This window comes from Mycoplana rhizolycopersici (genome assembly GCF_013378445.1).
Taxonomy (GTDB): domain Bacteria; phylum Pseudomonadota; class Alphaproteobacteria; order Rhizobiales; family Rhizobiaceae; genus Mycoplana; species Mycoplana rhizolycopersici.
The window spans coordinates 57,191-114,861 of sequence record NZ_JABXYK010000004.1 but is presented as its reverse complement, the minus strand read 5'-3'; the positions used below and the strand labels follow the sequence as shown (position 1 = coordinate 114,861).

Below are 57,671 nucleotides of genomic sequence, written 5' to 3'. Positions count from 1 at the left end.
GCGGCCGCCGCTGGACAGGAAATCGGCCGCGGCGAAGGTGCCGTCGCCGAGATTGGCTTCGGTGATCGGGCAAAGCCCGGCCACCGCCCCGCTCGCCGCCATATCGGCTGTTTCCTTTTTCGTCAGGTGCGTGGCATGGATCAGGCACCAGCGATCGTCGACCGACGCATTCTCCAGCAGCCATTCCACGGGGCGGGCGCCGGACCAGGCAATGCAGTCTTCCACTTCCTTCGTCTGCTCGGCCACATGGATATGGACCGGCCCGCCGGCGGCCAGCGGCAGGACGGCTGTCAGTTCCTCGGCCGTCACGGCCCGCAGGCTGTGCGGGGCGATCCCGAGTTGCATGCCGGCCAGACGAGGCTGCATCTTGCGGCAGGCTTCCATCAGCCGGCTGAAGCTTTCGAGCGAGTTGATGAAGCGGCGCTGGCCGTCGATCGGTGCGGCACCGCCGAAACCGGAGTGAGCATAGAAGACAGGCAGAAGGGTGAGGCCGATTCCGGTATCCGCGCTCGCCGCGGCAACACGCTCTGCGAGCTCGGCGATATTGGCATATGGCTTACCGTCATGATCATGGTGCAGGTAGTGGAACTCGCCGACGCGGCAGAAGCCGGCCTCCAGCATTTCCATGTACAGCTCGGCGGCCACCGCCTCGACCTGCTCCGGCGTCATCTTCAGCGCAAAGCGGTACATGACGTTGCGCCAGCTCCAGAAGCTGTCGTCGGCCGGGCCGCGCAGCTCCGTCAGACCGGACATCGCGCGCTGGAAGGCATGGCTGTGCACATTGCCCATGGCCGGGACGAGAACCGCGTGGCGCAGATCGAAAGCCTCAGCCTCGACGTTGATCTCGATGGCGGAGATGGCACCCTCATCCATCGTCAGGCGCACATCGGAAGCCCAGCCTTCCGGCAAGAGCGCGGATGCCGCGTGAAGCGTCGTGGCAGCTGATTTCGTCATCTTTGTCCGTTCTCCCCTTGCGGCAATCCATTCCGGGACGGAACATGACGCCGAAAAATATCCTTGTCAGGCGTTTAATATGTATATACATGTTTTGACGCAATGAAAGGCGCAATCGATGTGCGGGACCGAAAACTTGACCGACATCTTCTCTGATACTTTGGATAAAAGCTCCGGCGTCACGCTCTGGACCAACGCCCGGCTTGCGACGTTCGCCGAAGGCTCCGACGGAATGGGAGTAGTCGAGCACGGCGCGATCGCCGCAAAGGACGGTGTGATCGTCTTTGTCGGCGCGACCTCCGATCTGCCTGAGGATTTGAAAGCAGGTGCCATGATCGTCGATTGCGGCGGTCGGTGGATCACGCCGGCGTTGATTGATTGCCATACGCACCTCGTCTTCGGTGGCGATCGCGCGATGGAGTTCGAGATGCGTCTTGCCGGCGCCACCTATGAAGAGGTGGCACGCGCCGGCGGCGGCATCGTCTCCTCCGTCACGGCGACCAATGCGCTCTCCGTCGACGGCCTCGTCGCGGCAACGCTGCCAAGGCTCGACACCCTCCTGGCCGAAGGCGTCTCGACCATCGAGATCAAATCCGGATACGGGCTTTCCATCGACGGCGAGCTCAACATGCTGCGCGCCGCACGCGCGCTCGAAAAGATCCGGCCGGTACGCATCGTCACCTCCTATCTCGCAGCGCACGCGACGCCCGTCGAATACAAGGGCCGCAATGGCGACTATATCGCCGATGTCGTGCTGCCCGGCATGGAAAAGGCGCACGCGGAGGGGCTTGTCGATGCGGTGGACGGCTTTTGCGAGGGCATCGCTTTTTCCGTCGATGAGATGCGCATCGTCTTCGACAAGGCAAAGGCGCTCGGCATTCCGATGAAGCTGCACGCCGAGCAGTTCTCCAATCTCGGTGGGGCGAAGATGGCGGCCTCCTATGGCGCACTGTCGGCCGACCACGTCGAATATCTGGATGCAGAGGGCGCAGAGGCAATGGCAAGGGCCGGTACCGTCGCCGTGTTGCTCCCCGGCGCCTTCTACGCCATCAACGAGACGCAGAAGCCGCCGATGCAGTGGCTCCGCGACGCCGGCACGTCGATCGCGATCGCGACTGATTGCAATCCCGGCACGTCTCCGCTCACCTCGATGCTCCTCGCCATGAACATGGCCGCCACCCTGTTCCGCCTGACGGTGGACGAATGCCTTGCAGGTGCGACGCGCGAGGCGGCCCGCGCCCTTGGGCTTCTCGGCCAAGTCGGCACTCTGGAGGTCGGAAAATCGGCCGACCTGGCGATCTGGAATATCGAGCGGCCGGCGGAGCTCGTCTACCGCATCGGCTTCAACCCTCTCCATTCCCGCATCTTCCGGGGGCAACAGGTATAAGATGACGATCACGCTTCATCCTGGTCGGGTCACACTCGCCGAACTCGCCGACATCTATTGGAACAACGGCTCGGCCAGGCTGGACCCGTCCTTCGACGCCGCCGTGCTGAAGGGCGCCGCGCGGATCGCCGAGATCGCCTCCGGCAATGCGCCGGTCTACGGCATCAATACCGGTTTCGGTAAGCTCGCCTCGATCAAGATCGACAGCGCCGATCTTACCACCCTGCAACGCAACCTTATCCTGTCGCATTGCTGCGGGCTGGGTGCGCCGCTGCCGGAAAACGTCGTGCGCCTGATCATGGCGCTGAAGCTCATTTCCCTCGGCCGCGGCGCCTCCGGCGTCCGGATAGAGCTTATCCGGCTCATCGAGGGGATGCTCGAAAAGGGCGTCATCCCGGTCATCCCGGAAAAGGGCTCGGTCGGCGCCTCCGGTGACCTTGCGCCGCTGGCGCATATGTCGGCAACCATGATGGGCGAAGGCGAGGCTTTCTTCGGTGGCGAGCGCATGGCTTCCCGCCACGCGCTGGACAAGGCCGGACTGGTGCCGGTCGTGCTGGCAGCAAAGGAAGGGCTGGCGCTGATCAACGGTACGCAGACCTCGACGGCGCTGGCGCTCGCCGGCCTGTTCCGCGCCCATCGCGCAGCCCAGACGGCACTCGTCACCGGTGCATTGTCGACCGATGCGGCCATGGGTTCGTCCGCGCCCTTCCATCCCGACATTCATGCCCTGCGCGGCCACCGGGGCCAGATCGACGCGGGCGCAGCCTTGCGCCGGTTGCTCGAAGGCTCGGAGATCCGCGAAAGCCATATCGAGGGCGACGAACGGGTGCAGGACCCCTATTGCATCCGCTGCCAGCCGCAGGTCGACGGTGCCTGCCTCGATCTTCTGCGCTCGGTCGCCCGGACACTGGAGATCGAAGCCAACGCGGTGACTGACAATCCGCTCGTGCTCTCCGACAATGAGGTCGTTTCCGGCGGCAATTTCCACGCCGAACCGGTGGCCTTTGCCGCCGACCAGATGGCGCTTGCCATATGCGAGATCGGCGCGATCGCGCAGCGGCGTATCGCACTCCTCGTCGATCCCGCGCTTTCCTACGGCCTGCCGGCATTTCTGTCGAAGAAGCCGGGACTCAACTCCGGTCTGATGATCGCCGAAGTCACATCGGCTGCCTTGATGAGCGAGAACAAGCAGATGTCGCATCCGGCCTCGGTCGACTCGACGCCTACTTCCGCCAATCAGGAAGACCACGTGTCGATGGCCTGCCATGGCGCGCGCCGCCTTCTGGCCATGACGGAGAACCTGTTCGGGATTCTCGGTATCGAGGCGCTGGCTGCCGTTCAGGGCGTCGAGCTTCGCGGGCCACTCAAGACCAGCCCTGAGCTGGAGAGGGCCGTCGCGGTGCTGCGCTCGGCGGTGCCCACGCTCGAAGGGGACCGATACATGGCACCGGATCTGGCCGCCGCGTCCAGTCTCGTTGCATCCGGCGCGCTCGTCGCCTCCATTTCCGCCGGCATCCTGCCGGTGCTGGAGGGTTGAGGCGATGGAAAGCTTTGAGGTCAAGCAGGGTACATCGCCGGTCATTCTCGGACTGCCGCATACCGGAACACACGTCCCGCCGGATATCTGGGAGCGCCTGAACGACAACGGGCAGATGCAGGCCGATACCGACTGGCATATTCATGAGCTCTACGACGGCCTTCTCGCCGATGCGACGACGGTTCGCGCGACGTTCCATCGCTACGTCATCGATGCGAACAGGGACCCGTCGGGCGCCAGTCTCTACCCGGGCCAGAACACGACCGGCCTTGTGCCGGAGACGGATTTCGACGGCAAGCCGATCTGGAGGGACGGCGCCGAGCCTAACATCGAGGACATCGCCGCACGGGCCGCGGCCTTCCATGCCCCCTATCACGCAGCGCTCGCGGCGGAGATCGAACGGGTCAAGGCAATCCACGGCATAGCCATTCTCTACGACTGCCATTCCATCCGCTCGCACATACCCTTCCTCTTCGAGGGCAGGCTTGCCGATTTCAATATCGGCACCGACAACGGCGCGACCTGCGATCCGGCAATCGAACGTATCGCCGTCGAAGTCACGTCGGCCGCAGCCGGCTATACGAGCGTTCTCAACGGCCGCTTCAAGGGCGGCTGGACGACCCGGCACTACGGGCAGCCTGGACTGGGGGTACATGCCATTCAGATGGAACTGGCACAATCCACCCATCTTTCCGCGGAAGCCCCACCTTTCGCTTATGATACGAATAAGGCTACGCGCCTGCGCATCCATCTCAAGGACATCCTTTCCCGTATCGAGCGCCGCGCGCCCGAACTTGCGAAATAATTTCTGGAGCAAGACGCCATGACCAATCCCCGCCACAACATTCGCGACGTTCGCGCACCGCGCGGAACCGAACTGAACGCGAAAAGCTGGATGACAGAAGCGCCGCTGCGCATGCTGATGAACAATCTCGACCCGGACGTCGCCGAGAACCCGCACGAACTGGTCGTCTATGGCGGCATTGGTCGCGCGGCACGGACCTGGGACGACTTCGACCGCATCGTCGCGACCTTAAAGACATTGACGGAGGACGAGACGCTGCTCGTCCAGTCCGGCAAACCGGTCGGCGTTTTCCGGACGCACAAGGACGCTCCCCGCGTACTTATCGCCAACTCCAACCTCGTGCCGCACTGGGCCACGTGGGACCATTTCAACGAGCTGGATAAGAAGGGCCTTGCCATGTACGGCCAGATGACGGCCGGCTCATGGATCTATATCGGCACGCAGGGCATCGTTCAGGGCACCTACGAAACATTTGTCGAGGCCGGGCGCCAGCATTATGACGGCAATCTCAAGGGCAAGTGGATCCTGACGGGCGGCCTCGGCGGCATGGGCGGCGCCCAGCCGCTCGCGGCCGTCATGGCCGGCGCCTGCTGCCTGGCCGTCGAGTGCGACGAAACACGCATCGATTTCCGCCTGCGCACCCGCTACGTCGATGAAAAGGCAAAGACGCTCGACGAAGCCCTCGCGCTGATAGACAAGTGGACGAAGGCCGGCGAAGCCAAATCCGTCGGGCTGCTCGGCAATGCCGCGGAGATCTTCCCGCAACTGGTCGAACGCATGAAGGCTGGCGGGCCGCGCCCCGACATCGTGACCGACCAGACCTCCGCGCATGATCCATTGAACGGCTACCTGCCGATCGGCTGGACGGTGGCCGAACACAAGGCCAAGCGCGAGAGCGATCCCAAGGCTGTCGAAGCGGCCGCCCGCGCCTCGATGAAGGTGCATGTGGAGGCCATGGTCGCCTTCTGGGATGCCGGCGTGCCTACGCTCGACTACGGCAACAACATCCGCCAGGTGGCGAAGGACGAGGGCCTGGACAACGCGTTTGCCTTCCCGGGCTTCGTGCCGGCCTATATCCGCCCGCTGTTCTGCCGCGGCATCGGCCCGTTCCGCTGGGCGGCCCTTTCCGGCGATCCGCAGGACATCTACAAGACCGATGCCAAGGTGAAGGAACTGCTGCCGGACAACAAGCACCTGCACAATTGGCTGGACATGGCCCGCGAGCGGATTTCCTTCCAGGGCCTGCCGGCGCGCATCTGCTGGGTCGGCCTCGGCGACCGCCACCGCCTGGCGTTGGCTTTCAACGACATGGTCAGAAGCGGAGAACTTTCGGCCCCGATCGTCATCGGCCGCGATCACCTCGATTCCGGTTCGGTCGCCTCGCCGAACCGCGAAACGGAAGCGATGAAGGACGGCTCGGATGCCGTTTCCGACTGGCCGCTGCTGAACGCCCTGCTCAACACCGCCTCGGGAGCCACCTGGGTCTCGCTCCATCATGGCGGCGGCGTCGGCATGGGCTTTTCCCAGCACTCCGGCGTCGTGATCTGCGCCGACGGAAGCGACGACGCGGCCAAGCGTCTGGAGCGCGTGTTGTGGAATGACCCGGCGACCGGCGTCATGCGCCATGCCGATGCCGGCTACGACATCGCGTTGGACTGCGCCAAGGAAAAGGGTCTCCGCCTGCCGGGCATCCTCGGCAACTGATGAGCGAGCACGAAGGCCCTTCAGCCAGAGGGCCTTTCAATCCTGACGGAGGAGCCCCGTGAAATTTCTGCGCTACGAGGATCAACGGGCCACCCCTTGGAAGAACGGGGGCGGCGTCACACGCGAAATCGCGGTCAGGTCGGATCCCGCCGTCCTACCGGAGTTCCTTTGGCGCGTCAGCATGGCGACCGTAAGCCAGCCCGGGCCGTTCTCGCGATTTGAGGGCATCGATCGCACGATTGCGGTTCTGAAGGGGGCCGGTATCGTTCTGCACGCTTCCGATGGCGACACGCTCCTGACGCGGGACGCAGGACCCCATTCGTTCGATGGCGAAGCGGCCGTCACGGCGTCGATCGTCAGCGGCGAGACGACGGATCTTAACGTCATGACCCGGCGGGGACAGTTCGAACACCGGATCGAAAAACTGGTCTTCGACCACGCGATCGCGATCGACGGCGAGACGGACGAGACGCTGATCGTCTTCAACAGCAATGTGACGGCCAAACTTGCGGAAGGGCTTTTCGCGGGCCAAGCGCTCGACGGGATTGGCGACATCCCGCGGGGAGCCCGGGTGTATTTGACGCCCGAGGACCGCGGGGAAGTTTACGTCATACGAATCGAGCGACGTTGACAGCGGCCGTGCCGCGATCATCTCTCAGGACAAACCGGGCGCGCGAACTTCGGGTAGAGGGTGCCACCATGGCCGCTGCCGCCCTGGTTCTCCCGCAACCCGATCATCAGGGCACTCTCCATGTTGAATGCCGCACGTACTGACGCTATATTGCGTCTGATCTAAAGGCTCCGCAGGAGAAATCTGATGGGACTCGCACAGTATGCGGACAACGGCTTGTTCGCCCCGCGCAAGATCGCGGAAGCCTTTCGCACCACAAGCGAAGAGGTCGCGCGCACCGCAGGCCTTGGCAGGGATGCCATCCAGCGAAAGGATCGGGTGAAATCCGACCGGACGCAGAGGCGGCTGCGCGAAATGATCGAGGTCGTCAACAAGGTCGAGGTTCGCTTCGGCTCGGCCCTCATCGCCTATGCCTGGTATCGCTCAGAACCGCTGCCCGGATTTTCGGGCCAGACGGCCATGCAACTGGTTCAGAGCGGCCGTGCCGACGAGGTGTTGGAATATATCGACGCGGTCGACGCCGGCGTGCACGCCTAGGGTCGCGGTCTTGCACTACGTCGGAATGCTCTATCGCGCATTGAACCCGGTCTACGCCCGCCAGCCGCTTTCCGGCCGCGGCGCCGAACTGTATGGCGGCCGGTTCAACGCGAAGGGCGTGCCCGCGCTCTACACCTCGCTCTCCGTCATGACGGCGCTTCGGGAAGCCAACCAGGTCGGAAACCTCCAGCCGACGACGCTCGTCTCCTACGAGGCCGATATCGACCACGTCTTCGACAGTCGCGACGAAACTGCGCTCGCAAAGTTCGGAATGGATGCCGCGCGCCTTGCCGATACGACGTGGCGCGATCAGATGAAGCATGCCGGCGAAGCCCGTACGCAAAGCTTCGCCCGGCGCCTTGCAGAGGAAGGCTTTCACGGCCTCCTCGTGCGCAGCTATGCCCCCGGCGCCACGACCGGCGATCTCAACCTCATCCTCTGGTCATGGAGCGACAGCGCCCCGGCGCGCCTGCGTCTTGTGGATGACGAGAACCGGCTCTCCCGCTAGCTCGGCAAACCGTCTCGCCACCTCAGCACCGCAAGTTCGCGGATGACAGCCATGCGATGCAACAATATACAGTCAATTCGCACGGCATGATCCAAAGGCGCAGCAATGACCGACTGGCTTCCCGACCTGACCCGTAGCAGCAGCCCGCGCTACATCGCCATCGCCGATCTCATAGAGATGGACCTGCGCGACGGCACGCTTGCAGCCGGCGATCGGCTGCCGCCGCAGCGCGAACTTGCGCGCCGCCTGAGCATCGATTTCACGACGGTCGCGCGCGGTTACGTCGAGGCGCGCAAGCGGGGCCTCGTCGATACGCAGGTCGGCCGAGGCACCTTCGTGACCGGCCGCACGTCGCACAAGAAACGTCACTTCGAGACCGGCACTTTCGATTCGGATCCCCGCCGCACCGCCGCGGCCGATCTCTCGATGAACCTGCCGCCGGAGCCGGAAGATCCCGGCTTGCTGGAGCGGATGCGCGCGGGACTTGGCGCGGTCGCTGCCGACCTCGTGCCGCTGCTGCGCTATCAGGAATTCGGGGGCGCAGAGATGGACAAGGAGGCGGCGGCCCTGTGGCTCGCCCGCCGTGGTATCTCCGCACCGACCGAGCGCATCTTCATCGCACCCGGCGCGCATCCAGCGCTCCTGGCGATCGTCGGCACGCTGGCAAAGCCCGGCGAGACGATCCTGTCGGAAAAGATCACCTATCCCGGCATCCGCTCCATTGCCGCGCAGTTGCGCCTGCAGATCGCGGGATTGCCGATGGACAAGCAAGGCATTTTGCCCGACGCGCTGGAAGCGGCGTGTCGGGACCGGGCCCCGAAAGCCCTCTATCTCAATCCGACGCTGCAGAACCCCACAACGCTGACGATGTCCTCCGAGCGCCGTGCAGCGATTTGCGCCATCGTGGACCGCTTCGGCATTCCGATCGTGGAAGACGACGCCTATGGTTTCGTGTCCCCCGATGCGCCTGCGCCGCTCGCCGACTTCGCGCCCGATCTCACTTGGCACATTGCGGGGCTATCGAAATGCATCGGCGCCGGCTTGCGGCTTGCCTATGTCCTGGCGCCGGCAACGAAGGCGCCTTGGCCCTTCATCGCCGCCATGCGCGCCAGCAACGTCATGGCCTCGCCGTTGAACATCGCACTGCTGACGCGCTGGATCGAGGACGGCACGGCCGACGATCTTCTGCAATTCGTCCGCACCGAAGCCGCTCACCGGCAGGAAGTCGCGGCCAGCCTGCTGTCGGCCGAAACCTATAGCGCCGCCCCGCAGAGCTTCAACATCTGGCTGACGCTGAGAAACGGCTGGAACCTGTCGAATTTCACGGCACACATGCGCTCGTCCGGCATCAGCGTCGTGGCGAGCGACGCTTTCACGGTCGAAGGTCCCGCGCCGGAAACGGTCCGCGTGTGCCTGGGCGGGCCGATCGGTCGCGACCGCCTCGCTGGTGCCCTCGGCTTCATGGCCCATTCGCTTGCGGGGCCGCCCGAGATGACCGGCTCTTTCTTCTGATCGACCGGAATCCTTTTCACCACCTGTCAGGCTGCGACATTATCGCAGATTTGAATGCATTCGCTTCATGCTATTATCCATTCAATCTTGATGGAGACATACAATCATGTCCATGCAATATCCCGCCTTGCCGCCGATGCAGACCGGTGTTCGTGGCCGTTGTCCGCGTTGCGGGGAAGGCCATCTGTTCGACGGCTTCCTGGCGCTGCGCCCCTCCTGCGAGGCCTGCGGGCTCGACTATTCCTTCGCCGATCCGGCCGACGGCCCGGCGTTTTTCGTGATCTGCTTTGCCTGCGTTCCGAGCGTGCTGCTGGGCGTCTGGCTGGAGGTGACCTTCGCGCCCGCCCTCTGGGTGCACTTCCTCGTCACCGCGCCGTTCATGCTCCTGACCTGCATTCCGCCGCTGCGGCCGCTGAAGGGCTGGCTCGTTGCCAGCCAGTATTTCTACAAGGCAGAGGAGGGCAAGCTCGCGCGGCGAGAGAGTGTCAGCTAGACCTTTGCCCGCGTTTCATCGCTAGTCCGCTGGACACGCCTTGAGCGCCTTTGCTTCGGGATTCCCGCCTGCCTTGGTCAAACGGAATCCGCTTCCGGACAAATGCCTTGGCTCCGCGGATGGCAGGACGATCTCAGGCTGCGTTCTGTTCACCATCGGGCAGAAGCTCCAAGGAAATTTCGCGCAGCAGCGCCGCGATCTCCTTCAGGAACTGGCTCATCGCAGAACTGCGACGCCAGCACAGCGCCAGGCGACGGCTCGGCGCCGGATCGTTGAACCGCAGCAAGCTTATCTGCGCCGACGCCGGGCTGCGGGCGGCGAGCTCGGGAAGCAATGTCATCCCCACCTCCGCCCCGACCATCTGGCGCAGCGTTTCCAGGCTCGTGGCGCGGAACGAGGCCCGCTCCGCCGCTCCCGAGACGCGGCAGACGTCGAGCGCCTGATCGCGCAGGCAATGCCCCTCCTCCAGCAGCATCAGGTCGTAGCCGCCAAGCTCGTTCAACGCGAGCGTATCGCGGCGCGCCAACGGGTGCCTCGCCGGCACGGCCAGCAGGAAGCGCTCCTCGAACAGAAATTCCACCTGCAGCCGCTCGTCCTCGATCGGCAGCGCCAGCACGGCCGCGTCGAGCTTGCCTTCGCGCAAACGCGCAAGCAGGTTCTCGCTCTTCTCCTCCAACAGGAGGAGTTCGAGTTGCGGGTAGCGTTCCCGGAGCCTAGGCACGACGTGTGGCAGCAGATAGGGCCCGAGCGTCGGGAAGATGCCGAGCCGCAGCGATCCAATCTCCGGGTTGCGGCAGCTCAGCGCCGCCCGGCGCATTTCCTCGACCTCCCCCATGATCCGCCGCGCCCGCGCCACGGCATCGCGACCGAACGGGGTCAGCATGACCGAGCGCGGCGTGCGCTCGATCAGCGCCGCCCCGAGATGGTCTTCCAGCTTGCGGATCTGTGTCGAAAGCGTCTTCTGACTGACACGGCATACCTCGGCCGCGCGGCCAAAATGCCGATGATCGGCAAGGGCGATGAGGTATTCCAGCTCGCGCAGGGTCATGGCGGCATCAATCCTTCGCACGCAGGCGCCCGCAGGATCCGGTCCGGCGGGCGCCGAGCGCGACATTCAAACAGGTAAGCGCCACTCCAATGGGGTGGCGCGCCGATCGATCAGGCGGCCTTGGCGTTGTCGGTGTCCGGTGCCGAAGTCCGCATCAGGTGATCGAACGCCGAGAGCGATGCCTTCGCCCCTTCCCCGACGGCGATAACGATCTGCTTGTAGGGCACCGTGGTGCAATCGCCTGCCGCAAAGACGCCCGGCACCGACGTCTGGCCGTGATGATCGACGACGATCTCGCCGCGCGAGGAAAGTTCCACCGTACCCTTCAGCCACTCGGTGTTCGGCAAAAGGCCGATCTGCACGAAGATGCCGTCGAGCGAAAGCGTATGGCGCTGGCCCGCAATCCTGTTCTCATAGACGAGGCCGGTGACCTTCTTGCCGTCCCCCAGAACCTCAGAAGTCCTGGCATTCAGCAGGACATCGACGTTCGGCAGGCTGCGAAGCTTGCGCTGCAGCACGTCGTCGGCGCGCAGCTTGCCGTCGAACTCGATCAGGGTGACATGGCTGACGATGTTGGCGAGATCGATCGCGGCCTCCACGCCGGAATTACCCCCACCGATCACCGCCACGCGCTTGCCCTTGAACAGCGGCCCATCGCAATGCGGGCAATAGGCAACGCCCTTGTTGCGGTACTGGTCCTCGCCGGGAACGCCCATCTGCCGCCAGCGGGCGCCGGTGGAGAGGATCACGGTCTTGGAACGCAGGGTGGCGCCGTTGGCAAGTTCGACGGAAACATGATCGATCCCCGGCACCAGCTTTTGTGCGCGCTGCAGGTTCATGACGTCGACGTCATAGTCCTTTACATGTGCCTCGAGCGAGGCTGCGAGCTGCGGACCCTCGGTATGCCGCAGGGAGATGAAATTCTCGATTGCCATGGTGTCGAGCACCTGGCCGCCGAAACGCTCCGCGGCAATGCCCGTGCGGATGCCCTTGCGTGCCGCATAGATCGCAGCCGCCGCGCCCGCCGGGCCACCGCCGATCACAAGCACGTCGTAAGGCTCGCGCTCGTTCAGCTTCTCCGCCGCCCGCGCAGCGGAGTTGGTGTCGAGCTTTGCAACGATCTCTTCGATCTCCATGCGGCCCTGCGCAAAGATCTCGCCGTTGAGGTAGACGGTCGGGACAGACATCACCTGGCGGCTTTCGACTTCGGCCGGGAACACGCCGCCGTCGATCGCCACATGCTTGATGCGCGGGTTGAGCACGGCCATCAGGTTCAGTGCCTGAACCACGTCCGGGCAGTTCTGGCACGACAGCGAAAAATAGGTCTCGAAGGTCAGGTCGCCGTCGAGATCGCGGATCTGGTCGATGATCGCCTGCTCCGTGCGCGGCGGATGCCCGCCGACCTGCAGAAGCGCCAGCACCAGCGAGGTGAATTCGTGCCCGAGCGGAATGCCGGCAAAGCGCAGGTGGATGTCGTGGCCGGGGCTATTCAGGGCGAAGGATGGCGCACGCTCGCCGTCGCCGCTGCGCCGGCTCACGGTGATCTTGTCGCTGAGGGCGACCAGATCGTCCAGCAGCGCGATCATCTCCCGGGACTTCACGCTGTCGTCGGTCGAGGCGACGATCTCGACGGGCCGGACGAGCTTTTCGAGATAGGCTTTGAGCTGGGCTTTGAGATTGTCGTCGAGCATCTGGCACTCCGGGAATTCATGAATATCGCGGCCGCGGTCTTGGGAGGAGGCGCGGCAAGTTTGGCTCGCCGCCCCGCAATCGTCGGGACGGCGGTTCGTTCATAGCGTCGCGTCAGATCTTGCCGACGAGGTGCAGCGAGGGGGCGAGCGTCTTTTCGCCCTCTTCCCACTTGGCCGGGCAGACTTCGCCCGGATGCGAGCGCACGTACTGCGCGGCCTTGACCTTGCGCAGCAGGTCGGCGGCGTTGCGGCCGATGCCTTCCGCAGTGATTTCCATGGCCTGGATCACGCCGTCGGGATCGACGATGAAGGTACCGCGGTCGGCAAGGCCTTCACCTTCGCGCATCACTTCGAAGTTGCGGGTGATCGTGCCGGTCGGATCGCCGATCATGGCATATTCGATCTTGCCGATCGTTTCGGAGGCGTCGTGCCAGCCCTTGTGGGAGAAATGCGTGTCCGTCGAGACGGAGAACACCTCTACGCCAAGACGCTGCAGTTCGCCGTAGTGATCGGCAAGGTCGCCGAGCTCGGTCGGGCAGACGAAGGTGAAGTCGGCCGGATAGAAGAAGAAGATCGCCCACTTGCCCTGGATATCGGCTTCGGTCACTTCGATGAATTTGCCCTGCTTGAAGGCCTGCGCCTTGAACGGCTTGATGGTGGTGTTGAGGACGGACATTGGGATCTCCTGTACAAATTGCTGCAAAGCGAAAACTCGCCTTCGCGGCGCAACATAGACAGGCGCCCCTCATAAATGAAATAGATAAATTCTGTAATTTCGATAGATGCGAACTATCGCCGCAGTCGGGACGTCAATCTGCGATCGGGGGGGCGTATCGCTTCAGGGAAGGAGTTTGGAGTTGGATCTGATCGTATCTCGAAACGGAGATGGCTGGCAGGCCGCCTACGGAGACAAGCGCTGGCGCTGCGCCGTCGGCCGCGGCGGGCTGCGCGCGGCAAGCGAGAAGGTCGAGGGCGACGGCGCGAGCCCGATCGGGTGTTGGCCGATCCGTCAGGTTTTCTACCGTGCCGACAGGCTGGCACAGCCGGCATCCCCCTTTCCGGTACAAGCCATCGACCGCCTGGACGGCTGGTGCGACGCCCCTTCGCACCCGGAATACAATCGCCAGGTAAAGCTACCCTTTGCGGCAAGCCACGAAGAACTCTGGATGGAGGACGACATCTACGACATCGTTGTGGTGCTGGGTCACAATGACGATCCGCCCATCCCGGGTGCGGGCAGCGCGGTCTTTCTGCATATCGCCCGACCCGGATACACGCCGACGGCGGGATGCGCAGCGCTCTCGCGCGAGGACCTTCTCGCTTTCCTCGCACTTGCCGAGCCCTCGAGCCACCTCGTCTTTTCCGACACAGCCTGACATGGGCGTCCGGGGCGCAAGCCGAGCGCTGATCGCAAGCCCAACGGTCCTTTAGCGTCGTGGTAGCGATGGTCTGTCCGCCCTCGGCTATCGATCTATCGGCCAAAAGCGGTTCCTAGCGCAAACCAAGAGGCTTCATTCCGCCGTTGGCCGACCATCGACCGTAGCGGGTGGTCAGTTCGCCTCGTCAACAAACGTCTGGCCGGCGAAACGCGGGAATCATCCTGCATGCGGCCCGCGCCATCTCGAGCATGGCCGGCTGCGGCTGGGTCGTGTCCAGCCCACGCACGCGCCTGACATGATCGACCGCAGCCTCGATCGTCTCGAACCGATCGGGATGATGCATGTGCATGTACAGCGCAATGGCCGTTGCGGAACGGCTGCGCCCTCCCCTGCAGTGAACCAGAAGGTTCCCGCGACGATGCGCCGGATAGTGCGACTTTCCGGGGCTTTCCTGTTCTACGATGCCGGAGATCGCGAAAGCTGCCGCGAGCAGGTGCTCGGGCGTATTGCCTGGCCCGTCGATCAGCCCGATATGCGTGCGGCGGACGCGAGTGCCGTCCGGCAGCGAGAGCGGCGCGATCTCGATGTTGACCGCGAGGTTCATCGTGGAGGTGATGTTGTTCTCCTGAAGGAGAACAGGATTTGCTGCTGCGACCCTGTTGCCGATGAACAGTGTCAGCCCGTGCGAGCCGGTTGCTTCAAGCACGGGAAAGAGGACGGCAAGCTCGTCTTCCTGTTCTTCGGTGAACTGCGCAGTGTGCGGCTTTACAGTCATGCGGCATTTCCATGGTTCAAGGATCGGTGAGCATAGGTCTCGACGGATCTGTCGAGCACCAGGCGGTCTCCAAGTCTTTCGGCCAGAAGCGTCATGGCCTCCGGCCTGACGAAAACCGGCATGACGCGGCGTGCGCCGGTCATGTCCGCCAGATGAAGCACATCGTCAAGGCGTGGATGAACGTTCCAGCCGAGCCAAACCGCCCCTTTTTCGGCAATCAGCCGCTCGGCCGGTGTGCCATGCGGGACGTGGCTTGAAAAAATGAAACGAAATCCTTCGTCAATCCTTGCGACCAGGGTCGCAGAGGCGCCCGCCTCTCCGTTTGCTTCACTGGCAATGAGAACGTCGGAAGGACCCCAGTCCGCTTCCTTCGTCTCCGGCAGATCTGCCAGCAGGGCCTTGAGCCTTTCCTGCAATGGCCCTCCAGTCATTTCGCGCGTCTCCGCAAGGTTTGCGATTTCGTTGCGGATCTGTGCGTCGACCTGCACGGGCAGGCCACGCGCGGCAAGGGCAAGCGCCATTTCCGGCCCGCGCCCGCCCGAGGGAACCGGCAGCACCGCCCCTCCCCGCGCCAGTTCGGCAATGGCGTCGATCTGGTCGTGAAGGCCCGTCTGCCTGTCGCCGTAGGAGGCGTCGGTAACGATGAACTCCGCTGCCGGCGGCCTGTCGAACGGCAGGAGCTGCGACTCCATGCTCCAGTCGCCGGTATAGAGAACACCACCATCCATGGCGAAATGAAACCAGATGCCGCCCGGCGCATGACCGCAGCGACCGACGGTCACGGGAACTGTTTCAACGCTCGTCTGTCCTTGTTCCGGCAGGAGACGACAGCGTGGATCGACAAGCGGGTCGATGCCGATCTGCCGGAAGGTGGTGCGTGTCGCATAGACCGGCGGATTGCCGATCCTTTCGGCCAGGTGCAGCGCGCCGGCGTGATCGACATGGGCATGCGACAGGCAGATCGCATCGACCTCGCCTAGATCACTCACATCGGGAAAAACGCCCGGTTCCGGTCCCTCGCCCAGATCGAGCAGCAGCCGCTTTGTTCCCACTTCCAGCAGGAAGGCGGCAGGAAGCTTGCCGCCGAGCCCGCTGATTGCCGTCAATCGCGCCATGGCAGTGCTCCCTTCGGCAGGCGATTGGCAAACAGCGAAGCGATGCCCATCAGCGCCAGGACGATCAGGATCATCAGGCAGCCGACGGCCGCCGCAAGTGTCGAGGAGCCGCCTTCCTCGAGGAAGACGATCATCGGCCCAATGGTGCGCGCGCTGGAGGAAACCAGCAGGATCGAAACCTGGATTTCATTGAGCGCCGACATGAAGACGATGATGCCGCCGGCGATGACGGCGGGCGCCAGCATCGGCAGGATGATGTCGCGCATGCGCTGGACGAAGCCGGCGCCGGCCACGCGCGCCGCATCTTCCAGCGACCGGTCGATCTGGGAGAACCCGCCCAGCAGCGGCCGCAGCGCCAGCGCCAGGAAGTTGGAGAGGTAGGCGGCCAGAATGATCCAGATCGTGCCATAGATGCTGAAGCCCAGAAGCGGCAGGGGCCGAAGGAAGTACAGGATCATGGCAACGCCGAGAACAATGCCCGGCAGGACATAGGAAAGCTCGGCCGCCATCTGGATCAACCGCACGAGGGGGCTTTTCTTCCAGCTGATGAAATAGGCCAGCACCAGCGAAATGACGCTGAGGAGCAAGACAGCGGTGACGGTCAGAAGGAGACTCGTCGCAAACGCGTCCCGGATCGAGGCGTGATGGAAAAGCGCATTGGCATAGTTGGTCAATGTCAGCGTATCCCAGCCGAGCTGCTGCCCGAAACCCTTCACCAGCGAGGTTGCAAAGAGGGCCGAGAGCGGCAGCAGCAAGGTCGCCGAAAGGTAGAGCCAGGCTCCGGCCTCCACAGGCAATCTCCAGCGTCCAAGGTCGATTTCCGCCGGCCGACCACCTTCCTCAACGCGCACGTCGCCTCGTCCGCCGAGCCAGTTGCTGAGGCCAAGCGCGATCACGGTGATCAGCGACAGGAGCAGCGACAGCGCTGCCATGTCGGACAGTCCCGACGGGCCATAGCTGTTCAGCTGCTGGTAGATCAGGGTTATGAGGGTCGGAAAGCGGGCGGGAATGCCGAGCATTGCCTGAATGCCGAAATTGCCGATCGCCGAGACGAAGGCGATGGCCGCACCGGCGAAGATGCCGGCCCGGGCAAGCGGAAGCAGCACGGTAAAGACGAGCTGGAGATTTCCGGCGCCCGATGCGCGGGCGGCTTCGGCAAGGTTGGCCGGCAGTCGGCGCAGCGCCGCACGCACGGTCAGAAACACCAGCGGTGCATTGTAGATTCCGAGCAGGAAGATGATGCCACCGGCGGAAAACAACGGATGCCGCACACCGGGTGTCAAGGCCAGACCAAAAAGGCCGAGCACCGGACTGGTCGGCGAAAACGCCTGCACCCAGGCAAGTGCTGTGACCTGCGGCGGGATCATCAGCGGCAGCACGAAGCCGAAAACCCACACGGCTTTGAAGCGTATATTGCCGTGCACTGTCAGAACGGCGGCGATACTGCCCAGCACGACGGCAAGTAGCGTCGAGGCCAGGGCCACGTAAAGGGAATTCAGCGCCGCCGTAAAGACGCGCGGCCGCGCAAGGACGCTCCATGTGCTGGCGAGATCGAGCGTGCCGTCAGGTGCGATGGCGGTCAGCGCCAGACGGCCGAGCGGCGCAAGCGAGATCGTTGCCACGAAGATGACGAGAATGCCGAGCGTGAGCGTTTCGGGACCGAGGCGGATCGCCGGCACAGGCCGGCGCTCCCCTGGCATCACTGCCGCGATATCTGTCATGGATCAGCCGCCGAAGACGTCCGTGAACTGCTTGCGCACGTCCTGATCGCTCTTGACGGCCTTGTCGGCATCCATCGGCAGGAGCTTGATCTCGGAGAGCTTCGGGAAACCGGCAGGCGGCGCTACCGATGCATCGATCGGCAGGTTACCCTGCTTGGCAACCAGTTCCTGACCTTCCTTGGACAGGAGGAAATCGACGAAACGCTTGGCGGCTTCCGGCTCCTTCGCGGTGGACATGATGGCGACCGGCTCGGTGATGAAGGACACGCCATCCTTCGGAAAGATCAGGTCGACCGGCGACCCGCTAGCCTTGGCGCGGATCACGTCGGCATCGGCGATGATGCCGTACTTGGCAAGGCCGCTTGCGACAGCCTTGAGCGCCGGGCCGTTGCCGCCTTCAGGCGCGATGTCGAGTTCGGCGAGTTTCTTGTAGAAATCCCAGCCGATGCTGTCGACGTCGATGACGCTGTGCAGGTGGTTGAGAGCGGCACCCGAATAGAGCGGGCTCGGAACGGCGATCTGGCCCTTGTTGGCTTCGACGAGAAGGTCGTTCCAGGTCTCGACCGGCTGGGCGGTCTGCGTGTTGTAGGCGATGCCGGTGGAGATGATCTTCGTGCCGAAGAAGGCCTTGTCCTTGTCGTAGGTGCCGGCATCGTAGCCGTCGACCTTGGCTTCCGGATAGGCCATCAGACGGCCTTCCGCCTTGAGCTGACCGAGATTGATCGTGTCGGCAACCAGTAGCACGTCCGGCTTGACGTCACCGGCCGTGATTTCGGCACGCAGGATGTTGAGCAACTGACTGGTGCCATTGCGGGTCCACTCAACCTTGATGTCCGGGTACTTTGCCTGGAAGGCATCGACGGTCTGCTGCGCTATTTCAGGAGACTGCGAGGTGTAGAGCGTGATCGTTTCGGCGCTTGCCGTCCCGGCCATGAGGACGAACGCGAAGGTGGAGAGAAGACGCATGGAGTTTTCCTTGATTGGATGGTCGGAAGGGAGGAGGAGATCAAGCCGCCTCGGGGATGACCCAGCCATCGCCGACGCAAACTGAAATCGTGTCGCCCGCCGAGACGGGGCGATCGTGAGGGGCGTGCAGACTAAGCGACAGATCCGGCGCGTGGCGCGGACGGAAATGGACCTGCACATGGCTGCCGCGATAGGTGATGCGCTCCACCTCGGCGGCGAAGCCTTCGACGGGACTGTCGGCCAGCTTCAGATCGTCCGGGTGGACGCCGAGGCTCGCCCCGGCCAGCTTGGCCTGGTCCTTGCGGGCACGCACTTCGCTGCGGTGGCCGAAAATGTCGACATTGACCGTTCCATCGGCGCGGCCGCGCTGAAGATCAGCAACCGGCAGAACAAGGCCATTGCCGATGAAGCGCGCCACCATCTCGTTGCGCGGCTCGCGGTAAAGCTCGTGCGGGCGCGCGAACTGCATGACGCGACCGGCGTCCATCACCGCGATCCGGTCCGCCAGCGCCATCGCTTCCGACTGGTCATGTGTGATGTAGATCATCGTCGCGCGGGTGCGGCGATGGAAATCGGAGAACTCGCGTTCCATCGAGGCGCGGAGATGGACGTCGAGATTTGCAAGCGGCTCGTCGAGCAGCATGACGGAAGGATTTGCCGCCAGGCAGCGGGCGAGCGCCACACGCTGCCGCTGGCCGCCGGAAAGATCGGCCGGCGCCCGTCCGGCGAAATTTTCCATGGCGACGGTTGCGAGCGCATCGAGGCTCCGCCTGCGCCGTTCGTCGGAAGACACGCCCGCGATTTTCAGCGCATAGCCGACATTCTGCTCGACATTCATATGCGGCCACAGCGCATAGTTTTGGAACACGATGCCGACATTGCGCTTTTCCGGCGGCAGATTCCTTTCCGGCGAGGCGATGATTTCGTCATTGAAATGGATCGTGCCGGAATTCATCTGTTCGAAACCGGCGATCAGCCGCAGCATGGTCGTCTTGCCGCAGCCGGACGGCCCGAGAATGGCGACGAACTCTCCGTTTTCGACCTGCAACGAAACATCGTCCAGGACGCGCTTCTTCGCGAAATCCTTCGTAATTCGCTTGAGAGCGATCGAAACCATAGCGATCAGTATCCTGCCCGTATCCGTCGCAACCGCCTTGTTTCTCAGCCGTTGCGTCATCTGCACTCGTGTGCACAATAGGAATGCCGTGCTTCAGTTTTATGACGACGGTGCACTGCGATCGGACCTTGGGTGGGGAAGATGAAGAGAAACTTCGTGACGTCAGCGCAGGTGGCGGACCGGGCGGGCGTGTCGCGCTCGGCAGTATCACGCACCTTTACGCCCGGTGCCTATGTGTCGCCCGAAGTGCGCGAGAAGGTGCTGCTGGCCGCAGAAGAGATGGGATACAGGATCAACCGGCTGGCAAAGTCGCTGCTGACCTCTGAATCCAGCCTTGTGGCGATCCTTGCCTCCAAGCTGTCAGAGCCCTTCATCGCCGCGCAGATCGACGCCCTCAGTGCGATGCTGGCCGACCGGGAATTGCAGACGCTTCTTCTCAATAGCGGGGCAAGGCGCGACATGGCCGCGATGATGAACCTTGTTCTCGAATATCGCGTGAAGGCCGTCATCATCCTGTCGGGCGCGCCATCGGAGAAGCTTGTCGAGCAATGTCTGAAGAGCCGCCAACGCACCATCCTCATCAACCGGGTACAGGAAAGCGGGAACGTCGACATCATCCAGACAGATGACCGTGCCGGCGGCAGGCTTGCGGCTTGCCACATGATCGAACGGGGTTATCGCAACCTTGCCGTCGTGCGCGAAGCATCGGACACGCCAAGCCAGCGCCGCCGCGCCCAGGGTTTTGCTGAGGCTGCGGAAGAGAAGGGCCTGACGGTGCGGCACTGGCTGGGCGGTGAAGGGGGCTATGAAAGCGGTCGCAATGCTGCGCGCGAGCTTCGAATGCGCAGCGCGGTAGACGGTGTCTTCTGCACGACCGACCGCATCGCTCTGGGCTTTCTCAACACGTGCCGTTTCGACCTGGGTCTGGACGTGCCTTCAGAAATCGGAATTGTCGGCTTCGACGACATCGAAGAAGCCGGATGGCCCTCGCACGCGCTCACGACCATCCGCCAACCGGTGAGCGCCATTGTCAGTGCAGTTGCGTCGATATTGGAATCTGATCCTTCCGAGATTTCGGGACATGCCCATGTCGTGCCCGTGGAACTGGTCACGCGGCAAACAACGCGGCCTTGAACAGGTTCGAGCCATAGCTGCCGCCTGCTACCGGGCCTTACACGCGACGTTCCCGGAGAACTCCCTCGCGCTGGGCAACCGGCGCCTCGACGGCCCGCCGGCCCGGTGTCGCCTCATCGGTGCACTGTAGCAGGCGTCGCCTGCTACTCGGCCGCGATAGCCACCGGGGCGGGAACCGCGCGATCTTCGTCATCGCCGGCACTGTCCGAAAGAGGCGCATCCACCCCCTTGCCCTTCTTTTCCTTGCCGAAGAACAGCGCATAGGCGGCTGGCAGGACGAGGATGGTCAGGACCGTGGCAACCAAGATGCCGCCCATCATGGCGTAGGCGAGCGGCCCCCAGAAGACGCCGCGCGAGATCGGGATCAATGCCAGCACGGCCACCAGCGCCGTGAGCATAATCGGCCGGAAGCGGCGTACGGCAGCGCCCACGATCGCCTCGGAGCGCTCCATGCCGGCGGCGATGTCCTGGTCGATCTGGTCGACGAGGATGATCGAGTTGCGGATGATGATGCCGAGCAGCGCTATGACGCCGAGGATCGCCACGAAGCCGAAGGGCGCTCCGCTGATCAGAAGGGCGGCGGCGGCGCCGATGATGCCGAGCGGGCCGGTGGCGAGCACCAGCATCGCCTTGCCGAAGTGTTGCAGCTGCACCATCAGCAGAAGGACGATGACGAGAAGCATGATCGGCGCCTTTGCGGCGATCGAGGCCTGGCTTTCGGCCGCGTCTTCGGCGCCGCCCTGTATCTCGACCTTGTAGCCGGGCGCCAGGCCGTCACGCAGGCCCTTGAGTTCGTCATAGAGCTTCATCGTGACGTCGTTCGACTGGAGGCCATCAGGCAGTGTGGCGCGAACTGTGATTGTCGGCAGGCGGTCGCGCCGCCATTCGATGCCTTGTTCCAGCACCGGGACGACCTTGGCGACCTGGGATACCGGGACGAAGCCGCCTAAATCGGTCGGAACATAGATCGAGTTGACAGCGGACAGCAGGCGGCGGTTCGAGTCGGGCTCGCGAGCGACGATCGAGACCGTCTCCTCGCCGTCGCGGAAATCGTCGAGCGGCACCCCGGCCATCGTTGCCTGCAGCATCTGGCGGATTCGTTGCGAGGTGACGCCAAGCGCGCGGGCGCGGTCCTGGTCGATCACCAGCTTCATCGCCGGCACGGGTTCCAGCCAGTCATCATGGACGGCGCCGAGCAAGGGATTTTCTTCGAATTTCGCCTTCACCGCGTCGGCGATGCGACGAACCTCCTGGCGGTCTGGCCCGATCACGCGCAACTGCACCGGCCAGCCGGTCGGCGGCCCGAGGAACAGGCGGTCAACCTTTGAGCGGATCGAGGGGAAGTCCTCGGCAAGAATGGTCCGGAGCTTGACGATCAGCCGCTCGCGCGCCGGCTCGTCGTTGGCCATGACGAGAAGCTGGGCGAAGTTCGGATTGCGCAGTTGCTGGTCCAGCGGGAGGAAGAAGCGCGGCGCGCCCTCGCCGATATAGGTGGCGATGAAACGCTTGTCCGGATCGTCCATCATACGGGCCTCGAGTGCCTTCGCCTGATTTTCGACCTCACTGATGCTGGTGCCCTCCGGCAGCCACAGGTCGACCAGGATCTCCGGCCGCGAGGACTGCGGAAAGAAGTTCTGCGGAATGAACTGGAAGGCCCAGAGACTGCTGGCGAAGGTGCCGAGCGTCAGCAGCAGGACGGCGACTCGATGGCGCACGGCCCAGCCGACGGTCGCCCGCAACCGCTTATAGAAGCGCGTGTCGAACACATCGTGATGCTCGCCCGCATGTGCGCGCTGCTTCAGGATCATGTAGCCAAGCCATGGAGTGAAATACACGGCGACGAACCACGAGACGACGAGCGCGATGCCGACGACAAAGAACAGCGAGCGGACATATTCGCCAGCGGTCGATGCCGCGAAGCCGACTGGGATGAAGCCGGCGGTGGTGATCAGCGTCCCGGTCAGCATGGGAAATGCGGTCGAGGAATAGGCGAAGCTTGCCGCCTCGACTTTCTCAAGACCCTCCTCCAGCTTGCGCTCCATCATCTCCACGACGATCATCGCGTCATCGACAAGCAGGCCGAGAGCGATGATGAGCGCGCCGAGCGAGATGCGCTGCAGGTCGATGCCGAGTTCGTACATGATGGCAAAGGTCGCGGCCAGCACCAGCGGAATGGCAATCGCGATCACCAGGCCCGAGCGCCAGCCGATCGACAGAAAGGACACCACCAGCACGATGACGAGAGCCTCGCCAAGCGCCTTCATGAATTCGCCGATGGCCTCGGTGACGACCTCGGGCTGGTTGGAGATCTGGTCGACGACCACGCCATACGGCAAGCCGCTTTCGAACCTGGCGTAGGTCTCGTCGACTGCCTTTCCAACATCGGTAACGTTGAAGCCCTTGGCCATGACCACGCCGAGCTGGACACTGTCGTGGCCGTTGAAGCGGTACTTGCGCTGATAGGGATCCTCGAGGCCCGAGGTGACGGTCGCGATGTCGCCGAGTCGAATCACCTGGCTTCCGGTGCGCAGCCGAAGTTCACGGATGTCATCTGCCCGGTCGACGCTGCCTTCGACGGAAATGCGGACCGACCGCGTGCCGGTATCGACGCTGCCTGCCGGATCGACGTTGTTCTGGCCCTTGATGGCGTTTTGCAGGTCGACGATCGTCAGCCCGCGCTCGGCCAGCGCCTTGGAGGAGACATCCACGTAGATCTTCTCCGGCTGGTCGCCGATGATGACAGCCTTCTCGACGCCGGGCGTCGTCAGCAGCATGTCGCGCGCCTGGACCGCGAACCGCTTCAGCTCGGGATAAGTGTAGCCATCGCCGCTGAGTGAATGCAGCGTGATGAAAGTGTCACCGAACTCGTCGTTGAAGTAGGGGCCGAGCACGCCTTCCGGCAGCTCGCCGGAAATGTCGCCCACCTTCTTGCGGACCTGGTAGAACGCGTCGGCGACGTCGGCGGCATCGGTGTCGCCCTGGACCTGGAGTGTGATGATGGAGCTGCCGGCGCGCGTATAGGATTTCACCCAGTCGAGATGCGGCGTTTCCTGTAGCTTGCGCTCGATCTTGTTGACCACCTGGTCCTGCATCTCCTCGATCGAGGCGCCCGGCCAGACGGCCTGGACCACCATGATGCGGAAGGTGAAATCCGGGTCCTCCTTCTGGCCCATGCGCATCAGGCCCAGAACGCCGGTGACAAGGATCAGGCCGAAGAGGAAACGGGCAATGCTCGGATGGCCGATCGCCCAACGGGAGAGGTTGAACGGCTTGCGGTCGGAGGTCGAGGCACTCATGGCATCATTCCGTTCTGTCGATGTCGGGGTCAGCGAATGATCTGGTCGGTTTCTGCCTGGGCGGACAACGCTTCGGTCGCCGGCAGCTTCACCTTCAGATTGTCGCTCATGAACTGCGTACCGGCGGCAACCACGATGTCGCCGGGCTTCAGGCCTTGCGTGACGTTGACGCCGTCGCCGCTGAAATCTGAGACGACGATCTCGCGGGCATGCACGGTCCCGGTCTCATGCTTGACCACCCACACGATCTTTTTGCCATCCTTCTCGGAGAGCGCGCTGAGGGGAACGGAGATGAAGCTTTGTCCGACCTCGCCGGTCGTCTCTATCGTGGCCGTCATGCCGAGAAGCACCCGCTGGTCGTTCGGAAGACTGACGCGCACGGCAAACGTACGCGACAGCCGGTCCGCGCTGCCCGCGACTTCACGGACCTTTCCGTCCAGCACGAGCCCCTCGTCCGACCAGAACCGCGCCGTGACCGCTTGGCCCGGCCGGAAATTGGCGATGTCCATTTCAGGGACGGCGATTTCGGCTTCCTTCTCGCCGTCGACGGCGACGGCCACCACGGGCGATCCTGCACCGATCACCTGGCCGATATCGGCATTGACGGCCGTCACGATACCGCTCTGGTCGGATCTGAGATCCGTATAGCGCACCTGGTTTTTGGCCTGGTCGAGGGAGGCAATGGCCGCGTCCCGCGCCGAGACCGCCTGCTCTTGTGCAAGTGCGGCTTCTTCGAGCTGGGATTTGGAGGTGACGTTCTTGGCGAAAAGCTGGTCGGCACGTGCCTTGGCAAGCCCGGTCGTCTCCACCTGCTTCTCGGCGGCAACGAGGTTGGCCTCTGCCGACGTCACGGCGAGTTTATAGTCCGTCGGATCGATGCGGGCCAAGAGATCACCGGGCTCAACCCGATCGCCGATGTTGACGTGCCGCTCGGTGATCTTGCCCGCCACGCGGAAGCCGAGGTTCATCTCGGTCCGGGCCTTGACCGAGCCGGAATAGTCGAGTTTTCGTGCTTCGCCGGCATCCGCAACCACGACGACCTTGACGGGCCGGACGATTTCCTTCGTCTCGACCTTCTCCTCCGAGCAGCCGGAAAGGACGAGACCAAGAGCCATCAGCATCACGATGTTTGGCAACGAGATAGGCACGCGTGTGGCCTTCGGCGAAAACATTGTTCGCACTCCTGATTGAATAGCAATGTGTCGGATGGCGGCCTGGCCGCCCGTCTAGTTCTTCAGTGCCCTGATCGCGAAATCGATCAGTTCGTCGGGTGTCGCGCGGTTCTCCTTCGCCAGACACTGCGCCACCATTTGCGGATGGCACATCGTCACGGTCGCCGCTCCGAAGCAACGTGCCGCAACATTGGCGTCCTGCTCGGGAAACTCTCCGGCTGCAATTCCCTCGCGGATGACTTCGGCAAGCAGCGCGTTCATTCGGTCGATATGCTGGTCGATGACGTGCCAGTCCCGTTCCAAAGCGACGACCACCATCTCGTGGACCTTCTCCTGGTCCATCATCGTCTCGACGGTGAGCCGATACTGGGCCAGGCTATAGCGACGGAGGCGGTCGGCCGCACTTTCCTTCGAACGGCAGATTTCCAGCGCCACGGCATGGACGACGTCAAGCATCCGCGCACAGAGCGCCTGGTGAATCTCGGCCTTCGAGGCGAAGAAACGATAGATATTGGCGGGCGACATGCCGAGATCACGGGCAATGTCGGCCACGTTCGTCTTCGAGTAGCCGTAATGCCGGAACAGGCGCTCAGCTGCATCGAGAATACGCGCAACGTTCTCCTGCCGCGCGGCATCCGCGACAGTATCTATTGCTCCAGCCATGCCTGATCCAATCCTGCGTTTCGAATGATGATTTTCTTATTTCGTCACTAATAATACGTCAGATACGCTTCGTCAAGCGTCGTTGCCTGCAAGCGGGCCAGCTTGGCGGAACGACTGGGCAATAGCGGAGGAAGCGACACATACAGACTACGCCGGATCATCACCGACGACCGGCGCGGAATGATCTCGGTACAATCGCGGCGGCCGTGCACGATTTCATCTATAGCGTGACAGTTCCCTGCAAGACCCACCACCACATGATGCAAATGCGACGAGGCGACGAGACCGCGCATCCCAAGTCAGGGACTTGTTGACTTTTGTCAGGGTGAATGAATAATGTCAAAACGATCCAAGAAAGACTCATATGCCCATCCGCACCAACGATCAAATCATCCACAAGGCCGCCTGGCTGTACTACAACCACGGGCTGCGTCAGGACGAAGTCGCCCAACGGCTGGAGATCTCGCGCGCCTCGATCGCCATGTACTTGCGCAAGGCACGCGAGATGGGGATCGTTACCATCTCAACCTCCACGGAGCTCTTCTCCGACGATGTGCTGGCCCGGGAGCTTGAAGACGCGACGGGGCTGAACACGGCCTGGCTGGTGCCGGAAGACCGGCAGGCAATGGATCCGGCCGCCGAAATGCCCGTCGTTGCCGCTTCGGTCTTCCTCGAACTTCTCAACAAGGGTGACCGGGTCGGTGTTGCCTGGGGCCGCACCGTCTACCACATCGCCGACGTCATGCCATTTGCGGACCTGCGCGGCGTTACCGTCGTGCAGCTCTGCGGCAATCTGGGCGCCCCCTACTCCTACCGGCCGGACCAGTGCACCACCGAAATCGCCCGACGCCTCAATGCGGAAGGCATCAATTTCTATGCGCCGCTCGTCCTCTCCTCCGAGCGCCTCGCCAATGAGCTGCGCGGCGAACCCGTAATCAAGGAGCAATTGGCGACGATTTCGGATTGCGATCTCGCACTCTATTCCGTGGGGGGCATCGAGGACGACAGTCATCTCGTCAAGTGTGGCGCGCTTTCCGCCGCCGACATGCATGCCATGGGCGTGCAGGGTGCCGCCGGTGTCATTGCCGGCCAACTGATCGACCATGACGGCCAATGGATGGATTGCAATCACAACAGGCGCTGTATTTCCGCCGATCTCGAATCGATCCGGGCCATCAGGAAACGCATGCTCGTCGTGCAGGAAGAAAACAAGTTCGAGCCGCTGATGGCAGCGCTGAAAGGCGGCTTTGCCTCGCATCTCGTCATCACCACCTCGATGGCGCGGCGGGTCCTTGAACGCTGGGCCCGGGAAGGGCTCGGCAAGAGCGGTTCGAGTAAGGCTTGAGCTAGCATATTTAGGTCCGCCGATGCCGGCCGGGCCGGTTTATCGGGAGGCTGAACACGATGGAAAATCTCTGGCGCGACGACGAGGCGGAAAAGGTCGTCGCCGGATATGCGGCGAAGGGCATCAACCGCGATCTGGCGCTGCGCACCTATACGACACGGCTGCTCGGCGCGGAGCCGCGGCTCGTCCTGCATGGCGGTGGCAACACCTCCGTGAAGACCGAGGTGACCGATCTCGTGGGCGACACCCATGCCGTGCTCTGCGTGAAGGGCAGCGGCTGGGACATGGGCACGATCGAGCCGCCGGGCCTGCCCGCCGTCAAGATCGGTCCGCTGCTCAAAAGCCGCAAGCTCGAAAAGCTCTCGGACGAGGACATGGTGACGCTGCTGCGCGCCAACCTGATCGATCCCGCGGCACCGAACCCATCCGTGGAAGCGCTGCTGCATGCCTTCCTGCCGCACAAATTCGTCGACCACACCCATTCGACCGCCATTCTCGCTATCGCCGATCAGGCGAAGAGCCGGGAAATGAGCGCCGAACTCTTTGGCAGGAAGATGGGCTTCGTGCCCTATATCATGCCCGGCTTCGCGCTCGCCAAGTCGGCGGCGGAAGTGTTCGAGCAGGACCCGACAGTCGAGGGCCTGATCCTCGACAAGCACGGCATCTTCACCTTCGGCGACACGGCGAAGGAAGCCTATGACCGGATGATCCATTACGTCACGGTCGCCGAAGACCATGTGAAGAAAAACGGCCGCAACCCCTTCACGCCGGCCGCCCTGCCCTCTTCGCTTGCAAGCGCCAATGACATTTCCCCCATGCTGCGCGGCGCCGTCGCCGTGGCCAAGGGCGAAGGCCGCTATGACCGCATGGTCAACGTCTTCCGCACGTCACCAGCCATTCTCAACTTCGTCAATGCTGCGGAGGTTGCCGACATGGCTGCGCGCGGGGTGTCCACGCCGGATCTTTCCATCCGCATCAAGACCGGTCCGATGGTGCTGCCGGCGCCGGCAATGGACGATCTCGCCGGCTACCGCGCTGTCATCGACGAACGCGTCGCCGCCTTTGCCGCCAACTACACCGAATACTTCCGCAGCAATGACGCCCGCGACGACGTCAAGCGCATCATGCTTGACCCCATGCCGCGCCTGACGCTGGTGCCTGGTCTCGGCATGTTCGGCCACGGGCGAACCTTCAAGGATGCAGCGATCGCCGTCGACGTCGGCGAGATGTGGATCGAGGCGGCACGGGATGCCGAATCCGTCGGCCGGTTCGAGCCGGTGAGCCCGCCGGATCTCTTCGATCTCGAATATTGGTCGCTGGAGCAGGCGAAGTTGGCGGGTGCCAAACCGAAGCCGTTCACGGGACAGGTCGCGATCGTCACCGGCGGTGCGGGTGCCATTGGGGCGGCGGTCGTCAAGGCTTTTGCGGCGGAGGGCGCGCATGTCGTGGCGCTCGATCTTGACGGCGAGAAGGCGGCGGCCGTTGCCAGGGCGGCCGGTAACAATTCGATCGGTGTCGCCTGCGACATCACCGAACCCGCATCCGTCCGCGCCGCCTTCGACAAGGCGATCGCCACCTTCGGCGGCGTCGACATCGTCGTTTCCAATGCCGGGGCTGCCTGGGAAAGCCCTATCGCAACGATGGACGACGCGCTGCTGCGCAAGAGCTTCGAGCTGAACTTCTTCGCCCATCAGACCGTCGCGCAGAATGCCGTACGCATCATGAAGGCGCAAAAGACCGGCGGCGTGCTGCTCTTCAACGCATCCAAGCAGGCCGTCAATCCGGGCGCGAAATTCGGCGCCTACGGCCTGCCGAAGGCGGCAACACTCTTCCTGTCGCGGCAATATGCGTTGGAACATGGCGCAGACAACATCCGCGTCAACGCCGTCAATGCCGACCGCATCCGTTCGGGTTTGCTCAACGACGAGATGATCGCCAATCGTGCGGCAGCACGCGGCCTCTCCGTCAAGGAATACATGGGTGGCAACCTGCTCGGCCTTGAAGTGACGGCCGAAGACGTCGCCCGCGCCTTCGTGCACCACGCACTCGCCGAGCGCACCACCGCCGACGTGACCACCGTCGACGGCGGCAACATCGCTGCCGCGATGCGCTGATTTCCGGACGGGGCAGGCACGCTGCTCCACTCGCTCGATCGGACAAAACAAAGGGGCGGCCCTATGGACCGCCCCTTCTTCATTCCCTCACGACAAATCAGGGTTTCGGCATCCATGCCGGCATGGCGACATCGGCATGGGCGAACTGCGGCAGCTTTACGCCGAGCTCCTCCATGTTCTTGATGTCTTGGTCGTTGAGATCCTGCTGCGTGATCAGCGTCGGCGGCACGATGACCTGCTTGCCCGGGTCTTCGCCGGCGAGCAGCATGGCGAGCGAACGTACCGAGACCTGGCCGACCACAGCCGGGTTCGTCGCAGCCGTTGCGGCCCAGGCCGAGCCGGGTTCGCGCATGGCGGCGATGTCGGAGGTCGAGATGTCGGCCGAGTAGATCTTGACGCTCGACGACATTCCGGCTTCATCGACGGCGATCTTCACGCCCTTGGCGAATTCATCATAGGGGGCGAACATCACGGTGATGTCGGGGTTGGCGGAGATCACCGAACGCGCCTGATTGGCGACAGAGTTGGCGATCGGGTTGTCCATTGTACCGAACTGGGCGGCTTCGTTGATGCCCGAATACTTCGCCTTGAACTCCTTCCAGGTCTCGTCGCGGCGATCGAGCGGCGCGATCCCGGCAACGTACACATAGCCTGCCTTGAAACTGTCGCCGTTGTCCTTGATCGCCTGTTCGAGCGCGAGACGGGCAAGGTCACGGTCGGACTGCTCGACCTGCGGGATCTTGTCATTCTCGACGTTGACGTCGAAGGCGACGACCTTGATGCCGGCATCAACCGCGCGCTGGGCGGCTTCCTTCATGGATTCCGTCAGCCCGTGCTGGATGATGATGCCCTGCACGCCAAGCGCAATAGCCTGGTCGACCATGTCTGCCTGCAGTGCCGCGTCCTGACGGCTGTCCAGGACCTGAAGCTGGACGCCCAGCGCCTTGGCCTGGGCTTCCACGCCGGCAAGGTAGGACTGGAAGAAGTCACCGGTCGAAAGATAGCGCACGAGCGCAATCTTCACATCGCCGGGCTTGTCGAAGGGCTTAGGCATATCGGCGGCAACGGATGGCACGGCGAACGCCGCCGCACCCATCAGCCCGAGCGTTATCTTGCCCAGGGTTCTGCGAGTAAAATTCATGTCAGTCTCCTCCACTGGTGAGCTTTGATTATCCGCCGAGGGCTCCCACACTCAGCGTTTGCCTCTTTTCGAGAGCGCAAATGTGAAGATCAGGGCGATGACGAGCACGGCGCCCTTGACGAAATCCTGTGTGTAGTAAGGCGCGTTCATCATCGTCAGGCCCTGCAGCAGGATACCGACAAACAGCGCGCCGATCGCCGTGCCGAAGGCATTCGGCTTGGCGGCACCGAGCACGGCAAAACCGATGAGGGCTGCCGCAACGGCGTCGAGAAGAAGGTTGTTGCCCGAGGCAATGTCGCCGCGCCCAAGGCGGGCGGCAAGCAGGATGCCGCCGATCGAGGCAAAGACGCCCGAGATGATGTAGGCAAAGATCTTGTAGGTATTGACCGGCGCGCCAGCGAGGCTCGCAGCCCGCTCGTTGGAGCCGACGGCATACATCATGCGGCCGAAGCGGGTGTATTCGAGGAAGAACCAGATGAGGATGGCGAGCACGATCAGTACTACCACCGAGACAGGAACGAGATTGGGCAGTATCAGATCGAAGCGGTGACGGCCGAGTGCCAAAAAGGCCGGGCTGAAGGCGCCCGTTGCCGTCGAGCCGTCCGGCAGCGTCATGCCCGTGGCGATCGAACGCCCCTCGGTCGGAATGCGCTGGAGACCGAGCAGCAGGAACATCATGCCGAGCGTCGCCAGCAGATCCGGCACGCGCATATAAACAATGATGATCCCGTTTACGAGGCCGACGAGCACACCAACGGCGAGGCAGACGAGTGTCGCCGTCACCGCATCGCCGCCCATCACCACCATCACATAGGACGAGGCCATCATGGCTGTGGTGGCGACGGAACCGATCGAAAGGTCGAAACCGCCGACGACCAGCGTTGCCGTGACGCCGAGCGCCAGAATGCCAGTGATCGAGACGGATTGCAGGATGAAGACCGCGCTCTGCGGCGAGGCAAAGCCGCCGGTAACCAGCGAGAAGTAGAGCACAATGCCGGCGAGCAGCACGAGGAAGCCGTATTTCATCGCGGCTTCCCGGATGTTCAGACGGACAGGCGGGACGGCGCCGGTGGCGGCGGATTTGCTTTGTTCACTCATCATCATGCGCTGACCTGTTGATAGAATTGCCCGGCGATCTCGGAGAGCAGCCGCTCGACGTCGATGTCGGCATTGCGGTGCTCACCCACGATGGTCTGTTCCGACATCACGAGGATGCGGTCGGCGACCTCGAAGGCTTCGTCGAGCTCCGTCAGGAAAAGAATGGTGGTTCGCCCGGCGGCGGAGACACGCAGCTTCTCGCCGATGTCGCGGCGGGCGGCGATATCGACGCCCTGGAAGGGTTCGTCGAGGATGAGCACCCGCGAGGGCTCCGAAAGCCAGCGCCCGACCATGACCTTCTGCTGGTTGCCGCCCGACAGCGTCTGCATCTCGTCGCGCTCGCTGCGGCAGACGACGCCGAGCGCCGAAATCTGCTGGCGCGCTTTCGCCTTCTCCGCCCGTCGGCTGGCAACACCGAAGGCCGAAAACCGACGCAGGAAGGGCAGGCTGATATTCTCGTAAATGTTGAAATCCGGCACGATGCCACTGATCGCGCGGTCCTTGGCGACAAGGAAGATGCCGTGGGCAATCGCTTGACCCGTCGTCTTCGGCGCATAGCGCGCGCCGTCCAGCGTCATTTCACCGGCTGCCGGAGCGCGGGCGCCAAAAAGCGTTTCGGCGAGCGCCGTCTTGCCCACGCCGACTAGACCGGTGACGGCGACGATCTCGCCTTCGCCGAGATCGAAATCGAAAGGCCGCGTCTGTTCGGAGAGTTTGAGGCCGCGCACGCTGAAGACCGGACGGCCCGCATCGCGAACGGCCACGGCACCGGCGGACACCTTGCGCCCGAGCATGGCATTGACCGCGCCTTCGTAGTCGAGCTCCGGCCCTTCGAAACGGCCGGTGATGCGGCCATCGCGCAGCGAGACGATGCTGTCGCCTAGGCGCCGGATATCCGACATGCGGTGCGAGATATAGAGAATGGCGACGCCCCGCGCCTTCAGGCGGTCTACGAGTTTAAACAGGCGGTCGGCCTCGGCGCTGGAAAGCGAAGAGGTGGGCTCGTCGAGGATCAGCACCTTCGGCTCATGCGCCATGGCGCGCGCAATCGCCACCATCTGGCGGTCGGCAAGCGTTAGATCGTTGATATTGGCCGTAAGATCGATGGCAAGGCCCATGCGGGAGGCGACGGCGGCCGCTTCGCGGCGCACACGGCGCGGATTGAAGAGCAGCCGGGCGCCGCGACCGTTCAGCCGGTCGAGCGTGAGATTGGTCGCGACATCGAGATCAGCGACGACGCCGTCATTGATGTTCTGGTGCACGGTGACGACACCGGAGCGGATCGCCTCGGCCGGCGTCGCCGGATCGAAGGCCGCACCCGCAAGCGCAATCGTGCCGGCATTGCGTGTGTAAACGCCGGAGAGGATGCGCACGAGCGTGGATTTGCCGGCGCCATTGGCACCCATCAAAACCGTCACTGCGCCTGCCTTGAGGTCGAGGTCCACACCCTGAAGCACCGTTACCGGCCCAAAGGATTTGCGCACGCCCTCAATGCGAAACACTGCCTGTTCGCCCATTCTCTCCTCCCATTGACGCCACGTTAGGATAGGCTCTCATCAAATGTCAATATCATTGACAATTGACAGAATGATGCCTTAGCTGTGGACAAGGACGGCATGGCGGCGGGCGGTGGAGGCAGCCCCATGCGCAGGAGGAGAACATCATGGACAGCCACGTCTTCGAGGCGCTGAGCGCCGAGACATTGCCAGTTCGGCTGGGCGGCAATGCCGCCGTGAAAGAGAAGATCGGCGACGAATCGTCCCGCTGGAGCATCGAGGAAGTCGGCGACGGCAACCTCAACCTCGTCTTTATCGTGACGGGCGAGACGGGGGCCGTGATCGTCAAGCAGGCACTGCCCTATGTGCGCCTTGTCGGCGAGAGCTGGCCACTGCCGCTCAAGCGCTCCTTCTTCGAGTATCAAGCGCTGAAGCGCCAGGGCGAGCGCGACCCGGGCATGGTGCCGGAAATCCTGTTCTTTGACGAGGCGCAGGCCATCATCGTCATGGAATTCCTGACGCCTCACGTCATCCTGCGCCACGCGCTGATCCAGGGGCGCGAACTGCCGAAGATCGGCAGCGACCTCGGCCTGTTCGTCGCCCGCACGCTGTTCCGCGGCTCAGACCTCTCCATGGAGACCCGCGAGAAGAAGGCCGATGTCGCGCTGTTCTCCGACAATGTCGAACTCTGCGACATCACGGAAAACCTTGTCTTTTCCGATCCCTATTTCGAGGCGGCACTCAACCGCCACACCACGCCGCAGCTCGATCCGCTCGTTGCCGAACTGCGCGCCGATCGCGATCTCAAGGTGGAAGCGCAGCGGTTGAAACACCTCTTCTCGGCCAAGACCGAAACGCTTTGCCATGGCGACCTGCATACCGGTTCCGTCATGGTGACCGACGACGAGACGCGCGTCATCGACCCGGAATTCGCCTTCTACGGCCCGATCAGCTTCGATGTCGGCATGCTGATCGCCAATTTCTGGATGAGCTATTTTTCCCAGTCCGGCCATGAGACGGCACCTGGCGCGCGCGACAGCATGCGCGCCTACCTGCTCGCTACAATCGACACGCTTTGGGAGACGTTCCGCAACGAATTCGCCCATCTCTGGCACACCGAGCGTAAGGGCATCCTCTATCAGGCGAGCCTCTTCGAGGACCGCCAGGACCCGCTCGCCGCCGAGCAGGCCCTCAATATCGTGATCGACGAAATCTGGAGCGAAATGCTGGGCTTCGCCGGGATCGAGATCCACCGGCGCATTCTCGGCCTTGCCCACAATGCCGATTTTGAAACCATCACCGACCCCGACCGCCGTGCGTCCTGCGAAAGCAAGGCGCTGAAGCTCGGGCGTCACCTCGCCGTCAACCGGCAGCGCATCCATAGCCTCAGGGACATCCGCGAGACGGTGGAGCGGCTTGAAAAGGAGATTCTCGCGTGAAAGTCGGAGAACGACACTACCATACGATCTGGCTCAGCGAAGACGGCCGCTCCGTCGACATCATCGACCAGCGCTGGCTTCCGCACGAATTCCGCGTCGTCACGCTGAAGACCGTCGCCGATGTCGCTGTCGCCATCAGGGACATGTGGGTGCGCGGCGCACCGCTGATCGGCGTCACGGCTGCCTATGGCGTCGCCATCGCCATGGCGAAGGATCCGTCGGATGCGCAACTCGATTCCGTCTGGGAAGAGCTGAACGAAACCCGTCCGACCGCCATCAATCTGCGCTGGGCGCTGAATGCGATGCGCGAGTATCTGCGCCCGTTGCCCGAGGGCGAACGCGCTGACGCCGCCTACGTGCGCGCCGCCGAGATCGCCGAGGAGGATGTCGAACTCAACCGCGCCATCGGCGCGAACGGCCTCGATGTCATTCGCGAGATTGCCTCCAGGAAAGAGCCGGGCGAGCCCGTGCGCATTCTCACCCATTGCAACGCCGGCTGGCTTGCGACCGTCGACTACGGAACTGCGACCGCGCCGATCTACATGGCCGTCGAGGAAGGCATTCCGGTCCACGTCTATGTCGACGAGACGCGGCCGCGCAACCAGGGCGCCTATCTCACCGCCTGGGAGATGAACGGCCATGGCGTGCCGCACACGCTGATCGTCGACAATGCCGGTGGCCACCTCATGCAGCATGGCGATATCGACATGGTGATCGTCGGCACCGACCGCACCACGGCGAACGGCGACGTCTGCAACAAGATCGGCACCTATCTGAAGGCGCTTGCCGCGCGCGACAACGGCGTGCCGTTCTATGTGGCACTCCCCTCGCCCACCATTGACTGGGCGGTGCATGACGGCGTCAAGGAAATCCCGATCGAGGAACGCACTTCCGACGAAGTGAGCTTCGTCCAGGGTCGCGCCGCCGATGGCTCTATTGCCAGCGTGCGCATCTCGCCGGAGGGCAGCCCCGCGGCCAACCCCGCCTTCGACGTGACGCCCGCGCGCCTGATCACCGGCCTCATCACCGAGCGCGGCATCGCCACACCGTCGCCCGAGGGGCTGAAGGCGCTCTTTCCCGAACGGAGTTGAGACGATGATCCTGCCCAACGAAAAAACCACAGAGGATATCGCGCTCGGCATCCGCCGGCGCGTGTTCTTCCACACGATGAAGCACAATGGCGGTTATCTCAGCCAGGCCTGCTCGGCCGCCGAGAGCCTCGCGCTGCTCTATAACGAGTTGCTGAAGCTCGGCGAACCGACGCTGCCGAAGGTACCCCTGCCCTTCCGCGGCGTTCCGTCGGCGCACAATCCGGATGCCTTCACCGGCGCGGGCTATCACGGCCCGGCCGGCCCGGACTTCGACCGCTTCTTCATCTCGCCCGCCCATTATGCGCTCGTCATCTATTCCGCGCTGATCGAGACCGGCCGCATGGACGAACATGCGCTCGACCATTTCAACAACGACGGCGGCTCGGTCGAGATGATCGGCGCCGAGCACAGCCCAGGCATGGAAGTGACGACCGGTTCGTTGGCGCAGGGCCTCTCGATGGCCTCCGGCGTCGCCTGGGCGCGGCTGAAAAAAAATGAGCCCGGCAAGGTCTGGGTCTATATGTCCGACGGCGAATTCCAGGAGGGCCAGACCTGGGAATGCCTTACGGCGATGAGCCATCACAAGATCGACAATGTCCGCGTCATCGTCGACGTGAACCGCCAACAATGTGACGGCGCCATGTCCTCGGTGCTCGACCTTGGCGATCTGGCCGCACGTGTTTCCGCATTCGGCGTCACCTGCCGCTCGGTGGACGGCCACGATCTCGGCGCGCTACGGGCCGCAGCGGACAGCGCCGAAACCGACAAACCGCTGATCATCCTCGCCAACACCTCGCCCTATCAGGGCATGGATTTCCTGAGGAAGCGTTTTCCGCGCCTGCATTATGTCCGCTTCAAGAGCGCGGAGGAGCGGCTGGAAATGCAGGCGGCTCTCGCCGCCGAACTCGGCATCGATCTCATCGCGATGGAAGGGGCCTGACCATGGTCGAAATCGTCAACCGCCCCTATGCCAAGGCGTTCGAAGCCTTCGCGGCCGCGCGCCCTGAAGTCCTCTGCCTCTCCGCCGACCTCACCTCTTCCTGCGAGGTAGACGGTTTTCGCGACCGGCATCCCGAACAGTTCCTGTCGCTCGGCATGGCCGAGCAAAACATGCTCTCCTTCGCCGGCGGCCTTGCCATGCAGGGGTTCCGGCCGTTCGTCCACACCTTCTCGGTCTTCCTCTATCGCCGCCCCTACGACCAGTTGATCAACTCGATCGCCTATTCCAACCGCAAGGTCAGGCTGATGGGGTTCCTGCCCGGCATCACCACGCCCGGCGGCATCACGCACCAGGCGATCGAGGACATCGCCGTGCTGCGGGCCGTACCGAACATGACGATCCTCGAAACGGGCGACGCGACGGAAGTCGAGACCGTTCTGGATGTCGCCGACAGCATCGACGGACCGGTCTATGTGCGCGTCCTGCGCGGCGAAGTACCCCGTCTCTTCGCGACTCCCTTCGAATTCAACAGGCTGCGCACGCTCTCGGAAGGAGACGACATCCTCGTCGTCTCCTCCGGCGTATGCACGGAAGAGGCGTTGCGCGCCACCGGGCCGATCGCGGCACGCGGTGTCGGCATCCACCATCTGCATGCATCGACTTTAAAGCCGTTCGACCGGGAAGGCCTCCTGAAAGCCGCGCGCGGCAAGAAGGGCATCGTCACGCTGGAGAACCACACGATCATCGGCGGCCTCGGCTCACTGGTCGCGGAATTCCTTGCCGAAGAAGGGCTTGGCATCCGCCTGAGGCGCCTGGGCCTCAACGACACCTTCGCCCATGGCGCCTCGAAGCCTTACCTCATGAAGAAATACGGGCTCGATGCCGGCGCGCTCGTCGCCGCCGTCGAAACCCTGATCGCCAGACAACTCGCCATCGGCGAGGAGGAACTGGCAGAAGTTCGCCTCGACCATGTGCATTCCGCACAGAAAGCCGAGGCCCTCTGATGGCAAAGCGCTTCACGGTTACCTATTTCGTGCGTGCCGCCGACCAGGCGGAGGCGAAGGCGCGGGCGCTGGATATCGCGCTGGAGCAGACCGTGGAGATCCCGCGCAGCGCAGTGCCGAAAGGCTACGTCGAGGACGAGATTCTCGGCCGGCTGGAAAATCTGCAAAAGGACCCGGAAGGCCGGCCGGGCTATCTTGCGACCATCTCCTATTCGGAGGACGATATCGGCGAGGATTTTCTGCAGTTCCTCAACATCGTCTTCGGCAACAGTTCCATCAAGCCAGGCCTCAAGGTGGAGGACATCGGCCTCTCGCCCGGCTTGCTCGACCTCTGCGCGGGCCCGCGCCACGGCATCGCCGGTCTGCGGGCCCGCGCGGGTATCGGCGACGAACCGCTGCTGATGTCGGCGATCAAGCCGGTGGGTCTTTCAACCATAGCCCTTGCCCGCCTCGCCCACGATTTCGCGCTGGGCGGCATGAACTATATCAAGGACGACCACGGCCTCGTCGACCAGAAGACCGCGCCGTTCGACGAGCGGCTGAAAGCCTGCGTAGAAGCCGTTGGTGAGGCAAATGCGAAAAGCGGAGGCCGGGCGAGCTTCGTTCCCAACATCACCGGCCCGGCGACTGCGATCATCGAGCGGGCGATGCAGGCGCAGGAATGCGGCGCCGGCGGCGTCATGATCGCGCCGGCGCTCGCCGGCTACGATGTCGTGCGCGCGCTCGCCGCCGATCCGGATTTCACCTTGCCGATTGTCTCGCATCCGGCCTTTTCCGGCGCCAACGTGATTTCTCCCGATTGCGGCTTTTCGCACCGCACCTTCTACGGCACGCTGCACCGCCTGATGGGCGCTGACGCGGTGATCTATCCGAATTTCGGCGGCCGCTTCGGTTTTACCCGCGAAGAATGCTTGTCGATCGCAGCCGCCTGCGCGGTGAACATGGGTGGCCGAAAGGCTATCGTCGCCGCCCCCGGCGGCGGCATGACCTTCGGCCGTGTGCCCGAGATGCGGGATGCCTACGGCAACGACGTCATGTACCTCATCGGAGGGGCACTGCTTCAAGAACCCAACCTGGTAGACGCCTGCCGTCGACTGGTCGCAGCCGTCCATGCCTGACCGGCTATAGGGCCAGTGGGCCAGCCTTCACCCAGCGATCTGCGCCAATCGTGCCGCGCTACGGGAGCGCCATCGCGACACCCGGTCGGGCAGATCGCGCGTCGGCTCATCCATCAGGGAAACATGGCAGGATCGCATGCCTCCCGCTTCACCCGCAATTTTGGTGGAAGCGAAAACAATTGAATGAACGGTTAACATATTGATTTAATGCGGATGGCGCCAAGCTATGAAAGATAAATAGACAATCACTTTCGCTACCGACTGTTAACCATAACTGGAGCCACCAACAGGTGAGCGATCTCAGAGCGGTAGCGCCGGCGCGATGATATGTTGAAGCCGGAGCGGGGGAGCACCACGCCCTCCCCTCTCAGGCCGGCACCGCCCCAAAGAGGCGTGCTTGGAGGGAGGCAGGAAGCCCTGCCCTCCCCGTCGTCGAGCGCTGCCTTATTTGCCAGACGTGTAGAACTTCGCCATTTCCGGCAGCCGCTTCACGCGGATCTTCGAGGCCTTGCCGGCCGTCCTGAAGGCTTCGAAGCGTTCCCTGCAGACCTCTGCCATCAGCGCGGTCGCAGGCTTCAGATAGTTGCGCGGGTCGAAATTTTCCGGCGCCTCGGTGAAGCTCTTGCGGATCGTACCGGTCATCGCCAGGCGCAGGTCCGTATCGATGTTGACCTTGCGCACGCCAAGCGGGATCGCCTTCTGGATCTCCGACACCGGAACGCCCCAGGTCGGCTTCATCTGGCCGCCATAGCTGTTGAACAGATCCTGAAGCTCCTTCGGAACGGACGACGAGCCGTGCATGACGAGATGCGTGTTCGGCAGCTTCTTGTTGATCCTGGCGATCGTCTCGATCGAGAGGATCTCGCCGTCCGGCTCGCGGGTAAACTTGTAGGCGCCGTGGCTGGTGCCGATGGCGACGGCCAGAGCATCGACGCCGGTCTTGCTGACGAAGTCCAGCGCCTGGTCCGGATCGGTCAGCAGTTCCTCGCGCGACAGCTTGCCCTCGAAGCCGTGACCGTCTTCCTTGTCGCCGGCACCGGTCTCGAGGTTGCCGAGACATCCAAGCTCGCCCTCGACGGAGACGCCAGCCGCATGGGCGATCTTCACCACTTCGGCAGTGACGTCGACATTGTATTCGTAGCTTGCCACGGTCTTGCCGTCCGCCAGCAGCGATCCATCCATCATCACCGACGTGAAGCCGTTCGTGATGGCCGAGATGCAGGTCGAAGGCTGATCGCCGTGGTCGAGATGAAGGCATACTGGAATATGCGGATATTCTTCGGCAGCACCGAGGATGAGGTGACGCAGGAAGGCGTCGCCGGCATAGGCGCGTGCACCGCGGCTTGCCTGCAGGATCACCGGCGAATCGGTCGCGTCGGCTGCGCGCATGACAGCCTGGATGTATTCCAGGTTATTCACGTTGAACGCAGGCAGCGCGTAGTCGTTCTCCGCAGCATGATCGAGCAACTGCCGCATCGTAATCAACGCCATTCCGTATCTCCCTTTTCCAGTCGGATTGCCAAGATGCTTGGCACTAATCACAGAAGCGACGGACCTTGCAACAGCCCTACCGGCAAAACAGTTTAACCCAAATCGATTGAAACAATATCAAATCGATTAGTAAGAAAATTCAAGGCCTTGGTATCCACATGAAGACACATGCCTGTCGCAATTCGCGGAGCTAGTTCGTCAAGGAGACGCTCCGGATGGGACACCGGGAGCGACCGTCTACAGCCCCGTCGGCCCTTTGCACCGCCTTCGGTGTTACAGTTGATACGCCGTGGAATTTTTCGCTTTATTTTCAGTGGAATAGGGCCGTTTTGCAGGTTCAGCCCTTGTGCTGGTCGGCGGAATCGGACTCAGGTCCGCCGCAATCGGGCGAGGAGGGGTCCCCTCGCCCACGATTCCTTAGCCGCGCTCCTGCTCGAAGCGCGTCACAAGTGACGGAAGCTCCCGGGCAAGCCATTCCGCAAAGCCCGGATTCTGGCGCTCGTCGACCGCGAAACGGGTCACTTGTCCCGTCCGCTCGATTGCCACGGCCTCCTGCCCTGCCCCGCCCTTGATGATGCTCCTGGCGGACACCGGCTTCTCCTTCGCGTCCAGCAGCGACAGCAGCATCGAGAAGCGCGCGTCGCTGTCGGCGGCGAGCCACTTTTCGGAAGACATCAGCCCATTCGCCGCCGAGGAGCGCGCGGCCGGAAGCTTGCGGTCGGAAAAATGCGCCGCCAGCTTTTCCCATCTCGGGCGTCCCGTCTTCGGCGCAGGCCCGATCTTGCGAACGATGTCCAGCGACAGAGTGCTCGCCAGCGAGGTCAGGATCGAGATATAGGCCAGCCCCTTGTCCTCGCTGCGCCCCAAGGCGGCCGCGATCGTCTGACGGTCGAAGCTGCGTTCCTTCAGTTCCTGTGCAAACAGCGCCTGCTCGATGAAGGACAGATCCTTGCGTTCGCTGTTTTCCTTGCCCTGCGCGATAACCAGCGCGTCGTCGGAAAGCGGCCGGACGATCGCCTTGACTGCACGGTTCAGTTGGCGCGACGCCTTCCAGCGGCGATGGCCATAGGCGATCTGGTAACGACCGCTCGCATCTGGATGCGGACGGACGAGGATCGGCACCTGCTGCCCGTGCTCGCCGATACTACGCACGAGATCGGCAAGACCGGGGTCCACCTCATCCTCCATCCGGTCGCGCACGAAGGACGGCTCAATCTGATCCGGTGCAATCTCGACCACTGCCTCTGAACCGGCAAGCTGGTCGCGCAGCCGTGCATTTTCGTCTTCGATCGCCGAAAAGGAGTCCTGCATCGACCGCACGGCGCCGGAAGACACGCGGCGGCCGGCCTGCGACAGCGGGGAGGGCGCCACGGTAGCGGCAAGCTCCTCGGGGTTGATGCCCCCGAACATGGCTTTCATTCTCTTGGAGCGATCACTGGCGCTGTTCATTTGCGTCCCCAGACTGTCTTGATGTGGCGGAAGATCTCGGCGTTGACGGCATCGACCGATTCGAGCGCACGGTTCAGCGTATCACGACCGACGCTTCCGCGGGTCATCTCGTACAGGCTCTTCTTCTCCAGTCCCGCACTTGCGATCGCCGTCGTATCGACCACCGAAGCAGCCAGCACGTCCTGGCCGAACAAGGATCGCAGCAGCGCCACCACGTTCACCTGCGGCACGTCATGCGGATTGTGGCGGGTCAGCACGTAACGGATGAAGTCGTGCTCCAGCGAGCCGCCGGCATCCTCGATTACGCCGAGCAGGTCACTCGTCATCGCGAGGAACTGGTTCATCGAAGCCACGTCGAGCATGGCGGGGTGGACCGTAATGAGCAGACCGGTCGCCGCATAGAGCGCGCCCAGCGTCAGGTAACCGAGCTGTGGCGGCGCGTCGATCAGCACGACGTCGTAATTATCCTCCACCTCCGCAAGCACCGTCTTCAGCCGTCGGAAGAACATGCCGTCGCCGCGCGAGAGGCCCTTGGCAATCGCTTGCGGGGTCTCGTGCTCGTATTCCATCAGCTCGAGATTTCCCGGCACGATGTCGACGCCGTCGAAATAGGTCCTGCGGATGACCGCGGAGAGGGGAACGCGCTCATTCTCGTCATAGCGGATCGCGGCGTAGAGCGTCTGGTTGGCATCCACGTCGAATTCCGGCTGGTAGCCGAACATCGTCGAGAGCGACGCCTGCGGATCGAGATCGATCGCCAGCACGCGCAGCCCCTGCAGGGCGAGGTAGTGCGCCAGATGCACCGTCGTGGTCGTCTTGGCCGATCCGCCCTTGAAATTGGCGATCGCAAGCACCTGGAGCTTGTCGCCGACGCGCCGGCGCGGATGGAAGTCCAGCCCCTCCGATGGGCGCCGATTGGCGAGGTAGGCGCGGATCTCGTTCAGCTGCGGCAGCGTATAGACGCGGCGGCCGTTGTCCTGCCGGTCCGGGATCACCGCCTCGCCATCCAGCGACATCTGGCGCAGGGTGGATTCGGCAATGCCAAGCAGAGCGGCGGCATCCTTTGACGAAAAGGTTCGAAGCGATTTCATCGCCTCCGGCGGATACATCTGCTGGCGGAGGTTCTGTAATTGAACCGACAGGAGCTGCGAATGCCGCATGATCCGGTCAGCCGAGGAGGGCAGGTCGGGGGATTGTCTGAGCACGTTGTCCATGATTGTCCGACGGTTAATTGAGGAAAGTCGGAAAAATTCCGTCGCGACCGTTTTCAACTGATTTGCGCGTCTGGTCAAACGGTTTATCGTTAACGAAAGGTTAAGAGCGCGTTCAAGGCGGTCCGAACAAACAAGGAACGCCCAAGTGTCAGAAGGGGAGGGGAGGGAGAAACAAGCTGGCCGCCTGCCAGCACGTGGCGTCACAGAGACAAGTCGAGCTTCGCCGATCACAGCGACCGCCTCGCGACCGCCAGCAGCGCAAGACATGCGCAGCGAAGGCCGCCAAGCGCGGGCACGAAAGAGGGGGAGGGCCGGCGGAGTGTTGCCTTCCGCCACCCGCCGCGGCACATAGCCTCCGGCGGGTGCCCGTCATCACCGGAGGCTAACCACCTTTGCGCGTTCCGGCACCAGCCGCTTCCGGCTGCGGACTTTCTCCGGCGGCGCCAGCGGGATCGCAGGGGCCCGCGTCAGCGCTGCGATTGCCGCGGCCGTCATCCCAGTGCAGAGGAAATCCGCATCGAGAGCGGCACCTGACGGCCCTGGACCCTCAGCGCCGCCGGCGTTCTGTTCGTCCAGGCTCCACATCACCACGCCGACCCGCAGGCTCGCGCTGATCCGCTTGAAGCGCCGCACCGCAAAGCGCGCCTGCCGCGTCGATTCCTGATTGAGGTAGCACAACACGATCGTGTCGAGATCGGCGATTGGCAGGGCCCGGATGTGCGAGGGGTCGATCTGGCGGAAGCTTTCCGCTTTCGCATCCGCCCCTTCCACGCAAAGCACCTGCGCCAGCATGGCCGCCGTCACATCGTCGAGCTCGCCGCGTCCGCCGACACAGAGAATGCGCGCGCCTTCCCCGGAGAGCACCTTGGCATCCGTGTCGCCCGTCTCGTCGTCGGCAAGCACGCTCTCGCCGTCATCGTCGTCCGCCTCCTGCGCGGCGATGTCGCCCATGTTGGCCACGAGCGCCATGCCGCTGTCAGCCAGCCGCAGGCGCTGTTCCTCGCTCATGACGCCACGGGCACGGTCGCGTTCCGCAAGGATGAGCGCGGGGATGGCAACCTTGTCGTAGTAGTCGATCAGGTAGTCGTCTTCGAGGATTTCCTCGGCCTGGTCCGTGGCTTCGTCGGGATCACCCGCGAGCAGCCGCTGGTAAAGCCGCGCATGCGGCGCGAGCACGGGGTCGCTGCCGAACAGCACCTGCAGGAAGCCGAATTGCGGGACATGCTTGCCGAGCACGACCAGACAGACGGTCAAAGGCGTCGACAGCACCAGTCCCACCGGTCCCCAGATCCATGCCCAGAAGATCGCGGACACAATGATCGCAAGCGGCGACAGGCCGGTCTTCGAACCGTAGAGGGTCGGCTCGACGACATTGTTGATGACAAGCTCCATCACGACGAAGAGGAGCGCTGTCCAGACCAGCATCGACCAGCCGGAATCGACAGCAACGGCGAGAAACAGCGGCAGGATCATCGCAATGATCGGCCCGATATACGGGACGAACCTGAAGATGATGGCGAGAAGCCCCCACAATACCGCGTTCGGAATGCCGATCAACCAGAGACCGATCGCCACCGGAACGCCGTAGAGCACGTTCACCACGAGTTGCATCAGCAGATAGTGCCCGACGCGCGTGCCCGCATCCTCGAGCGCCTCGGTCGTCCGGTGAAGATCGCCGTAGCCCATGAGCCGGATGAACCGGTCACGCAGGTCCTCGCGCTCCAGCAGCATGAAGATGACGACGACGATGACGAGACCGGCCATCGCAACCGGCGCGATCAGCGGCGCGATCAAATTCGTCAATACCTGGATCGGGTGATCGGGCGCGTAGATCTCGACCAGCACTGGCTCGGGGCGCGTGGCGACCTCCCCGGCTGGCGCCGCCGTTTCCGACCGGCTGATCTCCCGGCTGATCCGCTCGAAGATCGCCGAAACCCGGCCCACGATTCCGGTGCCCGAACTAGCCTCTCGCATCGCCTCGATCTTCGTCACCACATTGGACTGGTAGGCCGGGATATTGCGTGCCAGTTGGGTCACCTGAACGGCGATGACGAGGCTGACGACGGCAATCAGCGAGAACGCGATGAGCGCTGTCGATATTACCGCAAGCAGGCGTGGGAACCCAGCCCTGCGCAGGGCGGTCGCGACCGGAGCGAGAGCGAAGGTGAGAAGCAGCGCGATCGCGATCGGGAGGAAGACATCACGCGCGAGATAGAGCATCGCGACACCGCCGACGAATGTCACGAGCGTCGGCATGTTCGGCCGCGCGCCCTGCAGCGTCGGCACGTCCAGGCTGCGATATGCGTCCATTCCATCGGCCATGCGGCGCCCTCCGTTCCACGAGCAAATAGAACGCGGGGCGCACCCGGCAAGCGGGGCCGTACGCATTTGGCCGTAGCGCCAACATCGAGGCGGAGAGATGAGACCCCGAACGCAAACCGACGCGCCGGATACCGCCGCGTTCAGGGAAGAATGGCCTATCCGGACTTCCTCGCCCCTCGACCGGCAAGGCTTAAGGATGAGGGCAGGATGCGTCCGTCTATCCCGCCAAGGAAACGGTTCTGGTGGCATAGGCGCCGAGCACGACGCGGCCCTCATTCACCCCCGCCCCAAGCTGAAACGCGCGGAGATCGACAGGCTGCTCGCATGCGGTGAGATTGACCAGCAGAAGGACTGGGCCACGACCGGACTGCACGATCGCCGCCTGCACGTCCGACGGCGCCGACGACCGGCATTGCCGCCAGGGCCGTCCGGCAAGTTCCGACAACGTCTTCACCGTTCGAAACAGCGGGCGCGCCGCTCCGGCCGGCATCGGCTCGCCGTCCTGCGCGACGAGGCCGGACGGGCCGGTGAGTGCGGAAAGCGTGAGGCATTCCAGATCGGCATCCAGCACCCCGATCGCATAACCCAGTGCGAAGGCTTCCGCGAACATCCCGTTATGCCTCGGGTCGCGGTTCGCCATGGGGACGCGCCCGAGACGCGGATTGTCCATCGTGCGGCTGCCATAGGGGTTCTGGCGCATCGGAATGGTCGATGGCCCGATCCGGTAAGGCTTGTCGCCGTAGATCGCTCTTACCGAACGGGTGATGAAGGGCAGCGCCTCCAGCGTCTGCATCACGCTCAGGTCGTCGGCCGCGTGCACGATCGGGTTGGTGCAGTGGGAGACGAAGGACAGGGTTTCAGCGGGCACGCGCTTGCGGTTCAGTTCGGTGAAATAACTCAGCATGCCGCCGCCGACGCGGACGCCGGCAAATGCGTCATGCGCCGCCGCGTAGACTTCTTCAAGGGGAGGGCACTCGGGCCATGTGCTGCCGGGCGGCGTTGATTGTCGGTCGACGGCAGGCGAAATCAGGATCGCATCCGGCCGCAGGCCAGCTTCCCGCATCTGGCGTGCGATCTCTGCCGTCTCGCCGGCCAGGGCTGCCCGGCAGGGGAGGGCTATTTCCAGCGTCGTCCGGCCGCGGTGAATGCCGGCAACATCTGCAAAATCGGATAATGCGGCTTTGCCGTGACCGGCCGCGGGGTCGAAATGGAACAGCAGTTCCTGCGGCGCGATCTCCGCCAGAAGCGCACGGGCGGCAAGCGTCGTGCGCGCTTCCTCCGGGGTCACGATCAGGCCGATCGCCGGCATCCGGCCGGTCCGTTCACCCGCTTCGACGACGACGGCTCCAGCGGACAGGCCCGCTTTTGGGGCGGCCGCTGCGCGCCTGTCGTTGATTGCAAGCACGATCCGCTGGCGCACGGTATCGCCTGCGTCAATTCTGTAGGGCCATGGAAGGGCGAGCGGCCGGACATAGGTCTTGTAGGATGCATCGGACCAGTTGCGCTGGTCTTCCATCTCGAAGGTATCCCCCTCCATCCGGCATTCTGCCGAAACACCGGCAACCACGGTATGGGTGATGGCGCGTATGTCCTTAAAAGGCTGCCACGGCTCGATGAGATCGGGGAAACGGGTTTCGTCGAGCCTGCCGTCGACGTGCTCAACGGCAACGGCGCTACCCGCCACGCCTACGATCGGATGCAGGATGCAGAAACCGCAACGGTTCGTCTCGAACCCGGTCGGAGAGCTTGCCTCGGCCTCGAAGGTCAGTTGATTTTCGCTTGCGGAGATGCGCACGTCAATCGACAGCATGGTGCCTTCCGGACCGTCGCATCGCGCGCGATAGGTGACGGTGAAGCCGCCCTCCGATTGGGCGATTGCAAGATCCTCTATCCCGGGGCTGTAGGTTCCCCAGTCGCGATCGCGCACGAGATAGGAGACCGCGCGCAGGACCTCGACGCCATCGTAAGTGATGGTGCGGAGATTGCCGTCCGCGAGATCGGCTGCAAGCCGTCCGGCCGCAAGCCGCACCGGAGGCGTCTCCGCCTCCTTCGTGCCGTAGAGCTGGAACGGATCTGCACTCATTTCAGCATCGCTTTGATATCGACCGGCCTGCCCGATGCAGCGCTCTCATAGGCCGCCTCCACCAGCGCGAAGGTCTTGAGATTGTCTGCGCCGGAAGTAGAAGTTTCGCCGCCGTCCTTCAGGCGTTCGGCCCAGTGCTGCTGGATCGCAAAGACGCTCTCCTGGATGTTGTGCCAGGGCCGCGCGGCCCAGGAGAGAAGCTTCGGCGAAACATCGGCAACGGTGGTGCCGCCCGCATTGGTGATCTCCAGCCGGTAGCCCTGCGACAGCCGTATCGTTCCGTCCGTGCCGTCGAGCTCCACGAGCGTTTCGGGGAAGGGCTCCGTGCCGAGTTTCGTCGCATAGCTTACGTCGACGATGGAGGTTGCGCCGTTGTCATGGTCGAGCAGGATTGTCGCCACGTCCTCGCCCTTGATCTTCGGGTTGACCCGCCGCGTCCGCGCCGTCAGGCGCGTCACGTCGCCGAGGATGTAGCGGGCGATGTCGAGCGTATGGATGCCAAGATCCTCGATGATGAAGCGCTCGCCCTCGGCAAGATAGGGCTGGCCGGAGAAGACGTCGAAGCCGGAGCGGAAAGAGAAGCGCCCCCAGAAAGGCTCCCCGATCGCGCCCGCGTCGAGCGCCTTGCGCACGGCCTGGATCGGCGTCTGCCAGCGGAAATTCTCATGCACCATCAGGGGCACGCCCGCAGCCTTGCAGGCGGCGACCATAGCCTTTGCGTCCGCCAGCGTCTTGGCGAACGGCTTCTGGCAGATCGCCGGAATCCTGTGCGCCGCAGCCATCTCCACCAGGGCGCGATGGCTCTGGACGGTGGTGGCGATATCGACGAAGTCGAAGCCGCCGTCGGCGAACATCTCGGCTGCGTCACTGTAGCGACGCTCGATGCCGAACTGGTCGCCGACGAGCTTCAGCCGTTCGGGATCGCGGTCGCAGATCGCGACGATCTCCGCGTCCGCGACATCGGCCCAGGCGTGCATCTGGTTGACGGCAAAGAAGCCGCAGCCGATGAGGGCACCACGTAGTGCTGCCATGCGTTCAATCCTTCTTGGCGAGCTGCATCAACGCGACCCGCTGCTGCAGACGGCGCTGTGCCTGGTCCACGACGACGGCGACGATGATGACGATACCCTTGATGACCATCTGCCAGAAGGAGGAAACGCCCATCATCACCAGGCCGTCAGACAGGATGCCGATGACGAAGGCACCGATGATCGTGCCGCCAATAGTCCCGCGTCCGCCCGACATCGAGGTCCCGCCGAGAACGGCAGCTGCAATGGCGTTGAGCTCGAAGGAGTTGCCGGTCGCCGGGTGCGAGGCCATCAGCTCCGAGGAGATGATGATGCCGACGATCGCAGCGCAGAAGCCGGAGAACATGTAGACGAACATCTTCACCCGGTCGACCTTGATGCCGGACATGCGGGCGGCGCGTTCATTGCCGCCGACGGCGAAGATCTGACGGCCGATCGGCGTGTATTTCGCGATATAGGCGGCGGCAAGCGCGACGACGACGAGGATCCAGACCGATACGGGCAGGCCGAAGATGCGGCCGGAACCGAGGAAGGCAAAGCCGGTCGTTCCGAGATCCGGATTGCCGGCGAGGTTCGGGAAGGTCTGGCCGTCCGACGACAGCAGGGCGAAACCGCGCGCGACATAGAGCGTGCCGAGTGTCGCGATGAACGGTGCGACGTTGAGTTTGGTGATCAGAAGGCCGTTGACCGCGCCGATCGCGACGCCGACCAGAAGCGTGATGATCGCCACCTCGACGATGTTGAAATAGACGGTGTATCCGATCTGCAGGTCGATGCCGTAGAGGATCAGTCCCCCTGCCACCATGCCGCACAGGCCGACGATCGAGCCGACCGAAAGATCGATACCGCCGGTGATGATGACGAAAGTCATGCCCATGGCGAGGAAGGCGTTCAGCGCCACGTGCTTCGACATCAGGATGATGTTCGCCGTCGACAGGAAATTCGGCGCGAAGATCGAGAAGAAGGCGATGACGGCGAAAAGCGCGATGAAGGTGCGCAGCTTCATCAGCGTCAGCAGCATCGAACCGCCGTCGCCTGCTTGAGCGTTCTGGGTCGTGGTTACCGTGGTCATCAGGCGAATTCCCTTGTCGATTTATGGCCTTCAGATGCGGCCTTGACGATCATCTCCTCGGTAGCCTCCGCCCGATCGATGACCTTGGTGATCTTTCCGTTGCTCATCACCGCGATGCGGTCGGAGAGCGCCATGACCTCCTCGAGGTCGGACGTCGAAAACAGGATGGCGAGACCTTCGCCCGCGAGGCGACGCATGGTGCGGAAGACGTCCGCCTTGGCACCGACGTCGATGCCACGGCTCGGCTCGTCCATCAGCAGGACCTTCGGATTGGTCATCAGCGCCTTGCCGATCACCACCTTCTGCTGGTTGCCGCCGGACATGGAGGTGACGTCGAAATCCGGGTTCGGCGCCTTGATCGCGAGATCGTTGATGGCCTCCCTGATGGCGGCCTGTTCGCGCTGGCCGCTGATATGGAAGCCGAAGCGGGTCAGCTTCTGCAGGCTGGCAAGCGTGAGATTTGCCGCGATGGAGAGAACCTGAACGAGCCCCTCGCGCTGGCGGTCTTCGGGGATAAGCGCAAGGCCGCGCTTGATCCGCGCCGGCGTGTCCCGCTCGATGACCTCCTTGCCGGCGACGAAGATCCTGCCGGTGGAGTGGGGATGCTGCCCCATGACGCATTCGAAGAACTCGCTGCGCCCGGCCCCCATCAGGCCGTAGATGCCAAGCACCTCGCCGGCACGAACCGAAATCGAGAGGTGATCGACAGCAAGGCCGCCTGTCTTGCGCGGCAGGCTGATGTCTTCGGCGCGAAAAGCCTCGCCGCCCAGCTTGTGGTCGATCGACTTGGCGAAGTCCTTGGCGTCCGAACCGATCATCGACCGGACGATCCACTTGGTATCGATGTCCTTCACCATCGCCTGGCCGGTGATCTGGCCGTCGCGCAGAACTGTGATGTAGTCGCCGATGCGCATCAGCTCTTCCAGCCGGTGCGAGATGTAGACGATCGCCACACCTTGCGCCTTCAGTTCGCCGATGACCTTGAAGAGGATGTCGACTTCCGCCGCCGACAGCGCCGACGTCGGCTCGTCGAGGATGAGAATGCGCGTGTCGAGCGAGATGGCCTTCGCGATTTCAACCAACTGCTGCTGTCCGATCGGCAGGTCCTCGACCATCGTTTCGGCGCTGATGCCCGCGTCCAGCTTGTCGAGGAAGTGGTTGGCCCGCTCGACCTGTGCCTTGTGGTCGATGCCGCGCACACCGCGCGTGATCTCGCGGGTGGCGAAGATGTTCTCGGCGACCGAAAGATTGCCGAACAGGTTGAGTTCCTGGAACACCATGCCGATGCCGTGTTTCTGCGCATCGGCCGGCGAATTGAACTCGACCTCCTTGCCGTCCAGCAGGATGCGGCCGAGCGAAGGCTTCTCCACGCCTGCGATCATGCGCATCAGCGTCGACTTGCCCGCGCCGTTCTCGCCGACCAGCACGTTGACGGCGCCGCGCCGCAGGGCAAGGTTTGCATGCTTGACGGCGACGATACCGGAATAGACCTTCGTCACGTCGTCCAGCTTGAGGATGATGTCCCCTTCCTCGATCTCCGCCATTTCAATCCCCGATCGTGATTGTCGCCGGCGTCAGAAGCGGCAATTGTCCCTTCGCCGGCAGCGGATAGGCGCCGACGGCCTCGACCTTCCTGCCTTCCAACCCTTCGCGTGGGAGCTTGTCCAGCGTCACCGCGTTCAGGTGGTTGTTGAAGGCCTTGCCGAATTCTGCCCACTGGATCTGGTTCTTGAACTCGTTGAAATTGACGAAGTTCAGGCTGTCGCGGATTGCCGTGCCCTTGATGACCGGGCCGATCTGGATGCGCACATCGGCTTTTCCGTCACCATCGACATCGGTGTCGAGATAGGCGGCGCGCGATTTCGTCTCCGCCTTGACGACCGTACCCGACACCTTGGCCGCAAACGTCCAGGGCGCACTTCCCTGTTCTTCCTTGTGGCCGTACTTGGCGCCTGCGGCAGCGGGATCGCTCCCTGCCAATGCAGAGACCTCCTGGAAACTGCCGGCTCGCTGGTCAAGGTAGGGGAGCACCTTCGGCTCCCAGAGCTCGCTTGCCTGCCGTTCGGGATTGAACCCGCCGCTTGCGGCTTCGGCCGCTTCTTCCGCCGTCGGCGTCTTGATGATCTTGCAAGCCGACAAAGCCAGCGCGAGCGCGACCATAGCGGTCAGCGTCCCAGTCCGGATGAATGGCATGGAAACTCACTCCGTCATAAAATTATGCGGCCGCGAGGTGGATCGCTCCACCCCGCAGCCTATCCTGGGAGGATTTAGTCCTTCAGGGCGAAGGTCTCCAGCTGATCGGCGTTGTCCGCGTTGATCAGCACGCAATCCATCAGCTGCTTTTCTTCGGCCGGGCCCTTGCCGGTCTTGATGTAGGCATCTGCCTGATCGACAGCCATCTGTGCCTGCGCGTAGGCCGGCTGCAGGACGGTGGCCTTGATGCCGCCGGCCTTGATCGAGTCGCGGACGTCGTTGGAGCCGTCGAAGCCGACGACGATGACGTCCTTGCGGCCGGCCGCCTGGAGGGCGGCGATCGCACCCATGGCCATCGTGTCGTTGCCGGCGATGACGCCCTGGATGTCCGGGTTGGCCTGCAGGATGGTCTCCATCTTGGAGTAGCCTTCCGTCTGGCTCCAGTTGGCCGACTGCTGGGCAACCATCTTCATGTCCGGATATTCGTCGATGATGTCGTGGTAACCCTTGGAGCGGATGCCGGCGTTGAGATCGGCTTCGCGGCCGAGCAGCTCGACGTAGTTACCCTTCTCGCCCATCAGGCGGACGAACTCTTCGGCACCAAGCTGGGCGCCCTGGTAGTTGTTGGAGACGATCTGCGACACGGCGATGCCGGTGGCGTTGATTTCGCGGTCGATCAGGAACGAGGGCACACCCGCGTCCTTCGCCTTCTGCACGGCGGCGATCGAGGCTTCCGAGCCGGCGTTATCGAGGATGATAGCCTTGGCGCCGCGGCCGATGGCCGTATCGATCAACTGCGACTGCTTGTTGGCGTCGTCGTCATGGACGAGGATCAGCGTCTCGTAGCCAAGTTCCTTCGCGCGCGCCTCGGCGCCGACGGCTTCGGCCTTGAAGAACGGGTTGTCGTGAGACGGGGTAATGATGGCGATCAGGTCTGCGGCATAGGCAGGCATCGCGGTACCGAGCGCGAGCGCACCGGCAAAGGCAGCAAGGGTCAGTCTGCGGGTCAGTTTCATGGTTTTCCTCCCAGTATGAAACGTCCAGCCCCGTCCTCATCGGGGCGAAAGGGGAGGGGCCAGAGGCCCCTCCTGAGGGCATCAGGTGATGCGACGAATGCTTTCGGCGATCTCCTGAGGTTCGAAAACGTTCTTCCAGTCGTCGCGCATCAGCGCGGGAATGCCGAACTCGATGGCCTTGTTGCAGGCATCCGAGAAGACGCCGGGCGTCTCTTCGAAGATGACCGCGCCGAGCACGTTCATGTGGCCGAGCAGGAAGTCGCGGGCGGCTTCCTTGGCAACGCCGCGGCGGACGCATTCGTCCATCGCCTGGCGCATGACGACCAGGAGCGAGGCGCAGACGGTTTCGGACAGACCCGGCTCCAGCATCGCCATCTGCTCGACGGTGACGCGGTGCGAGCGCATGACCGGCGCCCAGATGACCTTGGCGACTTCCTCGCCCAGCGCGTAGGCTTCTTCCGGACCCTGCATCAGGGCGGAGACGATGTGCTGCTTGGCGGCGATGCCGCCGAAGAAGTCGCGCTTGGCGGCCGGATCGGTCTCGTCGTTGAAGATCGGCGGATGGCAGGGGTGGGTGACGAAGTAGGTCAGGTCGGCGCGCTCCGGCAGATGGCCCGCGAACGGGGCTGCGGCGTCGAGCGCCACGACCATGGTGCCGGGCTTCAGCTTGTCGACGATGCCGGCCGCAACCTTACCGATCGCCGTGTCCGGCACGGCGAGGATCACGACCTCGGCGCCGTTCAGTGCTTCATCGGCAGGGACGCACGAAAGGCCGAGATCGTCCTGCAGGCGCGCCTTGCCGGCGTCACTGACCTCGACATGGCGCACGTCAAAACGCGAGCCTTTCAGGTTCTTGGCGAGCCGGTAACCCATTTTTCCGCCGGCGCCGAAGAGAGCAATTGCAGTCATGTTTCCTCACCTCAAGGTGTTTTTGATTTCGTAGCCCAACTGGTATGATGAGTCAATCACCATGCCATCACATGCGTGGTAAAGTTGAGGCACCCTGACCCGGTCCAGCCGTGCCGCGATGCCGAAATTCTCCTTCAAGCTCTCCTTCCATCACGGATCTGCGCGAAATAGCCATCTGTGCCGATCTGGCCGCCCTTCAGCGCGATCTGCAGGCCGTCCGTCGGCGCATGGCTGCCGTGGGCGGTGCACAGCGGCGAGCCGGGCGTCTGGGGCAGCGGCAGAAGCGTCGTCAAAGCCTCGACGCGCAGTTCCTTCAGGGCATGGCTCGACGTGTCACCGCCGGCAATGACGGCGCGCGAGAGACCTTCGACCTCGACGAGGCGGCGAAGGATGGTTCCCAGCGCCTGGCCGAGCCGATGGCGGGCGCCCGGCAGGCGGTCGATTTCCGATCCGCGATCGGCGGACGGTCCGAGTGCGGTGTGCAGCAGAACGCTCCGCCCTGATTTCAGCCCCTCGAGGCCCGACGCCACGGCTTCATCGATCGCCCTATCGCCGCTTTCGCCGACGAGCGAGACAGGGTCGAGGTCGATGCCCTGGAACCCGTCTGCGATCGCCGTGCGGATTTGCCTTTCGGTCGTAGGCGAGACGCTGCCGGATACAACGGCCAACCGCTCGACCTTGCCGGGCTCGGCAAATTCGACCGGGTTGCCGATCACGCCGCCCTGGCGCCAGGCGCTGAGCAAGGCATATTCCACCCCGGACGAGCCCGCGACGAAATAGCCGCCGTCCTGCTTGAGCCGCCACAGTTGCCGGCCCGCCGCCGCCTGGGACTCGGCCGAATCCACATCCAGGATGAGGATACCGGCATCACCGGCAACGATAGCGTCGACACGCGCATCGGCATCGGGAGCCATGATCGTCGCCAGATCGGCGAGCGCGACGGGGAGGTTTGTCTGTTTTCCGAGATGCAGCGCAAGGTCGGCCTCGTCCATCGGCGTGACCGGATGGCGGCTCATCACTGGATGGCGGTCGATGCGATAGACCTGCCCCTGATAGGCGGCGAAGAGATGGCCGAAGGCCGTGTAGCGCCGCAGTTGCGGAGCGCCCACGATCACTGGCACGGCCGGCTGACCGAACAGGGCCTTGCCGATCTCGATCGCCTTGCCGATGTTGCCGACGCGCAGGCCGGAATCGAAAGTGGAGCACACTTTATAATGGCAGATCGCCGCTCCGAGCGCCTTCAGCCAGCCGAAAGCAGGAACGAGGTGCTCCTGCATCCATTCCGGCGTCTCGCTGCGAGAGGTGCCGGCAATGCCGATCGCACGGCAATCCTTGAAGCGCTCGAGGATGCCGGCGCCTGGGATCCCGAGAAACAGGACCGTCTCGATGCCGTTCGCGGCGAGCGATTCCATCACGTCGGCCGAACCGGTAAAATCATCGCCATAGTAGCTGACGAGGGGGCTGCTCATTCCAGTTACTCCTTGCCGCCGCCAAACTTTGCAAGCGAGGCGGCAAGTTCGGGGTGGTCCTTCGCATATTCCTCAAGCGGAATATCCGCGACCGCAGCCTGCCACGCCTGCTGCACCGCGCGCACGCCTGCCGCCGGTCCACCTGGATGGCTGACGATGCCGCCGCCACAGAGGTAGAGCAGATCGGTCGTGCGACCGGTCCGCTGGTAGGTCTCCGGCGCCTGCCCGCCCCACTGGCCGGAACCAGCAACCGGCAAGGGACAATCGGAGGAGTCGAAAAGCGGTGCGCTGACGGCTTTGAACGATTCAACGAAACTTTCGTCCGGCTCCCAGTACTTGATCCGGATGCCGTTGATCTGGAACTGGTCGACGCCGAGGAGACGCCAGAACTGCTGATAGACCTTGAAGTCCATGCCGGCGCCCGGAGCCCTCGTCAGGATGTCCCAGCCATTGCGGTGGGCATGCAGCACCAGACCCGAGCGCTTCCTCAGAAAGCTCATGCCGCCGAAGCCGATCGAGTTGATGTTGACGACGGCGCAATTGCCGCCCGCCTTCAGGACGAGGTCGTGATTGCGCATCATTTCATCAGGGTCGGCATGCGAGATGCCGAAGGCATACATCACCTTCTTGCCCGTCTTCTGCTCGTGGTCGAGGATGCGCGGCATGATCGCCGCCACTCGCTCGGCAAGCGGCGAGTAGGCGGGGCTCATCAGTTTCTCGTCGTCCTTGATGAAGTCCACGCCGGACTCGATCAACTCGCCCACAAGCTCGGCAGTCTCGCGCGGACGCAGCCCGAGGGCGGGCTTGACGATGGTCCCGATGATCGGGCGCTTCTCGACACCCGTCAGACGACGGCTCCCCTCGATCCCGAACTGCGGCCCGGGATGGGCGCCGCGGAAAGCTTCCGGCAGCTTCATGTCGACGACCCGGATACCGGTCATCCCCTTGATCGAATAAACGCCCCCGACGGCGATCGTCATCAGGGCGGTGAGATCCGTTCCGATCGCGTCCAGAGGAAAGGCGATATCGACATCGGCCCGGTTCAGCTTCACACCGGGGGCCACTTCCGGCCATGTCGGCGCATAGGTCTCTTCGAGTGGGCGGATCGCGAGAACGCGCGCCGCAACGCGCTGCTTCAACTCCTCGGTCTCTCCGGGAACCGGGACAAACGTGCCGGTCGACTGGTCACTGGCGATCTTGTCCGCCATCGCCGCGACACTGCCGGGCGTCTCGATGCGATAGGTCAGCGTAATCATGAAATTGCCGTTGCTCCTCCTCGCCACGTCACTTTGCCATGGCGTCAACTCGTGATCTGGTATAATGAGTATTCCAATTTCTGCAACGGAAAATTTCCGGACGGCCGGATATCCACCGCTGTCCTTTGCCGTCCGTCTGCGAAAGTGCTAGCGCTTGGCCCCTCAAGGTCGATGTCGATTCAGGGTCAGCCAGGCGCACATCGAATGTGTTGCAGCGCCTCCGCGGTGATGACGGGCGGCGCCGCAGGGGGAGGCGAAATATGAGACAGCGAGACGCCATGATCCAGGTCAGCGAACCGATTGTTCGGCGGAAGCTTTCCGACGAGGTGTTCGACCGTCTGGAGCGGATGATCACGTCCGGCGAATTGAAGCCCGGCGACGAAATGCCTTCGGAGCGGGTTCTCATGGAGCGCTTCGGCGTCGGCAGGCCTGCCATTCGCGAGGCCATGCAGTCGCTTGCCAACATGGGGCTCGTCAACATCTCGCATGGCGAGCGCGCCAAGGTGCAGAAAGTCACCGCGCGGTCGATCTTCCGTCAGGTCGATCTGACCGCCAAGATCATGCTGTCGCAATCGACCGACAGCCTCGAGCACCTGAAAAGCGCGCGCATCTTCTTCGAACGCGGCATGGCGCGGGAGGCGGCGCAACGGGCAAGGCCGACCGATATCGCCGAGCTCCATGACATCATCGAGCAACAGCGCGCGTCGCTCGGAGACGCCGAAGCGTTCATCTCCGCCGACATGCAGTTCCACACACGCATAGCGCAGATTTCCGGCAATCCCATCTACATCGCCGTCAGCGAAGCGATGCTGGCCTGGCTGAGGGAATATCACACAGACATGCTGATCTGGACCGGCAAGGAGAAATTCACGCTGGTCGAGCACGAAGAGATTCTTGCTCGCCTCGCCGCCAACGATGCGGACGGCGCCGAGGCTGCCATCCTGAAGCACCTGGAACGGTCACGCTCGCTCTACAACAGGTAGCAAGCGGAACCCTACCATCGACGGGTTCAACACCCCCAGCGAAGCGCCGGCGCGGCCACCGGCGCATCCCAGAAATTCATGCGATCGGCGTCCAGTGCCGATAGCGTCACGGAAAGTCCTGCCATGTCGAGCGACGTGACGTAGGCACCGACCAACGATCGGGCAACGACAAGGCCCCGCGCCTCCACCAGCCTTCGAACGGCACCATACATCAGATAGAGTTCGGAAACCGGCGTTCCGCCGAAGCCGTTGACG

The 57,671-nt window shown here is 63.4% G+C and carries 48 protein-coding genes (2 of these 48 running past the window's edge); 19 read left to right on the top strand and 29 right to left on the bottom strand.

What is annotated here, in order from left to right:
* Nucleotides 1-954 carry the 5' portion of a formimidoylglutamate deiminase gene (locus HV823_RS07870; protein ID WP_176949174.1) on the bottom strand. 408 nt of this gene lie to the left of the window's left edge, so only the first 954 of its 1,362 coding nucleotides appear in the window; its start codon is at nucleotides 952-954; its stop codon lies off the left edge, out of view.
* Between the two features lie 136 nt (nucleotides 955-1,090).
* Between HV823_RS07870 and hutI the strand changes: the two genes are divergently transcribed.
* From hutI to HV823_RS07825, 9 genes are all read left to right on the top strand, one after another.
* A complete protein-coding gene (gene hutI, locus HV823_RS07865; protein WP_246300969.1) occupies nucleotides 1,091-2,341 on the top strand; it encodes an imidazolonepropionase in 1,251 nt (416 codons plus the stop codon).
* A 1-nt stretch (nucleotide 2,342) separates the two neighbouring features.
* Complete coding sequence (gene hutH, locus HV823_RS07860) at nucleotides 2,343-3,878, top strand: histidine ammonia-lyase (protein ID WP_176949172.1); 1,536 nt, start codon at nucleotides 2,343-2,345, stop codon at nucleotides 3,876-3,878.
* Between the two features lie 4 nt (nucleotides 3,879-3,882).
* Nucleotides 3,883-4,683, top strand: a complete 801-nt coding sequence (hutG, locus tag HV823_RS07855) for an N-formylglutamate deformylase (RefSeq protein WP_176949171.1) — start codon at nucleotides 3,883-3,885, stop codon at nucleotides 4,681-4,683.
* 18 nt (nucleotides 4,684-4,701) lie between these two features.
* Nucleotides 4,702-6,387 carry a urocanate hydratase gene (hutU, locus tag HV823_RS07850; protein ID WP_176949170.1) on the top strand — a complete coding sequence of 562 codons (1,686 nt, stop codon included), beginning with the start codon at nucleotides 4,702-4,704 and terminating at the stop codon, nucleotides 6,385-6,387.
* Nucleotides 6,388-6,445: 58 nt separating this feature from the next.
* Nucleotides 6,446-7,018 (top strand): HutD family protein, encoded by a 573-nt coding sequence (locus HV823_RS07845; RefSeq protein WP_176949169.1) that lies wholly within the window; start codon nucleotides 6,446-6,448, stop codon nucleotides 7,016-7,018.
* Nucleotides 7,019-7,204: 186 nt separating this feature from the next.
* The gene (locus tag HV823_RS07840) at nucleotides 7,205-7,555 is read left to right on the top strand and encodes an MbcA/ParS/Xre antitoxin family protein (RefSeq protein ID WP_176949168.1); all 351 of its coding nucleotides are present in this window, start codon (nucleotides 7,205-7,207) and stop codon (nucleotides 7,553-7,555) included.
* A 10-nt stretch (nucleotides 7,556-7,565) separates the two neighbouring features.
* Complete coding sequence (locus HV823_RS07835; RefSeq protein WP_176949167.1) at nucleotides 7,566-8,063, top strand: RES family NAD+ phosphorylase; 498 nt, start codon at nucleotides 7,566-7,568, stop codon at nucleotides 8,061-8,063.
* 105 nt (nucleotides 8,064-8,168) lie between these two features.
* Entirely contained in the window at nucleotides 8,169-9,575 is a 1,407-nt protein-coding gene (locus tag HV823_RS07830) for an aminotransferase-like domain-containing protein (protein ID WP_176949166.1), read from the top strand.
* A gap of 106 nt (nucleotides 9,576-9,681) precedes the next feature.
* Nucleotides 9,682-10,068, top strand: a complete 387-nt coding sequence (locus HV823_RS07825) for a DUF983 domain-containing protein (protein WP_176949165.1) — start codon at nucleotides 9,682-9,684, stop codon at nucleotides 10,066-10,068.
* Between the two features lie 133 nt (nucleotides 10,069-10,201).
* Here the strand turns inward: HV823_RS07825 and HV823_RS07820 are convergent, their stop codons facing one another.
* The 3 genes from HV823_RS07820 to ahpC all read right to left on the bottom strand — a co-directional run bounded on the left by HV823_RS07820 (nucleotide 10,202) and on the right by ahpC (nucleotide 13,483).
* On the bottom strand, nucleotides 10,202-11,116 hold the full coding sequence (locus tag HV823_RS07820; RefSeq protein WP_176949164.1) for a LysR substrate-binding domain-containing protein: 915 nt from the start codon (nucleotides 11,114-11,116) through the stop codon (nucleotides 10,202-10,204).
* 110 nt (nucleotides 11,117-11,226) lie between these two features.
* Entirely contained in the window at nucleotides 11,227-12,807 is a 1,581-nt protein-coding gene (gene ahpF, locus HV823_RS07815; RefSeq protein ID WP_176949163.1) for an alkyl hydroperoxide reductase subunit F, read from the bottom strand.
* A 112-nt stretch (nucleotides 12,808-12,919) separates the two neighbouring features.
* Nucleotides 12,920-13,483 carry an alkyl hydroperoxide reductase subunit C gene (gene ahpC / locus HV823_RS07810; protein ID WP_176949162.1) on the bottom strand — a complete coding sequence of 188 codons (564 nt, stop codon included), beginning with the start codon at nucleotides 13,481-13,483 and terminating at the stop codon, nucleotides 12,920-12,922.
* Between the two features lie 181 nt (nucleotides 13,484-13,664).
* Between ahpC and HV823_RS07805 the strand changes: the two genes are divergently transcribed.
* Nucleotides 13,665-14,183, top strand: a complete 519-nt coding sequence (locus HV823_RS07805; RefSeq protein ID WP_176949161.1) for a L,D-transpeptidase family protein — start codon at nucleotides 13,665-13,667, stop codon at nucleotides 14,181-14,183.
* 187 nt (nucleotides 14,184-14,370) lie between these two features.
* Here HV823_RS07805 and HV823_RS07800 read toward each other — a convergent pair whose 3' ends face one another.
* The 5 genes from HV823_RS07800 to HV823_RS07780 are packed head-to-tail and all read right to left on the bottom strand — an operon-like array spanning nucleotide 14,371 to nucleotide 19,880.
* Nucleotides 14,371-14,961, bottom strand: a complete 591-nt coding sequence (locus HV823_RS07800; RefSeq protein ID WP_176949160.1) for a dual specificity protein phosphatase family protein — start codon at nucleotides 14,959-14,961, stop codon at nucleotides 14,371-14,373.
* Nucleotides 14,958-16,076, bottom strand: coding sequence for an MBL fold metallo-hydrolase (locus HV823_RS07795; protein WP_176949159.1), 1,119 nt, complete (start codon nucleotides 16,074-16,076; stop codon nucleotides 14,958-14,960). Before HV823_RS07795 ends, HV823_RS07800 begins: the two co-directional genes overlap by 4 nt.
* Nucleotides 16,064-17,797: an ABC transporter permease gene (locus tag HV823_RS07790; protein WP_176949158.1), complete on the bottom strand. Its 1,734-nt coding sequence runs from the start codon at nucleotides 17,795-17,797 to the stop codon at nucleotides 16,064-16,066. The genes HV823_RS07795 and HV823_RS07790 overlap by 13 nt, the downstream gene beginning before the upstream one ends.
* Nucleotides 17,798-17,800: 3 nt before the next feature.
* On the bottom strand, nucleotides 17,801-18,763 hold the full coding sequence (locus HV823_RS07785) for an ABC transporter substrate-binding protein (RefSeq protein ID WP_176949157.1): 963 nt from the start codon (nucleotides 18,761-18,763) through the stop codon (nucleotides 17,801-17,803).
* 40 nt (nucleotides 18,764-18,803) lie between these two features.
* The gene (locus HV823_RS07780; protein ID WP_176949427.1) at nucleotides 18,804-19,880 is read right to left on the bottom strand and encodes an ABC transporter ATP-binding protein; all 1,077 of its coding nucleotides are present in this window, start codon (nucleotides 19,878-19,880) and stop codon (nucleotides 18,804-18,806) included.
* Nucleotides 19,881-20,021: 141 nt separating this feature from the next.
* Here HV823_RS07780 and HV823_RS07775 point away from each other — a divergent pair, with 141 nt between their 5' ends.
* Nucleotides 20,022-21,014 carry a LacI family DNA-binding transcriptional regulator gene (locus HV823_RS07775; RefSeq protein WP_176949156.1) on the top strand — a complete coding sequence of 331 codons (993 nt, stop codon included), beginning with the start codon at nucleotides 20,022-20,024 and terminating at the stop codon, nucleotides 21,012-21,014.
* A 143-nt stretch (nucleotides 21,015-21,157) separates the two neighbouring features.
* Here the strand turns inward: HV823_RS07775 and HV823_RS07770 are convergent, their stop codons facing one another.
* Genes HV823_RS07770 through HV823_RS07760 form a run of 3 tightly spaced genes read right to left on the bottom strand, consistent with a single transcriptional unit; the run spans nucleotide 21,158 to nucleotide 26,145 of the window.
* The gene (locus HV823_RS07770; protein WP_176949155.1) at nucleotides 21,158-24,310 is read right to left on the bottom strand and encodes an efflux RND transporter permease subunit; all 3,153 of its coding nucleotides are present in this window, start codon (nucleotides 24,308-24,310) and stop codon (nucleotides 21,158-21,160) included.
* 29 nt (nucleotides 24,311-24,339) lie between these two features.
* Nucleotides 24,340-25,482 (bottom strand): efflux RND transporter periplasmic adaptor subunit, encoded by a 1,143-nt coding sequence (locus HV823_RS07765; protein ID WP_176949154.1) that lies wholly within the window; start codon nucleotides 25,480-25,482, stop codon nucleotides 24,340-24,342.
* A gap of 54 nt (nucleotides 25,483-25,536) precedes the next feature.
* Entirely contained in the window at nucleotides 25,537-26,145 is a 609-nt protein-coding gene (locus HV823_RS07760; protein WP_176949153.1) for a TetR/AcrR family transcriptional regulator, read from the bottom strand.
* Between the two features lie 364 nt (nucleotides 26,146-26,509).
* Here HV823_RS07760 and HV823_RS07755 point away from each other — a divergent pair, with 364 nt between their 5' ends.
* Together HV823_RS07755 and HV823_RS07750 are read left to right on the top strand one after the other, a co-directional pair.
* A complete protein-coding gene (locus HV823_RS07755; RefSeq protein ID WP_176949152.1) occupies nucleotides 26,510-27,490 on the top strand; it encodes a sugar-binding transcriptional regulator in 981 nt (326 codons plus the stop codon).
* Between the two features lie 59 nt (nucleotides 27,491-27,549).
* Nucleotides 27,550-29,604: a bifunctional aldolase/short-chain dehydrogenase gene (locus HV823_RS07750; RefSeq protein WP_176949151.1), complete on the top strand. Its 2,055-nt coding sequence runs from the start codon at nucleotides 27,550-27,552 to the stop codon at nucleotides 29,602-29,604.
* Between the two features lie 97 nt (nucleotides 29,605-29,701).
* On the opposite strand, the gene HV823_RS07745 is transcribed toward HV823_RS07750, so the two are convergent.
* From HV823_RS07745 to HV823_RS07735, 3 genes are read right to left on the bottom strand one after another with little or no spacing between them, the layout of a single operon-like run.
* Nucleotides 29,702-30,745 (bottom strand): substrate-binding domain-containing protein, encoded by a 1,044-nt coding sequence (locus HV823_RS07745; RefSeq protein ID WP_176949150.1) that lies wholly within the window; start codon nucleotides 30,743-30,745, stop codon nucleotides 29,702-29,704.
* A gap of 51 nt (nucleotides 30,746-30,796) precedes the next feature.
* Nucleotides 30,797-31,846 carry an ABC transporter permease gene (locus HV823_RS07740; protein ID WP_176949426.1) on the bottom strand — a complete coding sequence of 350 codons (1,050 nt, stop codon included), beginning with the start codon at nucleotides 31,844-31,846 and terminating at the stop codon, nucleotides 30,797-30,799.
* Nucleotides 31,846-33,360, bottom strand: coding sequence for a sugar ABC transporter ATP-binding protein (locus HV823_RS07735; protein WP_176949149.1), 1,515 nt, complete (start codon nucleotides 33,358-33,360; stop codon nucleotides 31,846-31,848). Before HV823_RS07735 ends, HV823_RS07740 begins: the two co-directional genes overlap by 1 nt.
* Before the next feature lie 146 nt (nucleotides 33,361-33,506).
* Between HV823_RS07735 and mtnK the strand changes: the two genes are divergently transcribed.
* The 5 genes from mtnK to HV823_RS07710 are packed head-to-tail and all read left to right on the top strand — an operon-like array spanning nucleotide 33,507 to nucleotide 38,931.
* Nucleotides 33,507-34,778, top strand: coding sequence for an S-methyl-5-thioribose kinase (gene mtnK / locus HV823_RS07730; RefSeq protein WP_176949148.1), 1,272 nt, complete (start codon nucleotides 33,507-33,509; stop codon nucleotides 34,776-34,778).
* Nucleotides 34,775-35,869: an S-methyl-5-thioribose-1-phosphate isomerase gene (mtnA, locus tag HV823_RS07725; RefSeq protein WP_176949147.1), complete on the top strand. Its 1,095-nt coding sequence runs from the start codon at nucleotides 34,775-34,777 to the stop codon at nucleotides 35,867-35,869. Before mtnK ends, mtnA begins: the two co-directional genes overlap by 4 nt.
* A 4-nt stretch (nucleotides 35,870-35,873) precedes the next feature.
* On the top strand, nucleotides 35,874-36,809 hold the full coding sequence (locus HV823_RS07720) for a transketolase (protein WP_176949146.1): 936 nt from the start codon (nucleotides 35,874-35,876) through the stop codon (nucleotides 36,807-36,809).
* A 2-nt stretch (nucleotides 36,810-36,811) separates the two neighbouring features.
* Nucleotides 36,812-37,813 carry a transketolase family protein gene (locus HV823_RS07715; protein WP_176949145.1) on the top strand — a complete coding sequence of 334 codons (1,002 nt, stop codon included), beginning with the start codon at nucleotides 36,812-36,814 and terminating at the stop codon, nucleotides 37,811-37,813.
* Entirely contained in the window at nucleotides 37,813-38,931 is a 1,119-nt protein-coding gene (locus HV823_RS07710; RefSeq protein WP_176949144.1) for a RuBisCO large subunit C-terminal-like domain-containing protein, read from the top strand. Before HV823_RS07715 ends, HV823_RS07710 begins: the two co-directional genes overlap by 1 nt.
* Nucleotides 38,932-39,375: 444 nt before the next feature.
* Here HV823_RS07710 and fba read toward each other — a convergent pair whose 3' ends face one another.
* The 13 genes from fba to oiaX all read right to left on the bottom strand — a co-directional run bounded on the left by fba (nucleotide 39,376) and on the right by oiaX (nucleotide 56,433).
* Complete coding sequence (gene fba / locus HV823_RS07705) at nucleotides 39,376-40,422, bottom strand: class II fructose-bisphosphate aldolase (RefSeq protein ID WP_176949143.1); 1,047 nt, start codon at nucleotides 40,420-40,422, stop codon at nucleotides 39,376-39,378.
* Between the two features lie 417 nt (nucleotides 40,423-40,839).
* A complete protein-coding gene (gene repB, locus HV823_RS07700; protein ID WP_246300968.1) occupies nucleotides 40,840-41,871 on the bottom strand; it encodes a plasmid partitioning protein RepB in 1,032 nt (343 codons plus the stop codon).
* Nucleotides 41,868-43,085, bottom strand: a complete 1,218-nt coding sequence (repA, locus tag HV823_RS07695) for a plasmid partitioning protein RepA (RefSeq protein ID WP_176949142.1) — start codon at nucleotides 43,083-43,085, stop codon at nucleotides 41,868-41,870. The genes repB and repA overlap by 4 nt, the downstream gene beginning before the upstream one ends.
* A 372-nt stretch (nucleotides 43,086-43,457) precedes the next feature.
* Nucleotides 43,458-45,407 carry an AI-2E family transporter gene (locus HV823_RS07690; RefSeq protein WP_176949141.1) on the bottom strand — a complete coding sequence of 650 codons (1,950 nt, stop codon included), beginning with the start codon at nucleotides 45,405-45,407 and terminating at the stop codon, nucleotides 43,458-43,460.
* A 217-nt stretch (nucleotides 45,408-45,624) separates the two neighbouring features.
* Nucleotides 45,625-47,490: a D-apionate lactonase gene (gene apnL / locus HV823_RS07685; protein WP_176949140.1), complete on the bottom strand. Its 1,866-nt coding sequence runs from the start codon at nucleotides 47,488-47,490 to the stop codon at nucleotides 45,625-45,627.
* Nucleotides 47,487-48,521 carry a Gfo/Idh/MocA family protein gene (locus HV823_RS07680; RefSeq protein ID WP_176949139.1) on the bottom strand — a complete coding sequence of 345 codons (1,035 nt, stop codon included), beginning with the start codon at nucleotides 48,519-48,521 and terminating at the stop codon, nucleotides 47,487-47,489. The genes apnL and HV823_RS07680 overlap by 4 nt, the downstream gene beginning before the upstream one ends.
* Nucleotides 48,522-48,525: 4 nt before the next feature.
* Nucleotides 48,526-49,590, bottom strand: a complete 1,065-nt coding sequence (locus HV823_RS07675) for an ABC transporter permease (RefSeq protein WP_176949138.1) — start codon at nucleotides 49,588-49,590, stop codon at nucleotides 48,526-48,528.
* Nucleotides 49,590-51,134, bottom strand: a complete 1,545-nt coding sequence (locus HV823_RS07670; RefSeq protein ID WP_176949137.1) for a sugar ABC transporter ATP-binding protein — start codon at nucleotides 51,132-51,134, stop codon at nucleotides 49,590-49,592. Before HV823_RS07670 ends, HV823_RS07675 begins: the two co-directional genes overlap by 1 nt.
* A gap of 1 nt (nucleotide 51,135) precedes the next feature.
* The gene (locus HV823_RS07665; protein WP_176949136.1) at nucleotides 51,136-51,783 is read right to left on the bottom strand and encodes a DUF2291 family protein; all 648 of its coding nucleotides are present in this window, start codon (nucleotides 51,781-51,783) and stop codon (nucleotides 51,136-51,138) included.
* Nucleotides 51,784-51,857: 74 nt separating this feature from the next.
* Nucleotides 51,858-52,799, bottom strand: coding sequence for a D-ribose ABC transporter substrate-binding protein (locus HV823_RS07660; protein ID WP_176949135.1), 942 nt, complete (start codon nucleotides 52,797-52,799; stop codon nucleotides 51,858-51,860).
* 81 nt (nucleotides 52,800-52,880) lie between these two features.
* A complete protein-coding gene (locus HV823_RS07655; RefSeq protein ID WP_176949134.1) occupies nucleotides 52,881-53,708 on the bottom strand; it encodes a phosphogluconate dehydrogenase C-terminal domain-containing protein in 828 nt (275 codons plus the stop codon).
* A gap of 134 nt (nucleotides 53,709-53,842) precedes the next feature.
* A complete protein-coding gene (locus HV823_RS07650) occupies nucleotides 53,843-55,177 on the bottom strand; it encodes a four-carbon acid sugar kinase family protein (protein ID WP_176949133.1) in 1,335 nt (444 codons plus the stop codon).
* A 5-nt stretch (nucleotides 55,178-55,182) separates the two neighbouring features.
* Complete coding sequence (gene oiaX / locus HV823_RS07645) at nucleotides 55,183-56,433, bottom strand: 3-oxo-isoapionate-4-phosphate decarboxylase OiaX (RefSeq protein ID WP_176949132.1); 1,251 nt, start codon at nucleotides 56,431-56,433, stop codon at nucleotides 55,183-55,185.
* Between the two features lie 278 nt (nucleotides 56,434-56,711).
* Between oiaX and HV823_RS07640 the strand changes: the two genes are divergently transcribed.
* Nucleotides 56,712-57,416 (top strand): transcriptional regulator NanR, encoded by a 705-nt coding sequence (locus HV823_RS07640; protein WP_176949424.1) that lies wholly within the window; start codon nucleotides 56,712-56,714, stop codon nucleotides 57,414-57,416.
* A 26-nt stretch (nucleotides 57,417-57,442) separates the two neighbouring features.
* Here the strand turns inward: HV823_RS07640 and dhaK are convergent, their stop codons facing one another.
* Nucleotides 57,443-57,671 carry the 3' portion of a dihydroxyacetone kinase subunit DhaK gene (gene dhaK / locus HV823_RS07635; protein WP_176949131.1) on the bottom strand. 770 nt of this gene lie beyond the right edge of the window, so the window shows 229 of its 999 coding nt (coding positions 771-999); the start codon falls outside the window, past its right edge; its stop codon occupies nucleotides 57,443-57,445.

Excerpts from the sequence above, each read along its gene's own strand:
- apnL (WP_176949140.1), bottom strand. The coding sequence starts at position 47,490 with ATGAGTGCAGATCCGTTCCAGCTCTACGGCACGAAGGAGGCGGAGACG.
- HV823_RS07640 (WP_176949424.1), top strand. The coding sequence starts at position 56,712 with ATGATCCAGGTCAGCGAACCGATTGTTCGGCGGAAGCTTTCCGACGAG.
- HV823_RS07780 (WP_176949427.1), bottom strand. The coding sequence starts at position 19,880 with ATGGTTTCGATCGCTCTCAAGCGAATTACGAAGGATTTCGCGAAGAAG.
- HV823_RS07765 (WP_176949154.1), bottom strand. The coding sequence starts at position 25,482 with ATGTTTTCGCCGAAGGCCACACGCGTGCCTATCTCGTTGCCAAACATC.
- HV823_RS07755 (WP_176949152.1), top strand. The coding sequence starts at position 26,510 with ATGCCCATCCGCACCAACGATCAAATCATCCACAAGGCCGCCTGGCTG.
- repB (WP_246300968.1), bottom strand. The coding sequence starts at position 41,871 with ATGAACAGCGCCAGTGATCGCTCCAAGAGAATGAAAGCCATGTTCGGG.
- HV823_RS07775 (WP_176949156.1), top strand. The coding sequence starts at position 20,022 with ATGAAGAGAAACTTCGTGACGTCAGCGCAGGTGGCGGACCGGGCGGGC.
- oiaX (WP_176949132.1), bottom strand. The coding sequence starts at position 56,433 with ATGATTACGCTGACCTATCGCATCGAGACGCCCGGCAGTGTCGCGGCG.
- HV823_RS07720 (WP_176949146.1), top strand. The coding sequence starts at position 35,874 with ATGATCCTGCCCAACGAAAAAACCACAGAGGATATCGCGCTCGGCATC.
- HV823_RS07675 (WP_176949138.1), bottom strand. The coding sequence starts at position 49,590 with ATGACCACGGTAACCACGACCCAGAACGCTCAAGCAGGCGACGGCGGT.
- hutG (WP_176949171.1), top strand. The coding sequence starts at position 3,883 with ATGGAAAGCTTTGAGGTCAAGCAGGGTACATCGCCGGTCATTCTCGGA.
- HV823_RS07760 (WP_176949153.1), bottom strand. The coding sequence starts at position 26,145 with ATGGCTGGAGCAATAGATACTGTCGCGGATGCCGCGCGGCAGGAGAAC.
- HV823_RS07690 (WP_176949141.1), bottom strand. The coding sequence starts at position 45,407 with ATGGCCGATGGAATGGACGCATATCGCAGCCTGGACGTGCCGACGCTG.
- HV823_RS07790 (WP_176949158.1), bottom strand. The coding sequence starts at position 17,797 with ATGACAGATATCGCGGCAGTGATGCCAGGGGAGCGCCGGCCTGTGCCG.
- HV823_RS07680 (WP_176949139.1), bottom strand. The coding sequence starts at position 48,521 with ATGGCAGCACTACGTGGTGCCCTCATCGGCTGCGGCTTCTTTGCCGTC.
- HV823_RS07820 (WP_176949164.1), bottom strand. The coding sequence starts at position 11,116 with ATGACCCTGCGCGAGCTGGAATACCTCATCGCCCTTGCCGATCATCGG.
- HV823_RS07670 (WP_176949137.1), bottom strand. The coding sequence starts at position 51,134 with ATGGCGGAGATCGAGGAAGGGGACATCATCCTCAAGCTGGACGACGTG.
- ahpC (WP_176949162.1), bottom strand. The coding sequence starts at position 13,483 with ATGTCCGTCCTCAACACCACCATCAAGCCGTTCAAGGCGCAGGCCTTC.
- HV823_RS07745 (WP_176949150.1), bottom strand. The coding sequence starts at position 30,745 with ATGAATTTTACTCGCAGAACCCTGGGCAAGATAACGCTCGGGCTGATG.
- hutU (WP_176949170.1), top strand. The coding sequence starts at position 4,702 with ATGACCAATCCCCGCCACAACATTCGCGACGTTCGCGCACCGCGCGGA.
- ahpF (WP_176949163.1), bottom strand. The coding sequence starts at position 12,807 with ATGCTCGACGACAATCTCAAAGCCCAGCTCAAAGCCTATCTCGAAAAG.
- HV823_RS07740 (WP_176949426.1), bottom strand. The coding sequence starts at position 31,846 with ATGATGAGTGAACAAAGCAAATCCGCCGCCACCGGCGCCGTCCCGCCT.
- HV823_RS07825 (WP_176949165.1), top strand. The coding sequence starts at position 9,682 with ATGTCCATGCAATATCCCGCCTTGCCGCCGATGCAGACCGGTGTTCGT.
- hutH (WP_176949172.1), top strand. The coding sequence starts at position 2,343 with ATGACGATCACGCTTCATCCTGGTCGGGTCACACTCGCCGAACTCGCC.
- mtnK (WP_176949148.1), top strand. The coding sequence starts at position 33,507 with ATGGACAGCCACGTCTTCGAGGCGCTGAGCGCCGAGACATTGCCAGTT.
- fba (WP_176949143.1), bottom strand. The coding sequence starts at position 40,422 with ATGGCGTTGATTACGATGCGGCAGTTGCTCGATCATGCTGCGGAGAAC.
- HV823_RS07710 (WP_176949144.1), top strand. The coding sequence starts at position 37,813 with ATGGCAAAGCGCTTCACGGTTACCTATTTCGTGCGTGCCGCCGACCAG.
- HV823_RS07660 (WP_176949135.1), bottom strand. The coding sequence starts at position 52,799 with ATGAAACTGACCCGCAGACTGACCCTTGCTGCCTTTGCCGGTGCGCTC.
- HV823_RS07795 (WP_176949159.1), bottom strand. The coding sequence starts at position 16,076 with ATGGCGCGATTGACGGCAATCAGCGGGCTCGGCGGCAAGCTTCCTGCC.
- HV823_RS07715 (WP_176949145.1), top strand. The coding sequence starts at position 36,812 with ATGGTCGAAATCGTCAACCGCCCCTATGCCAAGGCGTTCGAAGCCTTC.
- HV823_RS07785 (WP_176949157.1), bottom strand. The coding sequence starts at position 18,763 with ATGCGTCTTCTCTCCACCTTCGCGTTCGTCCTCATGGCCGGGACGGCA.
- HV823_RS07655 (WP_176949134.1), bottom strand. The coding sequence starts at position 53,708 with ATGACTGCAATTGCTCTCTTCGGCGCCGGCGGAAAAATGGGTTACCGG.
- HV823_RS07750 (WP_176949151.1), top strand. The coding sequence starts at position 27,550 with ATGGAAAATCTCTGGCGCGACGACGAGGCGGAAAAGGTCGTCGCCGGA.
- repA (WP_176949142.1), bottom strand. The coding sequence starts at position 43,085 with ATGGACAACGTGCTCAGACAATCCCCCGACCTGCCCTCCTCGGCTGAC.
- HV823_RS07735 (WP_176949149.1), bottom strand. The coding sequence starts at position 33,360 with ATGGGCGAACAGGCAGTGTTTCGCATTGAGGGCGTGCGCAAATCCTTT.
- HV823_RS07665 (WP_176949136.1), bottom strand. The coding sequence starts at position 51,783 with ATGCCATTCATCCGGACTGGGACGCTGACCGCTATGGTCGCGCTCGCG.
- HV823_RS07840 (WP_176949168.1), top strand. The coding sequence starts at position 7,205 with ATGGGACTCGCACAGTATGCGGACAACGGCTTGTTCGCCCCGCGCAAG.
- HV823_RS07830 (WP_176949166.1), top strand. The coding sequence starts at position 8,169 with ATGACCGACTGGCTTCCCGACCTGACCCGTAGCAGCAGCCCGCGCTAC.
- HV823_RS07770 (WP_176949155.1), bottom strand. The coding sequence starts at position 24,310 with ATGAGTGCCTCGACCTCCGACCGCAAGCCGTTCAACCTCTCCCGTTGG.
- HV823_RS07650 (WP_176949133.1), bottom strand. The coding sequence starts at position 55,177 with ATGAGCAGCCCCCTCGTCAGCTACTATGGCGATGATTTTACCGGTTCG.
- HV823_RS07800 (WP_176949160.1), bottom strand. The coding sequence starts at position 14,961 with ATGACTGTAAAGCCGCACACTGCGCAGTTCACCGAAGAACAGGAAGAC.